Below are 57671 nucleotides of genomic sequence, written 5' to 3'. Positions count from 1 at the left end.
GGGCGCACTCTTTGTCGCGAATATGCACCGACCAGACGTTCGGCACGGGGTTGAGCCAGGAGGCCTCTTCAATATCAAAGCCCAAGGCTTGCAGCTTGGTCTGGAAGCGTTCGATGGAGTCTTCCAGCGCCGCGTCCTTGCCGGGAATAAAAGTGTGGTCAGTCATCACGATATCCTGATTTTTATTGGCTCATGTTCGGCCGCAGATAATAGCAGGGGTCGGCGGCTTTGGCAGGACAAAAATCAGCAAACAGGGATGAGTCGCACGGTGAGAAACCGGCTTGCCCCCTCTCCCCCGCCACAAACAGCGCGGGCCCGGGGATTGCCCGGGCCCGCTGGTTACGCGACGCGATACATCGTCAGAGCTGCTTGCCCTGGCTCGCAATCACCTGGCTGTACCAGTGGAAGCTCGCCTTCTTGATCCGGCGAAGGGAGCCCCCCTGCTCGTCACGCTCCACATAGACGAAGCCGTAACGCTTCTGGTAGCCATTGAGCCAGCTCAGGATGTCGGTGAACGACCAGGCGCAGTAGCCGAGCAATTCCACCCCATCCTGCATCGCCTCCTGGCACGCCTTGACATGGCTGCGCAGGTAATCGATGCGGTACACATCGTTCACCTTGTCGCCCGCCTCCAGCTTGTCGAACTCGCCAAGGCCGTTCTCGGTGATCATCAGCGGCAGGCCATAGCGGGAAGAGAGGCGACGCAGCGCGATGCGCATCCCGGTCGGGTCGATGGCCCAGTCCCAGTTGCTGGTCTCAAGGTGCGGATTGGGCGCCGTCTTGTAGAGGCCGGGGATGCCGCTGGACGGCGTAGTGCCCTTCTTGCCGGTGGTGTTGATCCGCTGCAGGGTCTGACCGCCCAAGGGGTTATCAGTGTAGGTCAGGGTGTAGTAGTAGTTGACGCCGATGTAGTCGGGCGTCCCCTCGCGCAGCAACTCCATATCGCCCGGCAGGATCTCCGGCGCCTCGCCGTTTTCCCGCAAGTAAGCGAGCGCCGCCTGGGGATAGCGGCCAAAGCAGTAGGCATCCAGCCACCAGAAGTTGTTGAACTCCTCGGCGTTCTCATAGGCCAGCATATCTTTCGGGTCGCACGACGCAGGATAGGCAGGGGAGTAGGCAAAGCTCGGGCCGATGAGGCCATTTGGCACATGCTGGCGAAAGGCCTTGATCACCCGGGCGTTGGCCAGAAACGCGATGTGGTTGGCGGCAAAGAAGCGCTTGCGATCCTGCACCGCGGGCGGATGGGTGCCGAGCTGATAGGCGTTAGTCAGGTTGTAGTTCTGCTCGTTGAGAGAGACCCAGTACTTCACCTTGCCGGCAAAGCGCTGATAGAGGGTCACGCAGTAGCGCTCGAAATCCTCGATAATGCGTCGGTCTTCCCAACCGCCGTACTCATCCTGCAGCGCCTGTGGCAGATCCCAGTGATAAAGGGTCAGTACCGGTTCGATCTTGTGTGCCAAGAGGGTGTCGATCAGCTTCTCGTAGAAGGCCAGACCCGCCTCGTTCACCTCCCCCCGACCGGTGGGGTAGATGCGTGGCCAGCTCACCGAGAAGCGGTAAGCCTTGAGCCCCATCTCAGCCATCAGCGCCACGTCCTCTTCCATGCGGTGGTAGTGATCCACCGCCACATCGCCGTTGCTCCCCTCAAAGGTCTTGCCCGGCAGCTTGGTGAAGAGATCCCACACCGAGGGCCCCTTGCCATCGGCATTCCAGCCTCCCTCCACCTGATAGGCGGCGGAGGCGGCGCCCCACAGAAAATCGCTCGGGAAGTCGTTGAACTTGTGGTGATGCATCTGGTGTTGCTCCTGCTGCGCTGATGGTGTCAGCCATCTCTGATAACTTGGCGCCCCCGTGCCGGGGTACCCGAAATGAATTGGCATAAGCATCCATCACTTCTAAAATTCCGTCCAATGACAAATTTGACCACTCAACATTCCCAACGGGAATGAAAGGAGCCCTGATGGAGCTACGGGATCTGAAAGCCTTCGTCACTCTGGGGGAGGTACTGCACTTCGGCCAGGCGGCGGTACGCCAGCACGTTACCCAGTCGGCCCTGAGCAAACAGATAAGGCGGCTGGAGGAGGAGCTGGGCGGCGAGCTGTTCGAGCGCAACGCCAGTACCACTCGCCTCACCGGACTGGGCAGGGCGCTGTATGAGGATGCCCGCGCTGTGGTCATCCAGAGCGAGCAGCTCTCGCGCACCGCCCGCGACGTGCTGGCGGGCAATGTCGGCACCCTGCGTATCGGCTTTGGCGTGGCCACCAAAATCCTGGTGCCCGCGGCCATTGCCCGTTTTCGCGCCGAGCGGCCGCAGGTGACCATCGAGCTCAACGATCTCTCTACCCACCACCAGCTGCTGGCCCTCAGTGAAGGCAAGCTGGATCTCGGTTTTTGCCGCCTGCCCGCCCCCAAGGGGTGGTACGCCCTGCCAGTGGTCGAAGCCCACTTTGTCGCCGTGCTGCCCGCCAGCTACCGCGATGTGAGGGAGTTGGCGGATCTGGTGGACAAGCCGCTGGCGATCCTGCGTCGTGACAAGGCCCCATCCTTTTACGATCACCTGATGAACTATCTGGCCCAGAGCGGGCTGCGTTTTCGCGATATCCAGTACGTCAACGACTTCGCCGCTGGCGTCGCCACCGCGGCAGCCGAGATCGCCTGGACCCTGGTCCCCTCCTCCACCACCATAGAGCACCCGGATGTGCTCACCCTGCCCCTTAGAGATGGGGAAGCCTGCTGGACCATTGGCCTTATCCGTCCGCCCCACAGCAAGGGGCCCTTGAGCGACGCCTTCTGGGCAACCATCGCCGATATGGCGCCAAGATAGACACGCCGTTGGCAAACAGCAGATGGCGGCCGCGCATCAACGATAGCGTTCGACGATACGCGCCAACTCGCCGCTTTGTCGCAGCTGTTGCAGGGCACGGTTGAACTCGGTTATCCGGGTATTGAAGCGGGAGTGCTTGCCGATGCAGAGATTGAACGGGGTAGAGTCAAGCTGCAGCGGCACCTCGACCACCTGCCCGGACAATCCCAGCTGGTTGAGTTTGAAACGTGCCACCAGTGGGTCGGTCACCATCAGGTCCCCCCGACCCGCCGCCAGCATTTTGAAGACGTTATCGACATTGATGGTGTGATGAACAGTGAAGCCCGCCAGGTTCTCCTTGCCCCAGCCGTTACCGAAATAGTCGAGAAAGGTAAGCGATTTGAAGTCGCTCAAGCGGCTGGCACGCTGAAATTCCGCCATTCGGGGATGGGCACGCTGGGTAAAAATGGTTAGCACAGTGGTAGTGACCGGCTCTTCCACAATCAGGGTATAGCTGCGCCGCTCCCGAGTTGCGATGGTTACAAAACCATCGGCCTGCGCCATCCGCACCAGTTTTTGCGCCCGTTGCCACGGATATGGGGCAAAGTCGTCAAAGTAGACCAGCTTCAACTCGGCCGCTGGCGCCGCCCAGACACTCTGCCACATCAGCAATCCCCAAAGGATTGCGATCCTAATACCAACACCCATGGCCGCGACTCCATCCACTTCTGCCACCTCTGAGCCTAGTGCAAAGCGGGCTGCGGCAAGGTTCAGGATCCAGTGGAAAAAGTGGCCAACGAAAAAAGAGAGAGGAAGCAGTGGCTTCCCCTCTCTCATTCGTTTTTCAGCACACCACCTTACCGATGGCGGTCACGGCTTGCCGGTTACGCCAGCTCGGCCCGCAGCGCCCTGGTGGCATCGACCATCACCTTGAGGGCGGCTTCTGTCTCTTCCCAGCCGCGGGTCTTGAGGCCGCAATCCGGGTTGACCCAGAGCCGCTCGGCCGGGATCTGTTTGGCGGCTTTGCGCAGCAACCCCTCAATCCAGCTCTGGCTCGGCACGTTCGGCGAGTGGATGTCGTAGACGCCCGGGCCAATCTCGTTGGGGTAGTTGAAGCGCTCGAACGCTTCGAGCAGCTGCATCTGGCTGCGGCTGGTCTCGATGGTGATCACGTCCGCATCCAGCGCTGCCACCGCCTCGATGATGAGGTTGAAGTCGCTGTAACACATGTGGGTGTGGATCTGGGTGCTGTCCGCCACCGGGCTTGCGCTCAGACGGAAGGCCCGCACCGCCCAGTCGAGATAAGCCTGATGATCCTGCTTGCGCAGGGGCAAGCCTTCGCGGATCGCCGGTTCGTCGATCTGGATGATCTTGATGCCAGCGGCTTCCAGATCTGCCACCTCGTCGCGAATGGCAAGGCCGATTTGCAGGGCGGATTGCTCGCGGCTCACATCTTCCCGCGGGAAGGACCAGCAGAGGATGGTCACAGGACCGGTCAGCATGCCCTTCACCGGCTTGTCGGTCAGGCTCTGGGCAAACTTTGTCCACGCTAGGGTCATGGGAGTCGGGCGGTCAATATCGCGGGTGATCACCGGCGGCTTGACGCAGCGGGAGCCATAGCTCTGTACCCAGCCGAAACGGGTGATGGCAAAGCCATCCAGCAGCTCACCGAAATACTCCACCATGTCATTGCGCTCGGCCTCGCCATGTACCAGCACGTCCAGCCCGATGGCCTCCTGACGCGCGATGGCATCGCGTATCTCGGCCTGAATGCCCGCCTCGTAGGCGCTGTCGTCGATGCGACCGGCGCGCCAATCCTGCCGCAACACCCGGATCTGCGAGGTCTGCGGGAAAGAGCCGATGGTTGTAGTGGGCAGCAGCGGCAGCTTGAGATCCGAGCGCTGCAGCTCGGCCCTGACCGGATAGGGGCTGTGGCGATCAAAATCGCTGTTGGTGAGGCTGGCGAGCCGTGACTGCACCGCCTTCTTGTGCACCCGGCTGTCAGACTCCCGATCGACGATGGGCTGGCTGTAGGCGGTGATTTTGTCGAGCTCGCCCCCATCCAGATACTCTCTGAGCAGTCCCAGCTCGAAACATTTTTGCAGGGCGAAGGCGAACCAACTGCGGGTCTGGGGATCCAGCTCCTGCTCCAGGGTCAAATCCACCGGGCTGTGCAGCAATGAGCAGGATGAGGCCACCCAGAGCCGCTCGCCGAGTTTGGCTTTCAGTGCCTTCAGAGTCGGCGCCAGCTTGGCCAGATTGGCACGCCAGACGTTGCGGCCGTTGATCACCCCGGCGGAGATAACCCACTGGGCGGGCAGATGCGGCACCAGGGTCTCCAGCTGTTCGGGGGCGGCCACCAGATCCAGATGCAGGCCATCTACCTTGAGGCTGGTGATGATGTCGCGCTGATGAGCCACCGAACCGAAATAGGTGGTGAGCAGCAGCTTGCAGGGGCCCGCGAGGCGCTCGTAGGCGTTGAGATAGGCCAGCCGCCACTCGTCCGGCAAGTCCAGCGTCAGCGCAGGTTCGTCGATCTGTACCCACTCCACCCCTTGGGCGGCCAACTTGGCCAGGATCTCCTGATAGACAATCAGCAGGCGATCGAGCAGTTCAAGGCGGGAGAAGCCGCTCTCTTTCTCCTTGCCGAGCCACAGATAAGAGACCGGTCCCAGAAGCACCGCCTTGACCGGCAGCCCCAGCGCTTTGGCCTCTTCCACCTCGTCAAACAGCTGGCTCCAGCCCAGCTTGAAGCGCTGATCACAGCTGAACTCCGGCACCAGATAGTGATAGTTGGTGTTGAACCATTTGGTCATCTCGGCGGCGGCCGCCGCCGGGCCGGTCGGCGCACGGCCACGGGCCACCCGGAACAGGGTGTCGAGATCGGTCTCGCCATGGCGGTGACGGGCAGGCACCGCATCCACCAGCAGGCTGGTACCGAGCACCTGATCGTACCAGGCGAAGTCGCCCACCGGCAGCAGATTGACCCCGGCGCCGTGCTGGGCCTGCCAGTGGCGCTCACGCAGCGTTTTGCCCACGGCAACGAGTTCGGCCTGAGTGGTCTCGCCACGCCAGTAGGATTCGAGGGCAAATTTCAGCTCGCGCTTGGCGCCGATACGGGGGAAGCCCAGGGTGTGTGCTCGTGTCATAGGTTCATTTCCTTATGCTCATTCATCTGATGGGAAACTGGATGATTTAGCCATCCAGATGTTTACACATCCAAAATGACAAGATAAGGTGACGCTGGCTATTGAATCCTCTTCAAGTGGCTCTCAAATAATCCTCAACTGACCGCAGGTAAGGTTCACCGCGAGGATACATAGGCCGATTTTTACAGGTGCAAGAGGTGCCGGAGTCAAGAAGCGCAGCAGGGTAACCGCCGGCCGCAACCTCAGCACCATACGCAATCTCACAAGGAGCCATCTTATGGCAGTGCCAAGCAATGCAGGGATAGAGATCAAACACTTGAAAACATTGACCGCGCTGGCCGAGCAGGGCTCGCTGGCCGGTGCGGCGCTGACCCTCAACCTCACCCAGTCCGCCCTCTCCCACCAGCTCAAAGAGCTGGAGACCCGCCTCAATCTGGAGCTCTACCTGCGCAAAAGCCGTCCGCTGGTGCTGACCGCGGCAGGCAGCCAGCTGCTCGTCCTCGCCCGTCAGGTACTGCCCGCCCTGGCCCAGACCGAGAAGCAGTTGCAGGCCCTGCAGAGCGGCGATGCGGGCAGGCTGCATCTGGCGCTCGATTGCCACAGCTGCATCCAGTGGCTGCTGCCGCTGTTGCCCGATTTTCGCCGCCAGTGGCCTGGGGTGGACCTGGAGGTGGAGTCAGTGCCGGGCTTTGATACCATCAATGCCCTGCTAGGCGGCCAGCTCGATCTGCTGCTCACCTCGGACGTGCAGGCCCGCGGCGATCTCCACTTCGAGCCACTGTTTGCCTTCGATCTGACTCTGGTGATGGCGCCGGATCATCCCCTCTGCCACCAGAGCCACATCGAGCCGGATGATCTGGGGCCGGAGGTGCTGCTGGTCTACCCGGTGGAGCGCAGCCGCATGGATATCTTCAGCCGCTTTTTGCAACCCGCCGGGGTGGAGCCCGCCCGCTGCAAGCCGGTGGACAACACCTCGGTGATGCTGCAGATGGCCGCCGCCGGGCTCGGGGTTGCCGCCCTGCCGCGCTGGGCCAGCGAGGAGTTTGTCAGACAGGGGATGCTCTGCGCCCGCCCCCTCGGCAGCGGTATTCGCCGCCATATGTACGGCGCGGTACGGGCCGCCGATCGGGATCAAGCCTGCCTGCAGAGCCTGTTCGAGCGCATTCGCCGCAAGATGGAGGGATAGCCCTCCTCAGCGTGGCTGACCGACCTCTGCCAGCAGTGCAGGCAACTTCGCCTTGATAAAGTCGATGAGGGCCCTGACCGCCGGTGACAGACCGCGCCGCGCGGGATAGAGCATCACCAGCTTGCCATCTTTGGGACGCCACTCGGGCAGCAGTTGTTGCAGCCGCCCATCCGCCAGCTCATTGACGCAGGCGTAAAGTGGCAAGCCCACCATTCCTAGCCCCGCCAGCGCCGCCTGTTTGAGGGTTTGCACATTGTCGCTGCGCAGCAGCACATTGACCGCCACCTCCTCACTCTCCCCACAGTTGTGCCGCAGCCGCAGCAGATCAGCCTGACGCTCCAGCGAGCTGAAGAGCAGGGCATCCTCTCCCTCCAGCTGGCGCGGATGCATCAATGCACCGTGGCGAGAGAGCCACGTTGGGGCAGCCAGCACGCCCCACTGCACCGTACAGAGCGGCACCTGCACCAGACTGGAGGGGGGCTGCTCGAAGGCCACCCCGCGGATCACCACATCCAGCCCCTCCTCCAACAGATCCACCTGCCGATTGTTGGCTTGCACGGCGAGTCTCACCTTGGGGTATTGCGCCATAAACACGGGCAGCAAGCGGGCGAGCAGCGCATCGGCAATGGTAATGGGCACGCTGATCCGCACCAGACCGCTCGGCTCCTGCTGCCGTTGCCGCACAGCCGCCTCTCCCGCCTGAGCCTCGGCCAGCATCGCCTGACAGTGGCGATAGAGCACCTCACCGGCATCGGTCAGGCTGAGTTGGCGCGAGGTACGTTGCAGCAGCCGGGTATCCAGCCGCTCCTCCAGCAGCCGGATCCGGCGCGAGATCCGCGACTTGGGCACGCCAAGCGCCCGCGCGGCGGCAGTGAATCCCTGCCGCTGCACCACATGGGTGAAGAGATAGAGATCATTCAAATCAAGTTCCAGTGGTGTCATCGGGCAGCCTTGGTCAGGGTGAGGTGCATTCACATCGTTCCACCAATAGAACGATAAGAACCTATTTCACCAGATTGTCGCCATTTTTGCAGCCATCATAATGGCCCTGTCCCCATCAGACGGTTGCTGCGCGGGCAATCCGCCCCACCAGCAAGGGCCGTTTGACTGTTCCGATATCACAAGGAGTTCACCATGAAACTGCGACAAATCTGCTCTGCCACCCTGCTCGGTCTGGCGACCCTGACCGCCACGCTGGCCACCACAGCGACACCGGCCATGGCCGCCGAGGCTGCCAGCCATCCGACCGTATCACCCAACCGCTATCTGGAGATGCTCTCCCGAGACAATGCGGTACTGCTGCTGGTCGACCATCAGGTCGGCTTGCTGAGCGGTGTGCGCGACATCACGGTGGGCGAGCTCAAGCACAACGTGGTAGCGCTGGCCAACGCCGCCCGCGCCCTCGGCGTGCCGGTGATCGTGACCGCGACCATGCCCGATGGCATGTGGGGCCCTACCATGCCTGAACTGACCAGTGCCCTGCCGGATGTGAAGGTGATCAACCGCACCGTCATCAACGCCTGGGACGATCCTGCCGTGCGCGCCGCCATTGAGAAGACCGGCCGCAAACAGCTGATCATCGCCGGTGTATCCCTCGAGATCTGCGCCAGCTTCCCGGCCCTCTCTGCCAAGGCTGCCGGCTATGATGCCCGGGTGGTGCTCGATGCCTCCGGCACCTTCAACGAAGCCAAGCGCACCACTGGGCTGCAACGCTTGCTGGGTGCCGGTATCCCGGTCACCGACTACGCCTCTGCCGCAGTCGAGATGCTGCGCAGCAACGTCGACCCCAAGGCGCACGATGTCTACAGCGCCCTCGACATGCCTTTCGCCACCCTGGTGTGGCAGATGCAAGAGGGTGCCAAGAAGTCGTAACTCGCCTCGCCTTCGGTCAGATGACCGAAGGCTTCTTTTGTCTTCAAGAGGTTATATCGATGACCAGACGCCTGACTCTCTCCGCCCCCGTCAAGGGCCAACCGCTGCGCATTGGCAGCGGCTTTACAGCCAGCCATTTTGGCGAACACTTTTTCAACGGTCTGATAGACCCCGTGGTAATGGTGGATCACTTCCAGATGACCGCCCCCACCTTCGAGCCCCATCCCCACGCCGGGATCTCTGCCGTCACCTATCTGTTCGAGGATTCGACGAGCCCCCACGTCAACTACGACTCCCTCGGCAATCAGGGCCCCATCGAACCGGGAACGATCCACTGGCTGGCGGCCGGGCGCGGGGCCGTGCATACCGAGCAGCCGGAGGGGGCATCGCCCTATGTCCACGCCCTGCAGATCTTCGTCAACCTGCCTGCCCGTCAAAAGATGATGTCGCCTTTTGCCGTCCACGCAGCCGCTGCCACCATCCCCGAGTTTCATGGCGAAGGGGCGCGAGTACGGGTGGTCGCAGGCCACAGCAACGGGATAACGGCGCCACACTCGGCAGAGCTGCCCCAACCCTTTACCCTGCTCGATGGCCATTGCGCGCCCGGCAGCCGCTTCACCCATCTGCTGGCGGCAGGCTGGAATGCCATGATATATCCCCTGACCGGATCGCTGACCCTGCAGGCGGAGGGAGAGCGGCACCTCATCCCGGCAGGTCACGGGATGGGTGTCAGCCTCTCTGCCGAGGGCGGCGAGGCGGTGGCTCTGCAGCTTGAGGCCACCGAGCCCTGCCACTTCGTGCTGCTCTCAGGCCAGGCGCTCAATGAACCCCTGGTCAAACATGGCCCCTTCGTCATGAACAGCCACGATGCCATTGCAGATCGGCTGCATGCCTATCAGCGCGGCGAATTTGGTCAGCTCAACGATGAGTGGCTGCACAACGGCCAATATCGGCCATGAGCACGCTCGCTGGCCACCAGCCACAAAGCACGCGCTGGCCTCTGGTCTTCCTCGCCATTTTTGCCGGTGCCAGCGGCGCTCTCTGCCTTGGCAAAGTGCCCGCCGTGCTCGGCATACTGCGCAGCGAACTGGGGTTGACACTGGTCGAAGCCAGCTATCTCGCCTCAGCTTTCAATACGCTGGCGATCCTCTGCAGCCTCTTTCTCGGCCTGCTGCTGACCCGCTGGAGTGGGCGGCAAACCGGGGTTGTCGGGCTTTTGGTTATCGTCACAGGCGGAGCGTTGGCGCTGCCCGCCAACGGGCTGGCCATGATGCTGCTGTCGCGCATTGTCGAGGGGATTGGCTTTTTGCTGCTCTCGGTGGCCATGCCCGCCTTTATCGTGGCGGTGACCCGGGAGGAGGATAAGCGACTGGCCTTGAGCCTGTGGGCGGTCAACCTGCCTCTCGGGGCGGCGGCGGGTATGCTGCTCACCCCCTGGCTCACGGCGCAAGGTGGCTGGCGACTGGCCTGGCTGATCCTGATGTTCCCGCAACTCTCTGCCCTGCTGCTTCTGCTCGCCAGTCGCTCGGCAGATAAACTGCGGGTCTGGGCACCCCAAAACTCGATCAACTCGGGCCACCCGCTGCGCCAACTCACGGTGCTCCGGCAGAAGGCACTCTGGCGCTACGGGTTGGCGTTCACGCTCTACAGCCTGATGCTCTGGGCGCTCTTTGTCTGGCTGCCAACCATGTTGCAAGGCAGCCCCGGGATTGGCCAAAGCCAGATCGCCCTGCTCTCGGCGCTGGCGGTGGTCGCCAATATTCCCGGCAACCTGATGGGGGCATGGCTGCTGCGCCGGGGTGTGGCACGAGATCGGCTCATCAGCTGGGCACTGGGCCTGATGGCGCTGTGCGGCATGCTCGCCTTCTGGCCCGGCCTGTCGCCGTGGTGGGCCTATGGATTGTGCCTCGTCCTCTCCCTTTCGGGTGGCATGGCGCCACCGGCGATCCTCTCGTCCGCGCAGGGAGTGAGTCAGGGGCCGGTGCAACTAGCCATCGTGCAGGGCTTTTTTGTCCAGCTCGCCAACCTCGGTCAGCTGCTGGGGCCCTTGCTGCTGGCGGCCCTGATGACGGACAGCGGCCATTGGGGGAGCGCTCGCTGGCTCTTTCTGGGCGGCTTGCTGCTGGTCGCGCTACTCTATGCCGCGGGCCACCTGCCGGGCTCAAGCATGGCTGCAAAACAGGCTCGATCGCATTCGCGGCAAGATGGAAGATGACGAATAGAGAGGGAAACATCACAGTTATCGCAGGGAATGCTGGCCAGACAAGAGGCTGTTCAGTATGTTAACTGTTTAATCATGCTTAACGGTAGCCACCATGTCTCAAGTCGATCTCAATCTCTTTCGCGTCCTCGATGCGGTGATCCGCTATGGTGGTGTCACCACGGCCGCCGAGATGATGGAGATGACCCCCTCGGCCATCAGCCAGGCCATCAGCCGCCTGACCACCCTGGTGGGCGAGCCGCTGTTTGTCCGCCAGGGACGCGGCATCACCCCCACGGCGCGAGCGCTCAGTCTGCACCACGAGATCATGGTGCCGCTGCACGACATGGAGCGCAGCCTGCAGCGCACCGATCTCTTTGATCCCCAGACCAGTCGGCGCACCTTTCGCATCGCGGGGGTGCCCGATATCGATATCTTCTTCCTGCCGGAGCTCAACAACCTGCTGCAGACCCAAGCCCCCAACTGTCAGCTGGAGTGGAACACCCAGGTGCAGGACGAAGCCCTGCGCCAGAACAGCCTCTATCTGCACAGCGTGGATCTGGTGCTGGCCACCAAGCCGATGGCGGAGCAGGGGATCGAAAACGAGCAGATCATGTCCCAGGCCCTGCGCATCGCCTGCCGCAAGGATCACCCCAGGATCCGCCAGGCCCCCGACATGGCCACCTTCTTCAACGAAAAGCACGTGGTATTGCAAACCAGGCGGCTCGACAGCTTGCTGCTCAACACCCTGACCAAGGCGCCGCTGCCGCCGCGCCAGATTGCCTACGAGAGCGACTCCCTGCTCACCGCTCTTCATCTGGTGAGTCGTACCGACTGGCTCTGCGTCGCCAGCCAGTGGCACATGGAGAAGCTGGGGCAAGCGCTGGATCTGGCCAGCTATCCCCTCCCCTGGCTCTCGGAGGATTGCCCCGTCTACATGAGTTGGCACAAGAGCTCCGGTCAGGATACCGGGCTTAATTGGCTCAAAGATCAGGTGCGGGCCGTCAGTTCGTTTTAAGTATGCTTAACAGTCAAGCATGCCCATCTTCTCATCCGGGCTATCGCTCTTCTCGACAAACCGCCTTATGGATAATCCCCCTTCAGGATAATCGGGGGCCTTTTCTCAACCATTAAGGCGCAGCTCATGACGACATCGTCGTGCCGAAATAGCTGCGCAGCGCCTCCACCACCCGCCGCACCTTCTCCGGGATCTCCCGCTGCGGCGTGATGGCGTGGATCTCCATCGGTGCCACCCGAAAACCGGGCAGCAGTTCGAGCAGCCGCCCCTGCGCCAGATCCTCGCCAATCTCCCCCTCCGGTTGCAGCGAGATCCCCTGCCCCGCCAGCGCAAACTGGCGCAAGGGCAACACGTTATTGCAGAGCACCTTGGCCTTGAACCTCACCCTGTGTTCGCCACCCTTTTCATCCTGCAGCAGCAAACCGTTGCCCAGCATGTCGCCGCAAAGCCAGTCGTGGGTGGCCAGATCGGCGGGCGTGCGCGGCGCTCCCTTGCGCGCCAGATAGGCGGGGGCGGCGCAGAGCAGCATCCGGGTCTGCCCCAGTTTGCGGGCCACCAGGGTCGAGTCGGGCAAGGTGCCGACCCGCAATGCCACGTCGATCCGCTCGGCAATCAAATCCCGCTTCTCGTCGTCGGCGATGATCTGGATAGTGAGGCCGGGGTGGGCCTGCAGCAGCGGTGAGAGGGCCAGCGCCAGCGGCTGGCCCGCCATCCCCACCGGGGCGGTGATCCGCACTTCCCCGAGCAGGGCGTCGCGCACCTCCGAGAGGCGCAGCTCGGTCTCGCTCAGAGTCTGCTGCAACGCCCGGCACCCTTGCCACACCACCTCTCCCGCCTCGGTCAGACTGAGACGACGGGTGGAGCGATGGAGTAGGGGCAGTCCGAGCAGGCTCTCCAGCTGACTGATATGCTGACTGACGGCGGAGGGGGTCATGCCAAGGGATTTGGCCGCCCCTGTCATGCTGCCCGCTTCCACCACGGCGGCGAAGATGGCGTAACGTCTGAGCTGTTCCATTGTTAAATCCAGCTTATAAGTGAATGCATTTTTGAGGTGATTATTAAATCATAAATGGCGGCGTAGGATAGCCCCATTCCAACAGTGAAGGAGAGTTCCCCATGAAGATTGCCCTGATCGGTGCCAGTGGTTTTGTCGGTTCAGCCATCCTGAACGAGGCCATCAGCCGCGGCCATCACGTCACCGCCATCGTCCGCGATGTAAGCAAGGTGGCCGCCCATCCGCAGGTCACCGCCGTGGCGGTAGATGCCCAAAACCCGCAGGCATTGGCCGAGGTGCTCAAGGGGCACGATCGGTTGATCAGCGCCTACAACCCGGGCTGGGCCACACCGGATATCTACGACCAGTACCTCAAGGGCGCCAACGCGATCGTCGCAGCAGCCAAAGCGGCCAACAGCTGGCTGCTGGTAGTAGGTGGCGCCGGCAGTCTGGAGGTTGCCCCCGGCGTGCAACTGGTGGATACCCCTGAGTTTCCGGCCGAGTGGAAACAGGGGGCGCTGGCGGCCCGCGACGGTCTCACCGCCCTGCGTCATGAAACCACCCTCGACTGGCGCTTTGTCTCTCCCCCGGTGTTCCTCGAACCGGGCGAGAAGCGCGGCGGCTATCGGATTGGTGGCGATCAGGTGCTGTTCAGCGGCGAACAGCCTGCCGGGATCACCGCCGGTGATCTGGCTGACGGTGTGCTGAACGAGGTGGAAAAACCGGCTCACCAGCGCCAGCGCTTTACCCTGGGTTACTGAGAGCCAGCAATCGGTTAAGGCCAGAATGCACGGTCACTCACCTACGCACCCGGTCAGGTGAACACCCGCTCAACCAGAAGGGAGGCATCCGCCTCCCTTCTGTTTTGGCCATTTTATGTTTTGGTCATTTTTGCCACTGGCAGCTTGCCTCTGGTTATCACTCTCCCCCTCATCATTGCCCCTTTACCCCACAATGGCTGCGCAAAAAACCTTCAGCCCATCAGTTGCCGAATTCCATTTCGAATTTTGTGTATAACTAAGAATAATTTGTTGTTTCCGTCTTATAACACCGAACAGTAGCATCCCCTTTATCCCAGATGGCGCCAGAGATAACGAAAGAGTGAGGAGGTGCACATGGAACATTCACCACTGCCGATCATCAATCTGGCTGCCCTCAACGGGGCGCCCGAGGTGCGTCGCCCTATGCTGGCCAGGCTGGCCGCGACCGCCCGCGATGTGGGCTTTTTCTATCTGGTCGGCCACGGCTTGAGCAAGGTTGAGATGCTAGAGACCCTGGCGCTGGCAGAGCGATTCTTTGCTCTGCCGGAGCAGGAGAAGTTGGCAGTGCAGATGGTCAACAGCCCCCACTTTCGCGGCTACAACCGGGTCGGTGCCGAGCTGACCCGCCAGCGGCCGGATCTGCGAGAGCAGTTCGATATCATGAATGAGGCGCAAGCCCTGCCTGCGGTCTTGATCCGTGAACCCTGGCAGCGGCTGATCGGCCCCAACCAGTGGCCGACCGCCCTGCCCGAGATGAAAGGCCATCTGCTGGCATGGCAGGAGCGGCTGAGCGATATCACCCTCACCCTGCTCGCGGCCTTCGCCGAGGTGCTGGAGCAACCGGCCAACGTGTTTGACGACAGTATTCGCGGCGCCCCCTACCAGCACATGAAGCTGATTCACTACCCGGGGCAAGAGGCGGGTGGCAGCAGTCAGGGGGTCGGCGCCCACAAGGATCCCGGCTACCTGACGCTGGTGATGCAGGACAATCACTCTGGGCTTGAGGTCGAGACGGCCGACGGCTGGATCTCCGCGCCACCCCTGCCGGGAGCGCTGGTGGTCAATATCGGCGAGCTGCTGGAGCTGGCCTCCAACGGCTATCTCAAGGCGACCCTGCATCGGGTGGTGAGCCCGCCGCCCGGCGTCTCGCGCCTCTCCTGCGCCTTCTTTATGGCGGCGCGGCTCGATGCCACCGTGCCACTGCTCAGCCTCTCCCCCAAGCTGGCAGCGCAGGCGCAAGGGCCGGAGAGTGACCCGACCAACCCGCTCTTTAATCAGGTGGGGGAGAACGTGCTGAAAGGGCGGCTGCGCTCCCACCCGGATGTGGCGGCCCGTCACTATGGGCCGTTGGAGCCCGCTCGCCTCCCGCGCACTGAAAGCGAAGCGATACCGGCCTGAGCAGCGCAGAGATCCGCCAGCGGGTATATGCATAAGCCACAAGCAGCATGGATATACCCGCCCTGACAACGAACAACAAGCAACAAGCAACAAGCAACAAGCAACAAGCAACAAAACAAGTCATGGCCAGAGCCTGGCCATCACGGAGCAACACGATGAAATTCAAGACCATGAGCGTACACAGCGGCCAGCGGATCGACCCCCAGACCGGTGCCCTCACCACCCCGCTCTACCAGAGCAGCACCTTCAGCTACTTCAACGCTCAAGCGGGCAAAGAGCGCTTTGCAGGTCAGACCCCCGGCTTTATCTACAGCCGCTTTGGCAACCCCACCACCGCCGAGCTGGAGCAGAAACTGGCGGCGCTTGAAGGTGCCGATGAAGCGCTGGTGGTGGCGAGCGGCATGGCGGCGGTGAGCGCCATCATGTATGCCCTGGCCGACAGCGGCGATGAGGTGGCCTATATCGGCCCGCTCTACGGCGGCACCGATGCCTTCCTCAAGCAGACTTTCAGCCGTGCCGGCATCAAGGTCACCGCCTACGAGAGCGATCGGGATCTGCTGGCCAACATCCGCCCTGCTACCAAGGTGGTACTGTTCGAAACCCTGACCAACCCCACCCTCAAGGTGGTGGATCCGCGGCTGGTGGTGGAAGCGGCCCGCAAGGTGGGCGCCATTACGGTATGTGACAACACCTTCCTCACCCCCTACCTGCTGCGTCCGCTGGAACTCGGGGTCGATGTAGTGATGCACAGCGGCACCAAATATCTGGGCGGCCACGGCGACATCATCGCCGGGGTGGTGGCGGGCTCTCACGCCCTGATGAAGTCGATCCGCACCGTGGCCCTCAAGCATATCGGCTCCCCCATCGGCCCGCAGGAGGCCTACCTGCTGCAGCGCGGGGTCAAGACCCTGCCGTTGCGGATGGATGCCCACCTGCACAATGCCCAGAAAGTGGCCGAGTTTCTGGCGGCACATCCGGCGGTGAAGAAGGTGATCTACCCGGGGCTTGCCAACCATCCGGGCCACGATGCTCTCAGCGCCTTCGCAAGCGGCTTTGGCGGCATGGTGAGTATTGAACTTGAAGGCGGGTTTGAGCGCTGCGCTACCCTGCTCGATAACCTGCAACTGTTCGTGCAGGCGGTGAGTCTGGGGGATCTCGAGAGTCTCGCTTGCCATCCGGCCAGTACCACCCACGCCGCCATGGACGAGGCGAGCCGCCTCGCGGCCGGGGTCAACGACGACCTCATCCGCTTCAGCATCGGGGTGGAAGATGCGGACGACCTGATCGCCGATCTGGCCGCCGCGCTGGCGCAGATCTAACCGGGCGCGCTTTTTACTCGCCGACAAAACAGCGGCGAGTGAAATGCCCCAAAAACAACAACGGCCCATCAAGGGCCGTTGTTGTTTGGTGCGCTATGGAAAGACGGGATTTACTCCTCCCACACCACCACCTGGGATGAGGGCCAGCGATCCCCGACCTGAGCATATTTTTGCTCCAGCAGGTGACGCTTGATCTTCATGGTGGGGGTCAGCACGCCGTTCTCGATATTCCAGGGGGTTTTCACTACCAGAATACCGCGGATCTTGGCGTGGGATTCCAGCTGATCGTTGACCCGAACCCGCGCAGCTTCCAGTCTGGCGTTGACCTCCTCCCGATTGCCCTTCATGGCGCTCTCGGCCAGTTGCACCAGCGCAATGGGCTGGGGCATGCCGTAACCAATCACGCAGAGCTGTTCGATAATGGGCTCCTGCCCCAGCAGCCCCTCGATGGGCACCGGCGCCACATACTTGCCCTTGGCGGTCTTGAACACATCCTTCATCCGGCCGGTGATGGTGAGATAACCCTCCTTGTCCAGCTTGCCCATGTCGCCGGTGTGGAGCCACCCCTCGGCATCGATGGCCTCGGCGCTGTGCTCGGGATCCTTGTAGTAACCCAGCATCATCCCTTCGCAGCGGCAGAGGATCTCCCCCTCCTCGGAGATCTTGATGGTCACCCCGATCCCCGCCTTGCCGACGGTGCCGATCTTGTTGGCGCGGAACGGGTAGTTGATGGTTGAGTAGGCGTGGTTCTCGGTCATGCCCCAGGCTTCAGTCACCTTGAGGCCGATGCTCAGATACCACTCAAGCAGCGCAGGGGAGACAGGCGCAGAGCCGCAGCCGAGTACCCGTGCCTGATCCAGCCCCAGCCCCTTTTGCAGCTTGCGTTTGATAAGGCCGGAGATAAGCGGGATCTTGAGCAGCAACGCCAGTTTGTTCTGGGGCAGCTTCTCGTGGATCTTGATGCGGAACATGGCCCACAGCCGTGGCACCGAGATAAAGACGGTGGGACGGCAGCGTTTGACATCTTCGATAAAGGTGTCGAGAGATTCAGGGAATGCGATGGTAGCTCCGCCATAGAGACTGCCGCCGTAGATGTAGACCCGCTCGGTAATGTGGGCCAGCGGCAGGTAGGAGAAGCCCCGATCGGCCTGGCTCAGGCTCACCGTCTCCACCAGCTTCTCGCACGACCAGGCGTAACGCTCGACGCTCAGCATGGCCCCTTTCGGCTTGCCGGTACTGCCGGAGGTGTAGACCAGACTCAGAAGGGAGTCAGGGGCCTGCACCGGGCTGTCAGGGATCGGCTCGTGCGCCTCCAGCAGGTCATCCCACTGGTGGCTGGCCGGCATGGTGTCATAGGGGAAGGCGATGCGCAGCAGATCGGCGGGTACGCCAGCCTCCTGACTCTTCCAGTCATCCAGCTTGCCGACGAAGATCGCCTTGGCCTCGCTGTGGCGCAGCACATATTCGATGGTGTCGACGTTGGCAGTCGGGTAGATGGGCACGCTCACATACTGCCCCATCTGCATCGCCAGATCGGCGATAAACCACTGGGCGCAGTTCTTGGAGAGCAGCGCCACCTTGTCACCGGCCACCAGACCGAGGTGACGCAAGGCCGTCACCATCCGCCGCGCTTCATCGGCCACTTCACCCCAGGTGAAATCGACATATTCGCGATTGATGGTTTGACGCAGGTAGGTTCGATCAGGACACTGCCGCTCCCAGTGATAGAGCATCTCGAGCGGCAGTTTATTGGCAATGCGTGAGGAGGAGGCCATAGTTTAATCCCTGAAACAAAAGGCGAAACTTATTATTAACCTTTCACTAACTTCAGGGGAAGAATAAACTCAAACTTCAGTTTGAATTGTGTATCCGATCAAGCTTCTGCGTCTTGTTGCAAACGACTCCACATCGCCTGCACCAGTTTTTCATCCTCTTCAGAAAGCTCACCTTGCAAGATCGCCTCGTTGAGGCTGCGCAGCACATAGCTCTTGACGTCCCGCACCAGGGTCTTGCCTTCCAGCTCGGCCCGGGCAACGGCCAATGAGATATGACCTCGCAGGTAACCCCCCGCAAACAGCTCATCGTCGGTCGCGGTGGCAACCATGCTGTCGATCAGTCCCAACAACTTGTGCTCAAAATCGTGAATCGTCATGTAACGCAGCCTCATTTGCGGCAAAAAATTCGGGGGTATGGAACCGCAATCCGGTTGATTGCAGCTCTCTGGCGCCAGGCCAGCAGCGTCCTTGGCGTCCTATTCCGGGTTGGCCACCGGGTAGATGACCTGATCCTTGTATCCTGTGGTTATTCGCAGATAACCACGCAACGCCCGGTTTAATTCGGGATCATCGGTGTCCACCAGCAGCGGCCTGCCCGCAAGGGCGGCAAGCTTGGCTTTGGTTGCCAGCACCTGGATATTGTCCAGCCCGACACACCGAATCACCTCAGGACTCAATTGCTGATTTCCGCGCCCGAACAGATGTCCCTGTCCGCCTATCAGGGTAATGATCAGTCGGCAGCGACGACCGCGGATCCGGGTCAGGATCTCGGCGGCGCTGAGATCCTGCCCGATAAGTCGGCCATTTTCCACCAGATCCACACCGAGCAAAGTATTTTCCAGACCGAGCTCTGCCATACAGGCTGCCACCGTGCTGCCGGAGCCCATCAGATAGAGGGTATCGGGCTCCATCTGCTCCACCACACCGGCGGCGAGATCCGCCAGCACCAGCTCTTCGGACTCCTTGCCCCCCTGCTTGACCGCCTGCACATAACGCAGATCACCGGGCACCTTCAGCTGGCCGTAGTGGCGGGCCCGCACCTTGCCCGCGCGAAACGCCTCCTCGTCGATGTCGCGCACCTCGGCATCGATCAGGCTGAGCAGTTCCCCTGCAATCATCCGCGCCACCACCCGCCCGCTGGCGGCAGGCGTCACCCCGTAGACGCCGGAGTGGATCTTGCACCCCGCCGGAATGCCAAGCACATGGCAGGACTCCCCCACCGCGGCGCAGATATCCCGCGCCGTGCCATCGCCACCGGCAAACAGCAGCAGATCGACCCCGGCTTCGCACATCAGCTCTGCAGCGTGGCGGGTATCGTCAGCCGAGGTGCTCTCCCCGACCGGTTGATAGATGACCCGACAGGGTAGTCCCAGAGATCGGGCTACCGTCTCCCCCATCTCTCCCGCCACCGTCAGCAGTTCGAACGGGACATTCAGCTCGCACAGTGGCAACAGAGCTTGCCGCGCCCGCTCCTGCGCTTTGGGCACAGCGCCACGGGCCAGCGCCTCGGCAACCACACCGTCACTGCCCTTGAGCCCCACTGCGCCGCCAATCCCGGCGACCGGATTAATGATGAACCCTAATCGAAACATGCCTGCCTCCCTTGCGATGGCCACCATTTTTATCTTTTCCCCCCTCTGGGACAAGCAGTGGCGCCCCTGCTAGAATGCGCTGCTTCAATTTTCCAACCAATTTTCAACCAAGGTTCAATCATGCTGGAATGGGTTCTTGATCCCTCTGCCTGGGTCGCACTCGCCACCCTTACCCTGCTCGAGATCGTGCTGGGCATCGACAACATCATCTTTATCTCCATCCTGGTAGGTCGCCTGCCGGAGGCGCAGCGTCAAAAAGCGCGTATTCTGGGTCTGGGGCTCGCCATGGGTACCCGGATCCTGCTGCTGCTCTCGCTGGCCTGGGTGATGCGCCTCACCGATCCGCTCTTCACCGTGCTGGGTGAAGCCATCTCCGGCCGTGATCTGATCCTGCTGCTGGGGGGCCTGTTCCTCATCGGCAAGAGTGCCCACGAGATCCACGTCACCCTGGAAGGGGCGGCCGAGCCGGAGAGCGTCAGCAAAGCGGCCTCGGGCTTTATCAGCACCCTGATCCAGATCGCCATCCTCGATATCGTGTTCAGCCTCGACTCGGTGATCACCGCGGTCGGCATGGCCGATCACGTGCCGGTGATGGTGCTGGCCATCATGATCGCCGTCTTCATCATGATGTTTGCCGCCAAATCCATCGGTGATTTCGTCGATAACCACCCCACCATCAAGATGCTGGCCCTCTCCTTCCTCACCCTGGTGGGCTTCGCCCTGATGGCCGAGGGGATGGACCTGCATATTCCGAAGGGCTACATCTACTTCGCCATGGCCTTCTCGCTGGTGGTGGAGATGATCAACATCCGCCTGCGCAGTCATCACGACAATAACGGGCAAAATAGCGCGCAGTAACCCTGCCCCCACATGCCCTCGCGACCCCAGCTGTCGCGATCAAAAAGAGCGCCGATCGGGCGCTCTTTTTTATGGGTAATGAAATGATGAGAAGGGTTATTGATCGCTGATGACGATGGCAACCCGGCGGTTGGCGGCCCGGCCCTCTCTGGTCTTGTTATCCGCCAGCGGCATGGTCTCGCCACGGCCATGGATCTCCAGATTGGCTGGCTTCATGCCGACCGAGACCAGCACATCGGCTACCGACTGGGCCCGCTTCAGGGAGAGCTGCTGGTTGTAGCTGCTCTCGCCGGTATTATCGGTGTGGCCATCCACCCGCGCCTTGTCCAACCCTACGCCAAGCAGTGTTTTACCCAGTTTTTCAACGGATTGGCGAGTCTGGGGATTGAGCGCCCCCACGTTGTTGGCAAACAGCACCCGGTTGGCCAGATCCAGCGTCCACCCCTCATCGGTCAGATAAAAGCCCTGCTCCTTGAGCACGGCGATCTGCTCCGAGGTCAACCCTTTGGGCGCGCTCTGGCAACCGGCCAGCAGCGACAACATCAACCCCAGCAGGGTCACTTTCAACAGGTGGGTGATCTTCATGGTTTGCTCCTTGTTTATGTTGTTATTCTTGCCAGTCAGGCGATGGTTTGCTGTTCGCTGCGGCGCGCCCGTTTCGCCAGATACATGGCTGCATCGGCCTGATCACACAGCACGCTGGCGCTCATGCCCGCCTGATAGACGGCGAAGCCGACACTCACCTCGGCCACCAGCTGACGACCGTCACGCAGCGCCACCGGTTCACTCATCGCCTGCTGGATGCGGCCAATCACCTCTTCCACCTCATGCTGTCGCTGGAGTGGGCCAACCAGCACCGCAAACTCGTCACCACCGAGGCGAAAAACCAGATCATCCGGACGCAGCTGATGTTGTACCCGTCTTGAGAGCGCGATCAGCACATCGTCACCGGCGTTGTGCCCCAGCGTGTCATTAATTTGCTTGAAACGATCACAGTCGAGATAGAGCAGCGCAAATCCCTCTTGCTCGCCGAGGGAGATGGCCTGCGCGAGCCGCGCTTCAAACAGGGCGCGATTGGGCAGTCCGGTGAGGGCATCGTGGGTCGCCTGATGGAGCAGGCTGGCATTTTCGCGGGCCTGCTGGGCCTGCCAGGCTTGCAGCTCGTCCAGCAGGGAGTTGAAGTCATCCCCCAGCTCGTTAATCTCAACGATATCGGCCGGTGGCGCCCGCATCCCCAGGGTGCGCTGTCGGCGTACCGAGTGGGCGACAAGTGCCAGTTTGCGCAGCGGCGCGGTGATGAAGACCTGCATCCGGTCAGCCACATAGAGAGCCACCATGGCGCTCAGCATCAGGCAAACCACCATCGCCAGCAGCGCCGAGAGCAAAAACAGCAGCAGGTATTCACCGTGGCCACGCAGCTCGATGGTGGCGATCTGCTCACCCCCCCGCAGCATGGGGAGCTTGACAGGCCCCGGCATCAGCAGTTGGGCCAGATAGTCTTCGAGCGTCACCAGCGGGTTGCTTCTGGGGCGCTCCCAACTGGCAAGCAGCTGACCATTGGTCAGCACGATAGTGGCTTCGGCCACCTCTTCCTTGGCAACGATGCCGCTAAGCGCCTCGCTCGCCGCCTCCTCATCGTGGAACACCACCGCCGCCTCGGCGCTGTAGCTGATAGCGCGGGCTACCAGCTCCAGATTGTGGTCGGCGTAAAAACGCACTACCAGCAGGGCCACCAGTGTAAAAAAGAGTCCCGCCACGCTGACGGCTGTGATGGCGGCCACCAGATGGGTTCGCCCCAGGCTCTGACGCAGGGTCAGACGGCGGGGAGCCGCGCTCACCTGTCGTCTCATGGAACCCCCTTGTCGGCATGGGCCAGCTTGAGCACGGCGGGATGCACCCGCACGCCGCTCAGGGCCAGAGCATCGAGGTTCACTTTAAACCGCACCCGCACGCTGTCCGGCGAGGTCTGCAGGCAGAACACCGAGCTGGTGGAGCAGTCGTGGTTGTATTCGCTGATGCTGAGCACTGGGTGTCCCTGCAGGCGGGCAAACAGCGCAATTCGGGTCGGCTCGTCGAGCACTCCCAGATAGAGCACATCGCAGTGATCGCTGATGGCAGGATCGCTCGCCTCGTAACGATGGACCTGCACGGTACGCCCATTGGCCTGACGATCGATGGTAAAGAGAGCGCCGGCATATTCGGTCGGCGCCGCCACACACATGCGCAGCACCGCAGGCTCGGTGGGCCAGCGGGTATAACTCATGATATCGAGCACCAGCTCCCTGACCGCCGTCGCCCGGCTCTCTGCGGCCGTTTCCGCCAGCGCGCGGGGCAACAGCAGGCTAAACGCAACCAACAGGAGCGCCAGACGGGCAGTTAAACGAGGGGAAAAGAGTAACAGCATGATCGGGAGGTAGTCGCCTTGACAATACCGCTGCTATGGCATTGCGGTTCGGATACATGAACCCAGATAGTAAGTTGGCTGACACTGGCCTGACAAGTCTCACCCCGCCATCAACTACAGAGTTCGTGTAAAGAAAACGGAGAGCCCGTCTGGTAACGGGCTCTCTGGTGGCAGGCAACAAGACGGAAATCACTTCTTGCTGATGCCGTATTCTCGCAGCTTGTTGGCGATGGCGGTATGCGACACGCCCAGGCGTTTGGCAAGCTGGCGCGTTGACGGGAAGGCGGGATAGAGCCGAGCCAGCAGCTGGCTCTCGAAGCGCTTCACCGCATCGTCGAGATTCCCCTCAAACCACTCGTCGATCAGCGGCATGGTATCGGCCGCCACCGGCAGGTCGATCTGCTCGGGCCCCAGTTCATCCCCTTCCAGCAGGGTCATGGCACGGTAGAGACAGTTGCGCAGCTGACGCACGTTGCCCGGCCAGCGGTAGGCGGTCAGGTAGTCGGCCATGTTGCGGGTAAAGCGCGGACGGGGTCGCTGCAACTCGCTGGCAAAGCGGGAGACAAACTGCTGGGCCAGCACCATGATGTCCGCCTTGCGCTCGCGCAGGGGGGGCAGCGCCAGACTGAGCACGTTGAGGCGATAGTAGAGATCCTCGCGGAAGGTTCCTTCGTGCACCAGATCCAGCAACTGCTTCTGGGTGGTGCAGATAAAGCGCACGTTGACCTTCACCTCCTGCTCGTCACCGACCCGGCGGAATACCCCATCCTGCAACACCCGCAAAAACTTGGTCTGCAGATGGGGAGACATGTCGCCGATCTCGTCCAGCATCAGGGTGCCGCCGCTCGCCAGCTCCAGCACGCCGCGCTTACCCTCGGTGTTGTTGCCAAAGGCACCGGGGGCATAACCAAACAGCTCGCTCTCGGCCACGTTATCGGGCATGGCGGCGCAGTTGAGGGCCATAAAGGGGTGGCTGGAGCGCAGGCTGGCCCCGTGACAGGCACGGGCCAGCAGCTCCTTGCCGGTACCGGTCTCGCCGACAATCAGCAGCGGCGCATCCTGCATCGCCAGTTTGCGCGCTTGCGACAGCACCTCTTTCATCTTGGGGCTCTCGGCCTGCAGATGCTCGAAGCCCCCCACTTCCACCGCATGAAGCGCGCTGAAGTGCAGGCCGACCCGACGGGCAGATTTGAGCACCACCACGGCCCCGGCCAGCGCCTGCTTGCCGCGGGCTTCTGCCACGAACAGCGGCATCAGATCTGCCAGATACTCTTCGCCATTGAAACTGAGCTTGCAGGTCTGCGGCTTGATCTCGCTCGCCTCCAGCCAGCGGGTGAAGGAGAAACCCTTGACCAGCGAACCGAGCGCCACGCCGCGTACCTCCTCCACCGGCAAGCCGAGGGTGGTGAGGGCAGACTGGTTGGCCTGGGTCACCTTGCCCTTGCTGTCGAGGGAGAAGACCAGATCCGGCAGCGCCTTGAGCAACGCCTCGATCTCGTGATGCTCTCGCTCGGAAGGCATGTAGGGGATGGTCTTGACGTCGTAGACGCCGGGAATGCGGCGGATCTCCGGCATCAGGTGCTGAAAATCACTGAACTCCAGCTCGGGAAAGTTGAGATAGATGATGCCTGAGGTATCGATTTCGATGCCGCGCAGATCGATATTGTGCTCCACCAGGCGGTCGAGCAGTTCCCGGGTCAGGCCCAGGCGGTCTTCACAGCTGACTTCAAGACGCATTCGGGACACACTTCCTAGCTAACTCTATGAATGAGCGGATAATACAGTCTCGATCCCCCCAGTGCGAGCGCCAGCCCATAAAAATGCGGGCCTGCCCCGCTTTCGCAGGCAGGCCCGGGTCAACCGATGACGCTGGTGTGGGGTGCGATTACCGGAGCAACTGATCGGTGCGCGCCGCCATGATGAAGTCGTTGCGGTGTAATCCGCCGATCTTGTGCGTCCACCAGCTGACGGTCACCTTGCCCCACTCGGTCAGGATGGCCGGATGATGGAACTCCGCTTCTGCCAGCTCGCCCAGGCGGTTGGTAAAGGCCAGCGCCTCCTTGAAGTTGCGAAACCTAAATTCCCGCCGCAGTTGCAGCGCCCCCTCCTCCACCAGCGGCTGCCAGTCGGGAATAAGCTGCATCAGCTCGCGCAGCTCCTCATCGCTCACCTTGGGGGCATCGGCGCGACACGCTTCACACTGCTGGCTGGCCAGTTCGGACATGGGTTACTCCTGCTTGAATTAATGAAAATGAAATAGGGTTGTTTGCTTTTGGTCAGCTCGCCTGTTTGCCAGCGGGAACCTCAAAGCGCGGCGGATAGAGGCCAAGCCGACTGGCCTCGGCCAGAGCAGCCATGATCTCATCCCCGGTCAGCTGGTAGAGATGATCGAGACTCGGCAGCACAAAATAGGTGGGCTGCATGATGTCGATGCGATACGGGGTGCGCAGCACAGTCAGTAGATCGAAGGGTTGCAGCAGCGGCTGGCCGGAGAGGGCATAGGCGGTCTCGCCGATGGAGGAGAGAATGCCGCCGCCGTAGATACGCAGCCCGTCAGGCGTTGCCAAGAGGCCAAACTCCACGGTGAACCAGTAGAGCCGCGCCAGAAAAACTCGCTGCTCCTTGCTCGCCTGCTGCCCCAACTGACCGTAGAGGTGGGTGAAGTGGGCAAAGGCCGGATTAGTCAACATGGCGCAGTGGCCGAAGATCTCGTGAAAGATATCCGGCTCTTGCAGGTAGTCGAGCTCGTCCCGGCGCCGGATAAAGGTGGCCACCGGAAACTGGCGATTGGCCAGCAGGGCGAAGAAGCGATCGAACGAGATAAGCGCAGGCACCACCGCCACCGACCAGCCGGTCGCAGGCTGCAAGACGGAGTTGATCTCGGCCAGCTGGGGGATGCGATCACGGGGCAGCCCCAGTCTGTCGAGACCGGCCAGATACTCGTCACACCCCTTGCCATCGAGAGCGGCGAACTGACGTTCGATCAGGATCTTCCAGGTGCCGTGCTCTTCGTTGCTGTAGTGGATCACCCCGTCAGCATCCGGCTGGTGGGCGGTGTAAAAGGTTGCCATAGCGGTTCCATCCTCTGGCGCCACATCAAGGCGCCTTGCCGTTTCATCACGATTTCACTGTAACGAAATGGCAACAAAAAAAGCAGCTGACCCATGAGTCGGCTGCCTGAAACAGTTGTAAATAAATTGTGACAACCCGCTAACCAATCCCCACTACAGCTTGACCATGATATGGCGCGGCACCGTGTAATCCTCCAGCGCATAGAGGGAGAGATCCTTGCCGTAGCCCGACATCTTCATGCCGCCGTGGGGCATCTCGGAGGTGAGCATGAAGTGGGTGTTGATCCAGGTGCAGCCATATTGCAGGTGGCTGGCCACCTTGCTGGCGAGGCTCAGATCCTTGGTCCAGACCGACGAGGCGAGGCCATAGTCCGAGTCGTTGGCCCACTGCACCACCTGCTCGGCATCGTTGAAACGGGTCACCGACACCACGGGGCCAAATACCTCGCGCCGCACGATCTCATCCTCCTGCCGAGCCCCGACAATCAGGGTCGGCTCGAAGAAGAAGCCGTTGCCGGGACGGATCTTGCCCCCCGCCGTCACCTCCACATGACCGCTGCTCTGGGCGCGCTCGACAAAGCTGGCGACCCGGTTGCGCTGTCTGTCCGAAATAAGCGGCCCCATCTCGACCCCCTCCTCGTACTGGCTGCCCACCTTGATGGAGGCCACCGCATCGGTCATGGCGGCAACGAACTTGTCGTAGATCTTGCCCTGGGCATAGATACGGCAGGCGGCGGTGCAATCTTGCCCTGCATTGTAGAAACCGAAAGTACGAATACCCGCCACTACGGCCTCCAGATCCGCATCGTCGAAGATGATCACCGGCGCCTTGCCCCCCAGCTCAAGGTGGGTGCGCTTCATGGTGCGGGCGGCACTCTGCAGGATCTTCTGGCCGGTGGCGATATCGCCGGTGAGCGATACCATCCGCACCAGCGGGTGCTCCACCAGCGGCGCCCCCACACTCTCGCCCCGCCCGCAGATGACGTTGATAACGCCGCGGGGAAAGATCTCGCTGGCCAGCTCCGCCAAACGCAGCGCGGTGAGCGGGGTCTGTTCGGAGGGTTTGAGCACCACCGTATTGCCCGCCGCCAGCACCGGCGCCATCTTCCAGGCCGCCATCATCAGCGGGTAGTTCCAGGGGGCGATACTGCCCACAACACCTATGGGGTCGCGGCGGATCATGCTGGTGTGCCCCTCGAGATACTCCCCCGCCAGCGGCCCTTGCAGGCAGCGGGCCGCCCCGGCAAAGAAGCGGAAGCAGTCCACCACCGCGGGCAGCTCGTCGTTGAGCACTGCCAGATAGGGTTTGCCGCAGTTGAGGGATTCCAGCGCCGCAAACTCCTCGGCGTGGCGCTCGACGAGATCCGCCAGACGCAGCAGCATGTTGCTGCGCTGGGCCGGGGTGGTGCGGCTCCACTGGGCGAAGGCGCGCTGGGCACCGTTCACCGCCCGGTTCACCTGTTCGAACGAGGCTTCGGGCACGGCGGCGATCTGCTCGCCGTTGGCCGGGTTGAGAATGGGTTCGGCCTGCCCATCGCCGGTCACAAACTGGCCATCAATCAAGAGTTGGGTAGAGAGTTTCATGGTTGCATCCTTGCGCACGCGTTGAGTCATCATTTGCCACTGCCAGCGACATCATGGGTGTCGCGAGTGAGGTAGTAGGCAAGCAAAATAGGGATAGTGGTGAAGGCCACTATGATGAGGGCCACCACGTTGGTGACCGGCCTGTCTCGGGGACGGATCAGCTCCTGATACATCCAGATGGGCAGCGTGGTCTGCTGGCCCGCCGTGAAGGTAGTGACAATCACTTCGTCAAAGCTCAGGGCAAAGGCCAGCATGCCCCCCGCCAGCAGCGCCGTGGCCAGATTGGGCAGGATCACGTAGCGCAGGGTCTGGAAGCCGTCGGCCCCGAGATCCATCGACGCCTCGATGAGGCTCTGGTTGGTGCGGCGAAAACGGGCCAGCGCATTGTTGTAGACCACCACCACACAGAAGGTTGCGTGGCCGATAACGATGGTCCAGAAGCTGAACGGGATCTCCATCAGGCCGTAGGCCGAGCGCAGCGCGATACCGGTGACGATACCGGGCAGCGCGATGGGCAGCACCAGCAAGAGCGACACCACCTCCTGACCGAAGAAGCGGCTGCGGGCAATGGCCCCTGCTGCCAAGGTGCCGAGGATCATGGCCGCCAGTGTCGCCAGCCCTGCGACCTCCAGTGACAGCTGGATGGCACGCCACACATCGGGGCGATTGAGGGTTACCTCGAACCATTTGAGAGTGAGTCCGGGGGGCGGAAACTGGTAACTCTTGCTCTCGCTGGTGAAGGCGTAGAGGAAGATAAACAGAATGGGAAAGTGCAGGAACAAGAGCCCGCCGATGGCGGCGTACTTGAGCAGGCCCGAAGGGCGCTCTCCCTGACGGCTCATTGAGCTAGCTGACATGACGGCCTCCTTGCTGCCGGTTCAGAGCGAGATGGTCAAAGCGCATCAAAAGCCCCCAGTCGTTTCGCAATCGCCAGATAGATGGCGATGATAAGGATCGGCACCAGCGAGAAGGCGGCGGCAAAGGGCAAGTTGCCCGCCGTCCCCTGCTGCATGTAGACCACCTGACCGATATACATGGTCGAGTTGCCAATGATGCCGGGGATGATGTAATCACCGAGGGTCAGCGAGAAGGTGAAGATGGAGCCCGCCACCACACCGGGCAACGCCAGCGGCAGGATCAGGTTGCGAAAGGTCTGGGCGGGTGTCGCCCCCAGATCGCTGCTCGCCTCCAAGAGGGATCGCGGTATACGCTCCACCGCCGCCTGAATGGGCAGGATCATGAAGGGCAGCCAGACATAGACGAACACGATAAAGGTGCCGAGCCGCGAGAAGGAGAGCGACGGGCCACCTATCACCGGCAAGGAGAGGATGGCATCGAGCAGCCACTCCAACCCCATGCTGTCCGCCAGCCAGCTCACTACCCCCTCCTTGGCCAAGATCAGCTTCCAGGCGTAGACCCGCACCAGATAGCTGGACCAGAGCGGCAGCATGATCCCCACATAGAACAGCGCCCGGGTCTTGCCACTGGTGTAGCGTGCCATGTAGTAGGCAACCGGAAAACCGAGCAGGGCGCAGGCCAGGGTCACCAGCAGCGACATGCCGACGGTGCGGCCGATCACATCCAGATTCTCCGGTCGCAGCAGGGCGACGAAGTTTTGCAGCCCCAGCTCGTGGCGCACCTGACCGCTGAACTCGTCCAGCCCGAACAGGGAGTTGGAGAGCAACATCAGCAAGGAGCCGACATAGATGATGCCGAGCCACAGCAGCGGCGGCCCCAGCAGGATCGCCAGCAGCAGGCCGGGCCGACCATAGAGCAGGGTCGAGAGGCGCCGCAGCGGCCTGAAACGGGCAGGTTCGGGCTGATGGTTCATGGCAAGACTCGCACTGTGAGGGGCACTCATGGCTGCGCCCCCTGATGGGCGCCGCTCAGGCGATGGATGGCCTGCTCCGGCCAGCTGAGGCTGACCCTGCTGCCACGGGCCAGACGGGCCTGCCCCTCATTGGGGTGGTTGACGATGATCTCGAGCTGCTCCCCGAGATCAACCCGATAACGGACGAAGGGACCCAGATACTCCACCTCGCGGATCTCTCCCGACCAGCCCGGCGCACCCGCCTCAGCGAGCCGGATCCGCTCCGGGCGCACCATCATCTGGCTGCCGTCGCCGCACAGCCGTCTGGCCTGCTCCCCTTCGAACAGATTGACGGTGCCAACGAAGCGGGCCACAAACGGCGTCGCCGGAGCGTCGTAGATGGTATCGGGGGCGGCAATCTGCTCGATCTTGCCCTGACTGAAGATGCAGATCCGGTCGCTCATTGAGAGCGCCTCCTGCTGATCGTGGGTGACGAAGATAAAGGTGATGCCCAACTGGCGTTGCAACGCCTTGAGCTCAAGCTGCATCTGCTCGCGCAACTTGAGATCGAGGGCCCCCAGCGGCTCGTCCAGCAGCAGGATGCGTGGCTGGTTGATAAGCGCCCGGGCGATGGCGATGCGCTGGCGCTGGCCGCCGGAGAGCTGGCTTGGGCGGCGCTTGCCGACCCCAGGCAGTCGCACCAGCTCCAGCATCTCGTCCACCTTGCGGTAACGCTGTGCCTTGGCGACCCCCTTGAGCATCAGGCCATAGCCGATGTTGTCGCGCACATCCATGTTGGGAAACAGGGCGTAGTCCTGAAACACGGTATTGAGGTTGCGATCGTAGGGGGGCACGGTGGAGCAGGGTTCGCCAAACAGGCGGATCTCCCCGTCGCTCGGGTACTCAAAGCCCGCGATCATCCGCAGGCAGGTGGTCTTGCCGGAACCGCTCGGCCCCAGCAGGGTAAAGAATTCCCCGGAGGGGATCTGGAAAGAGATGTCGTCGACCGCCTTCACCTCGCCATAGTGGCGACTGACCCGGTCAAATTGTACGGCGTTCATGGGGCGTCCTTGTCTGTACTGGGATTGGCCGGACTCCTGTCTGGCCCGCTTGATTATCCGCTCTCGGCAGTCGTGCAGAGGAGGCGCAGCTCCCCTGCCGTTGGCAAGGTGGCAGCGGTTCCGACCACCTTGCTCACCCCACCTTAGCGGCCGCCCAGAATGGCGATATAGTCGGAAACCCAGCGGTAATAGGGCACGCAAGTTCCCTGGCTCTTGCACTGGGAGACCGGAGTGCGCCAGAAGCGAACCCGATCGAAGTTGTCGAGACCGTTGGTTTTGCACCCGGTCGGGCCCAGCAGGGCATTGCCCTCACAGGCGGCAGGCACCACAGGCACCGAGCCAAACCAGGCGGCGAGATCCCCCTGCAGCTTGTTGCTCAGGGAGTGTTCCAGCCACTTGTAAGCGCAGGTGAGGTTCTTGGCATCGCTGTGCACCATGCTGGTATCGGCCCAACCGGTCACTCCCTCTTTCGGCACAGTGGTGGCGATGGGCTGCTTGTCGGCGATCAGGGCATTGGCCTGGAACGGCCAGGAGCCTGACGCAACCACCCCTTCGTTCTTGAAGTCATCGATCTGGACGAAGGCATCATGCCAGTAGCGTCCCACCAGCTGGCGCTGCTTGCGCAGCAGATCGAGGGAGGCCTTGTACTGATCCTCGTTCAGCTCGTAAGGATCCTTGATGCCCAGGGCGGGCTGATGGGTCATCAGATAGAGGGCGGCATCGGCGATGTGGATCGGGCCGTCAAAGGCCTGCACCCGCCCCTTGTTGGACTTGCCATCCGCCAGGGTCTGCTCCTCGAACACCACGTTCCAGGAGTCCGGTGCCTTGGGGAACACCTTGGTGTTGTACATCAGGATATTGCCGCCCCACTGGTAGGGCACGCCGTAGTGCTTGCCATCCACAGTGTGCCAGGGGGCATTTTGCAGCCGGGGATCAATCTTGCTGTAGCTCGGGATGAGTGCCAGATTGAGCGCCTGCACCTTGCCACCGGCAATCAGACGCAGACTGGCATCGCCGGAGGCGGTCACCAGATCGAAGCCCCCCTCGTTCATCAACGCCACCATCTCGTCCGAGGTGGCCGCCGTCTTGACGCTCACCTTGCAGCCGGTCTCTTTCTCGAATCCGGTCACCCAGTCGTAGTTCTTGTCGGTCTCGCCACGCTCAACGTAGCCAGCCCAGGCCACGATATTGAGCTGGCCTTCACCCTTGCCGAGCTCGGTCGGGGCAGCCTGGGTCTGGCCTGCCAGCAGCGCCGGCACAAGAGCCAGCATCAGAGGGGTCAATTTCATCATGCACTCCTTGCATTGTGTTGACTTGCATCAGGTGAAGGAACGCCACCATGGGCGTTAACATCCTGTTAACCAGCAATGAGCTTAGGGGAGTGGCAATACGATGAATATTTCAATTTTTGGTGGCTCAGGTATCAGCTAAATCGATATCGAGTGCAGATGAATCTGATTTTGGGTGGCTACCCCGCAAGAGATGGCTAGCGAGGGAGCGCCTGACGAGCTCTCAATCGGCTCTGATCCCGTGCGATATCGATAAATTCCCGCGCCGTCCAATCCAGCCGAGAACCACGGCGCCACACCAGACCGATATCGATGGCGGGAATGGGCTCCTTGATGGGGCGCGCCTCGACCCGCTCCTGCTCCAGCGACCAGGGGCGATAGGCAAAATCGGGCAACAGGGCGACCCCGAGCTGGCTCGCCACCAGACTGCGCACCGCCTCCACCGATGCGGTGCGCAGTACGATACGGGGGGAGATGCCGTAGCGGCGCAGGCCGCCACCGATGATCTGATCGAGCTGATCGGCGGTCAGCGAGATCATCGACTCCTCCCCCAGCGCGGTGAGCGAGAGGGTCGACTCGGCACAGAACGGGTGGTTGGCGGCCAGCCAGAGCCGCAGCGGCGAACGGGTCAGCAATTCGGTATCAAACGCCTCTTGCCGGATGGTGCGGTTGGTCATCAGGATCCCCACATCCACCTCGCCGTTGACGATCTGGTGCTCAAGGAAGGGCTGTTCATCCTCCTTCACCTCGATCTGTACCGCCGGAAAGGCGCGGCGAAAACGGCCGAGCGCCTCTGAAAGGTAGTAACCCGCCACCAAGGTGGTCACGCCGATGGTGAGTCGCCCCTGATCCTGCTGGGCTACTGCTTTGAGGGAGTGGCTCGCCTCGGTCATGGCGCCGAGAATACGGCGGGCGTGGAGCAAAAACTGGTGGCCCTGAGTGGTGAGGGTGACGCCGCGCGGATTGCGCTCGAATAGCGGGGCGCCCAGCTCGGTCTCCAGCTCGCGAATGGCGCTGGTGACCGCCGACTGGGAGATATGAAGCTCGGCGGCGGCGCGACTCACTGAAAAGCTGTCGGCCACGGCCACAAAATAACGGATCTGGCGAAAGGTAAAGTTCATCGGGCATCCTTGCCGATTGGTACTATTGGTGTGATTGGTAAGATTGGCTGCCAGCTTAACCGTAAACGGGCTCCTCGCCAAAACCGGACACTGCTGCCAACTCAATGATCTGCCGATTAAAACCATACCCCTGTGGCTTGGCGAGCACGACAGGGGCATGGATCATCGCAGCAAGGTGCAGACAGGGCTATCAGGATTTGTTGAGGTACCCCGCCAGCTGGCCGATCAGCCGCTTGCGCAGCTCGCCGAGTTTGGGTTTCTCGTCCGCACACCAGGGCAGCGGGCGGCACGCCTCTATAGTACGCAGGCCAAGGCGAGCGGTGAGCAGCCCGGCCCCCACCCCTTGCGCCGCGCGGGCAGAGAGCTTGGCGGCAAACTCGGCGCCCAGCAAGTCCATCCCCACCTCGGTCACCAGCTCGGTGGCACCGGCGTAGAGCATGTTGCGAAACACCTGACGGATGAGGCGTATGCGGCTCCAGTAGCCAAGTTCGATGGCGTAGACATCGGCGATATCTTCGATCATCCGCAGGTTGCGCCACAACATCAGCATCATGTCGACGGTGGCGAGCGGGCTCAGGGCCACCAGCACCGCGGCCTCCCCCGACCATTTGGCCACCCGCGCCTGCGCCAGTTTGTCGCGCTCGCCGAGCACCAGCTGGCTATAGAGGGTCAGCACCTCCCGATCGCTGTGGCTCTCGTCGAGCTGGGCCAGCCAGGTTTGATACCCCTCGCGCCCCTTGTCGCCACTTTTGACCGCCAACCCTTCGCAAAAGGCCTGCCCCTGCCCGACTCCCTGATGAGCAAGCAGATCTTCTGCTCGCGAGCGCACATCCTGACGCCGCTTGAGGGTGCGCAGCCGCAGCCACTCGCGTCCCACCACGCTGGCGGTCCCCGCCGCCACCAGCGCCGAGGCCGCCAGCCAGGCGCTGCCCCAGAGCGGGGTGGTGAGGAATTGATCGTAAAGGAAGGCGCCATATTGGCCCAACGAGAGCAGACCGACCGCCCCCAGCCCCCAGGCCAAGAGCCGATGACGGCGGCGCGGCTTGATGACGAGGGCGCTCTCCACCTCGGTGAACTCGTCCAGCTCGTCGAGGCGCTCGAAACTCGCCTCCTCCAGCCGCTGGGCCGGTGCGGGCGGTCGCTCGTCACTGGCCACCGTCAAGGCTGGCTCAAGGATCACCTTGCCCTGCAGCGGTGGCCGCTCTTTTATCTGATCGTTCATCGCATTGTTCTCCTGTGCGCAGCCTTCGGCTCAGGTGCCAAGACCGCACACCGTTATTCGAGGTGATCCCCGAGCAGAAACTCCAGCGCCGCATCGAGCCGGATATGGGGCAGCGCCTGATGGGGGCTCATGGGCATGGGGCGAAACGCCTGAAAATCAAAGCCTTGACTGTTCCACCACTGCGCAGGCGGAATATGGGGCGGCACCTCCCCGGGGAACAGCAGCAGCGGCTCACCGCTCAGGCTGGTGCCACGGATGGCGGGGAACTCGCGGCCATTGGCCACCCCCTTGCCAACTTCCGTCGCCTTGATGGCGGCGAGCGCCAGACACTCGGTGGTGATCCCCTCAAAACGGGCCTGACCGCGACCGCTGCGTACCAGATGCTGCAGCAGTGAGACCATGGGCGCATGTTGTTCAGGGGTGACGTGATCGGCCTTGCTCGCCACAAACAGCAGCTTGTCGATACGGGGCGAGAAGAGTCGCCGCCACCAGTTGCTCTTGCCGTAGGCAAAGCTCTCCATGATGCGGGCGATGGCCTGCTGCATGTCGCCAAAGCTGGCCGCCCCGGCGTTGAGGGGCTGCAGGCAATCCACCAGCACGATCTGGCGATCAAAACCGGCAAAGTGCTGCTCATAAAAACCCTGCACCAGATGCTGTTTGTACTGCTCGAAGCGCTGCTTGAAAGTGGCGTAAAGAGTGCCATCGGCGGGCTCGCCGACAGGCATCTCCCACACCCAGGGGACAAATTGCAGCATGGGGGCACCGGCATACTCCCCCGGCAACACGAAACGGCCGGGTTGAATGAGGTGCAATCCCAGCTCCTGTTTGCAGGCATGCAGATAGGCGGTGTAGCGCTCGGCCAGCTCAGCCACCGGCCGCTCTTCGAAGCGCTGATCGACCTGCCACCCGGGTGTCAGCCAGCTGGCGGCAAGTGCCTGCAGCTCTGGGCGACGAAGCTGCTCGCGCACCTGTTCGCTCCACTGCTCGTAGCTCATCTCAAGGAGCGGCAAGTCGAGCAGCCACTCCCCGGGGTAGTCCACCAGATCCACGTAGAGGGTGGAGACCTCCCCCAGATGCTTGCGCAGGGGGTGACGGGTGCGATAGCGGATTTCGAGACGCACCTCGGCCACGCCCCGGGTGGGCTCGGGCCAGGCAGGTGGATCGCCAAACAGGGAGTCGAGGCCACGCTCGTAGGCAAAGGTGGGGATGTGGGCATTGAGCTGCGGCACCCGGCGGGCACCGAGGATGCGCCCCTGACGCAGGGCATCCCACAACGGCAAACGGCCGTCGATGGCCGCGTGTTCCAGCTGGTTGACCAGCGCCGTGATAAAGGCGGTTTTACCGCTGCGAGAGAGGCCGGTCACCGCCAGCCGAATATGGCGATCCCGCACCCGGTTCACCACGTCGTTCGCCTTGTGTTGCAGGCGAGTCAACTTCTGTTCCAGTTTATTGAGTATCAAGGCTTGACCCGTTCTCCCTTGGTGGTTGCATCTGGATAGCTGGTGTCGATGGTGGCGCATCACGGGAGGCGCCGCCATCGACATGGGGGCTTCAGCAAGAACTACAGCTTGCGAAACTCCCGCTGCAGGGTGAACTCCCTGGAGGTCACCAGCTTCTCGATCCGCTGAACTCTGGGCTCCAGCGCGTCAAGTTCCTGCGCGATGCGGCCCAGCGCCTGATGAGGGGTGATCCCCGCCTGCCAGCTGCGCGCTTTCATCCGCACCTCGGCAAAGTCGGCATCCTCTTGCGAATAGAGGGTGACGGGCTTTTTGTCGAGCAAGAACCAGGCGGCGATATAGGCGGTGAAGGTAATGAAACCGGCGAAGATAAGGCCACTGATGGCGAGCAGCCGCACGATCCAGGTCTCCACCCCGAAATACTCAGCCAAACCGGCACAGATCCCGGCTATCTTGCCACGCTGGGGATCGCGATAGAGGTTACGCCCTTCACGACTGACACTGCTCATACCTTGTTCCTCCAACCGGGTACTTCCGCATCCAGAATTGACTCAAATACGATGCCGACCCGCTCCGACTTTCCGCCACGACGATGATATGCCATGTTGCAAATCCTCATACCTTGTTCCTCCAACCGGGTACTTCCGCATCCAGAATCGATTCCAGCGCGCCCACTCGCTCCTGCATCTTCTCGGTGCGAGCCAGCAGCCCTTGCAGCTGTTCCCGCTCGCTATCAGCAAGACCGGCGCCAATCCGCCCCTTGGCACGATAGTGCAGCACCAGCCAGATGGGGGCTACCACCACCATGAAGACCACCATGGGAACCATCAATACGCCCAGCAGATCTTCCATCTGTTACTCCCCCTGTTTGCCTTCGCTTTTGCTGTCGCCCTGGCCCAGCTTCTGGCGCATGGCTTCCAGCTCACGACTTATCTGATCGTCCACTTCCAGCTCGGCAAACTGTTGCGCCAGCGCCTTGTCGGACTGACCCAGATCGGCGCGCGCTTCCATTTCGTCGATGCGACGCTCCATCCGCTCAAACTTGCTCACCACCGCCTGGCTCTCGCCACGGGCTACCTGGCTCTGCACATTGAGACGGCTGCTGGCCGCTTCGGTGCGAATGGCCATCGCCTTTTGACGGGCGCGGGCATCTTCCAGCTTGGCTTCGAGCTGACGGATCTCTTCACCCAGCTTCTCGATGCCGCTATCGACCGCCTGCTGCTCGCGGTAGAGGGTCTCTGACAACTCGGTCTGTTTCTTCTTCTCGATAAGGGCGGCGCGGGCCAGATCTTCACGCCCCTTGGTCAGGGCCAGCTCGGCCTTGGCTTGCCACTCGTCGACCCGCTCCTGATGACGGGCGACCTGACGACCAATCTCTTTCTGGCTGGCGAGGAAGCGAGCCAGATTGGAACGCTCCTTGACCAGCTCGTCCTCCATCTCCTGGATGATCAGGCGCACCATCTTCTGGGGATCTTCTGCCTTGTCGAGCAGGGCCGTCAGGTTGGAATTGATGATGTCGGCCAGACGGGAAAAAATACTCATGATTGCACTCCTGTTATTGGCATGGCGTTGTTTCTCCATTGACAATGGCAACTTGTGTGCCAATCTGGAACAAAATTTAACTTGTTGATTTATATGGGGCAGAATAGCCGGATTGCAAGATGCCTCGCGCAAGAGATGATTAAAATCACCAACTTTTGGTAAGATTGACCAGCTTTTACAACTGACAGGGATCACTATGACCACGGCCACGGAAAGCCTGCTGGGGGAATCCAACGCATTTCTCGAGATCATTGAGCAGGCCTCACGGCTCGCCCCGCTGCGCAAACCCGTGCTGATCATCGGTGAGCGGGGGACGGGCAAGGAGCTGATCGCCCACCGCCTACATTATCTCTCGGCGCGCTGGGATCAAAGCTTTGTCACCATCAACTGCGCCACCCTGAGCGAGAGCCTGCTGGAGACCGAGCTGTTCGGTCACGAAGCGGGGTCGTTTACTGGCGCGGCCAAACGCCATCAGGGCCGCTTCGAGCGGGCCGATGGCGGCACCCTCTTCCTCGACGAGCTGGCCACCACCAGCGCCCGGGTGCAGGAGAAGTTGCTGCGGGTCATCGAGTATGGCGAGTTCGAGCGGGTGGGTGGGGCCAAGCCCCTTAAGGTGGATGTGCGGCTGGTCTGCGCCACCAACGAGGATCTCCCTGCGCTGGCCGACAAGGGGCAGTTTCGCCACGATCTGCTCGATCGGCTCGCGTTTGATGTGATCACCCTACCCCCCTTGCGGGAGCGGCGGGAAGATATCCTGATGCTGGCGGAGCACTTCGCCCACAGCATGACCCGGGAGCTGGGCTATCCGCTGTTTGCCGGTTTCTCGCGCAAGGCAACCCAGCTGCTGCTGGATTACCACTGGCCGGGCAACGTACGGGAGCTGAAGAACGTGGTGGAGCGCAGTATCTATCGTCAGGGCAATCCCCAGTTGCCGCTCTCGACCCTGGTGCTCAACCCGTTTGATTCCCCCTGGCGACCACAGGTCACGCAACCTGCGCAAGAGGACCGAAGCGAGGTACAATCTGCATCCCCCCTCGCCTTGCCGCTCGATCTCAAGCTGGCGGTGGCGGAGTACGAGATTAATTTACTCAAGCAAGCGATGCAGCAATCCCAGTATAATCAGCGCAAAGCCGCTCAACTGCTGGCCTTAAGCTATCACCAGTTCCGTGGCATGCTACGCAAATATCAGCTGCTGGATGGCGATAACGATGCAGAACAAGAGTGAAGGAGCGCGGTTGATGCCGACTCCAGCAACACGCCAGCCTTCGCGCTGGCACATTTGTATCAAAACGTGCGTACAAAACCCCTATAAGAACATGGTTCAACAATGAGAATGCTCACACCCTTGCTGCTGGGTCTGCTGGTGCTGGTCACCGGCTGCCAGAAGCAACCCGAGGCCTCCAAAACCGGACTCATCTATTGTGCTGAGGGGTCCCCCCTCTCCTTCAATCCCCATGTTTCCAACTCCGGGGTGACACTGGATGCCAGTGCCCGTCCGCTCTACGACCGCCTGCTGGAGGTGAACCCCAACACCCTGGCGCTGGAGCCGGCGCTCGCCACCAACTGGCATGTCAGCGAGGATGGCCTCACCTATACCCTGACCCTGCGCAAGGGGGTGACGTTTCACCATACCCCCTGGTTCAAGCCCACCCGCACTTTCAATGCCGATGACGTGGTCTTCACCTATGCCCGCCAGCTTGACGAGCAGCACCCCTACCACAATGTCTCCGGCGGCGATTACCCCTACTTCTACAGCCTGGGGCAAGATCTGCTGATCAAGCGGGTGAGCAAGAAGGGGCCGCAGACGGTAGTGTTCGAACTGAACCAGCCGAACGCCTCCTTCCTCGCCACTCTGGCCAGCGACTATGCGGTGATCCTCTCCGCCGAATACGCCGAGCAGATGTTGCAGGCGGGCACCCCAGCCCTGCTCGATAGCCGCCCTATCGGAACCGGACCGTTCAGCTTCAAGGAGTATCGCCACAACGAGTTCATTCGCTATCTGCGCCATCCCGGCTACTGGGGCGGTGATGCCAAGATTGAACAGCTGGTCTACGACATTACCCCCAAATCCGCCAAACGGCTGGCCAAGCTGCTGACCGGCGAGTGCGACGTTATGAGCACCCCTTCCGCCAGTCAGCTCTCGGTGATCAAGCAAAATCCGGCGCTCAGTCTCTCGGTCCAGTCGGGGATGAACGTCGCCTTTTTGGCCCTCAATACCCGCAAGCCGCCGTTCAACAACGTCAAGGTGCGTCAGGCCATTGCCAGCGCCATCAATATCGACAACCTGTTGCAGGCGGTCTATTTCGATACCGGCCTGCCCGCCAACAGCCTGTTGCCGACCCTCTCATGGGGTTACAACCCCAGCCTGCCCGAGCGCAAACCCGACCTGAAACGGGCGCGCCAGCTGCTCAAGGAGGCGGGACTGGAGAAAGGGTTCGAGATGCAGGTGCTGGTGCAACCGGACGCCCGCCCCTACAACCCGGATGCGGTCAAGACCGCCCAGCTGATCCGCAGCGATCTGGCCAAGGTCGGGATCAAGCTCAAGATCGTGCAACGGGAGTGGCCGGTGATCGAAGGGCGCCTCACCAAGGGGCAGTACGACAGCTTGCTCTCCGGCTGGATTGCCGACAACGCCGACCCGGACAACTTCTTCCGCCAGCTGCTGAGCTGCTCGGCAGTGGAGCGCGGCAACAACTACAGCCGCTGGTGCAGCCCGGCCTTCGACCAGCTGCTGGATGATGCGGTCACCACGCCCCAGCTCTCGTTCCGGCTGCGCAACTACTACTATGCCCAGACCCTGCTCAACGAACAGCTGCCGCTGATCCCGCTGGCGCACGCCTTGCGTACCCAGGTCAGCCGCAGCAACATCGAAGGGCTGACGCTGATGCCCTTTGGCGGCACCTCCTTCAACCAGGCTCACAGGGAGTAAGCATGCTTCTATACACCTTGCGCCGCATCAACCTGCTGCTTATCACTCTACTGGCGCTGACCTTTGTCGCCTACCTGCTGGACTATCGGCTGATCGGCAATCAGCTCAGCTTCTGGAGCGGCTATCCCGACTTCCTGCGCCGCATTTTCGCAGGCGACCTGGGGCTCTCCAGCGTCTCCGGGCTGCCGGTGCTGGACGAGATCCGCCACTACTTCCCGGCGACCCTGATCCTCTGTCTGGCGGCGTTCGCCATCTCGCTGCTGGTGGGCATTCCTCTCGGCACCCTGGCGGCCCTGTCACAGGGCAAGACGCTGGATCTCTCCATTATGACTGCCGGTCTTATCGGCTATGCGGTGCCGGTGTTCTGGCTGGCGCTGCTTGTGGTAATGCTCTTTTCGCTGGATCTCGGCTGGTTGCCAGCCTCCGGGCAGATCAGCCTGCTCTACGACGTGCCCCCCATCACGGGCATCGCGGTGATCGATGTGCTGCTCAGCAACGAGCCCTGGCGGCAAGCGGCGCTGCACGATGCCCTGCGCCACCTCATTCTCCCGTCACTGGTACTGGCGGTGGTGCCCACTACCGAGGTGATCCGCCATGTGCGCAGTTCCCTCATCGACGTGATGAAGCAGAACTACATCAAGGCGGCGGCGAGCCGGGGCCTTTCCAAGGCGCAGATCGTCTGGCGCCATGGCCTGAAGAACGCCCTGCCGCCGGTACTGCCGCTGCTGGGTCTGCAACTGGGTAGCGTGCTCACCTCCGCCATGATCACCGAGGTGGTGTTCGAGTGGCACGGGATCGGCCGCTGGCTCATCAGCAGTATCGCCCTGCAGGATTACGCCGCCATTCGCGGCGCGACCCTGGTGGTCGCCAGTTTCGTGATCCTGACCAGCGTCAGCACCGAGTTGCTGACCACCCTTATCTATCCGGCACGGCGCAAAGAGTTGTATGCCAAACAAGATTGAACGCGCTCATGGCGTGACCAGGAGCCAGGTATCCTATGCAAGATAAATCGAACATCTATCCCGAGCTCAAGATCCTCTCGCCCCTTGAGCAGACGTGGGCCTCCTACAGCCGCAATCCTCTGGCGATGGCAGGGCTCTGGTGCTTTTTGCTGTTGCTGCTCATCACGCTGGTGGGGCCGCTGGTCGTCCCCTACGGCATCGATGAACAGCACACCGACAAGCTGCTGCTGGCCCCCTCGTGGGCGGCGACCGGCAACATCGACTACTTCCTCGGCACCGACGATCTGGGGCGCGACATGCTCTCCCGGCTGGTGGTAGGGGCGCGTCTCACCTTCGGCTATGCGCTGGTCGTGGTGGTGATCGCCATGGTGGTGGGCTCCGCCATCGGTATCCTCGGCGGCATGAGCAAGGGGCTTAAATCGAGCGTGCTGCACCACCTGCTCGATACCCTGCTCTCCATCCCCTCCCTGCTGATGGCCATCATCATGGTCGCCATCATGGGGCCGGGTTTTGGCAATACCCTGATCGCCATTACCCTGGCATTGATCCCGCCCTTTATACGGGCCACTTACAACGCGGTGCATGCCGAGATGCAGAAGGAGTACATCATTGCCAGTCGGCTCGATGGCTCGCCTCCCTTCCGGATCATGCGGCTGGCTATTTTGCCCAACATTGTCGAGACCCTGGTGGCCCAGACCACCCGCACCTTGTCGGCGGCCATTCTCGATATCTCGGCGGTCGGTTTTCTTGGCCTCGGCGCCCAATCTCCCCAACCTGAGTGGGGCACCATGCTGGCCGATTCGAGCGACCTCATCTATCTCGCCCCCTGGACCGTCACCCTGCCCGGCATCGCCATCCTGTTCAGCGTGCTGGTGACCAATTTAGTTGGTGAAGGCATTCGTGAAGCACTCAAAGAGGGGAATGACTGATGCCGCTGCTCGACATTCGCAATCTCACCATCGAGATCGACACCCCGCAAGGCAAGGTCAAGGCGGTGGACAAGGTGAGCCTGACCCTGACCGAGGGGGAGATCCGCGGTCTGGTGGGTGAATCCGGCTCCGGCAAGAGTCTGATCGCCAAGGTGATCGTCGGCATCGAGAAGGACAACTGGACGGTACGTGCCGACCGGATGCGCTTCAACGACATGGATCTGCTGACCATGGCCCCCAAGGAGCGCCGTCGCATCATGGGCCGCGAGATCGCCATGATCTTCCAGGACCCCATCAGCTGTCTCGACCCCTCCGAGGAGATCGGCACCCAGCTGGAAGAGGCGATCCCGACCGATTCGTTCGAGGGACAATTCTGGCAGCGCTTCCAGTGGCGCAAGAAAAAGGCCATCGCTCTGCTGCACCGGGTCGGCGTCAAGGATCACCGCAAGGTGATGCGCGCCTATCCCCACGAGCTGTCGGATGGCATGTGCCAGAAGGTGATGATCGCCATGGCCATTGCCAACCAGCCGCGTCTGCTGGTAGCCGACGAGCCCACCAGCGCCATGGAGTCCACCACCCACTCCCAGATCCTGCGACTGCTGGACAAGATGAACAAGCTGGGCAATACCACCATCCTGATCATCAGTAACGATATCGCCGCCATCGCCAATCTGACCGACACCCTCAACGTGATGTATTGCGGCCAGATGGTGGAAGTGGGCACCCGGGAGCAGATCCTCGAGACCCCGCACCACCCCTATACCGATGCCCTGCTCAAATCGATCCCCGACTTTGACAAGCTGGTGCGCCACAAGTCGCGCCTCGAAACCCTGCCCGGCGTCATCCCGCCGCTGCAACACCTGCCCATCGGCTGCCGTCTGGGGCCGCGCTGCCCCTACGCCCAGAAGCAGTGCGTGCAGACTCCGTTGATGAACAAGATCAAGGGCCATCAGTTCAGCTGCCACTTCCCGCTGAACATGGAGGAGCCAAAAAAATGATGACCGTTAATGCCCCCATGAAGGAGCCCCGCTTGTGATCGAGCCATCCCTGTTGCAGGTCAGAGGCCTTAGCAAAACCTACCAGAACCGCACCGGTCTGTTCCGTCGTCAGGCGGTAGAAGCAATCAAGCCCCTCTCGTTCGATCTCGAAGTGGGCCAGACCCTCGCCATCGTCGGCGAGGCAGGCTCCGGCAAGAGTACCCTCGCCCGCATTCTGGCTGGCATGATCGAACCCACCAGCGGCGACATCGCCATCGACGGCCAGCTGATGGTGCACGGCGATTACCAGACCCGCTGCAAACTGCTGCGGATGATTTTTCAGGATCCCAACACCTCGCTGAACCGCAAGATCCGGGTCGGCCAGATCCTGGAAACCCCGCTGCGTCTCAACACCGAGATGACCGAAGAGGAGCGCCGCGAGAAGGTGGTACAGACCCTGCGTATGGTGGGGATGCTGCCGGATCACGCCCTGTTCTATCCGCAGATGCTCTCCTCCGGTCAGCAGCAGCGGGTGGCACTGGCGCGCGCGCTGATCCTCAACCCCAAGATAGTGGTGGCCGATGAGGCGCTCTCCACGCTGGATATCTCGGTACGCTCCCAGATCATCAACCTGTTGCTGGAGATGCAGGAGACCATGGGGCTGAGCTATGTGCTGGTAGCCAACGATTTGGGTATCGTCAGCCATATCAGCGACGAGGTGCTGGTGATGCACGAAGGTCGGGTGGTGGAGCGCGGCAAAACCCTCAAGGTATTTGCCGATCCCCAGCATGAGGTTACCCGGCGTCTCATCCAGAACTACAACAACGAATACCGCAAATAGAGAGGCGCTGGCCACCTCCCTCACCGCTGTGTTTCGCCGAGCTCACACGGCGGGATCAAAAAAGCCCACTGCATGCAGTGGGCTTTCTGTTACCGGCGTTGCTGCTTAGGCTTGCAGCAGTAGACGGTTGATGCGGGAGACGAAGCTCGCCGGATCGTTCAGCCCGCCCTGCTCGGCCAGCTGGGCCTGTTCGTGCAGCAGGGTGACCCACTCACCGAACAGTGCCTCGTCTTCAATGGTGTCGAGTTTCTTCACCAGCGCATGGTCAGGGTTGAGCTCCAGAATGTACTTCTGCTCCGGTACCGGCTGGCCGGCCGCACGCATCAGCTTGATCATCTGGGTGCTCATACCGTAAGCATCGGTGACGATGCAGGAGGGGGAGTCGGTCAGACGGTGAGTGACACGCACCTCTTTCACCGCATCGCCCAGGCTCTTCTTGACCCGCTCCACCAGACCGGCGTTGGCCTTCTCGGCATCGATCTGCGCCTGCTTGGAGGCTTCATCTTCCAGATCGCCGAGATCCAGTTCGCCACGGGTGACGGAAATAAGCTGCTTGCCGTCGAACTCGGTCAGGTGGCTCATCAGCCACTCGTCCACGCGCTCCCACATCAGCAGCACTTCGACACCCTTCTTGCGGAAGATCTCAAGGTGCGGGCTGTTTTTGGCAGCGGCATAGGAGTCAGCAGTGATGTAGTAAATCTTCTGCTGACCTTCCTTCATGCGGCCAACGTAATCCTCAAGAGAGACGGTCTGGGCTTCGCCCTCGCCCGCGGTGCTGGCAAAGCGCAGGAGCTTGGCGATCTCTTCGCGGTTGGCGTAATCCTCGGCCGGACCCTCTTTGAGCACGTTACCGAACTCTTTCCAGAATTTGGCGTACTTCTCGGCATCGTCTTTCGCCAGCTTGGAGAGCATGGTCAGCACGCGCTTGGAGCAAGCCTTGCGCAGGGAGGCGGTCACCTTGTTGTCCTGCAGGATTTCACGGCTGACGTTGAGCGGCAGATCGTTGGAGTCCAGCACCCCTTTGACGAAGCGCAGGTAGGTCGGCATAAACTGCTCGGCGTCATCCATGATGAAGACGCGCTGTACGTAGAGCTTCAGACCGTGCTTCTGCTCGCGGTTGTAGAGGTCGAACGGTGCGCGGGCCGGTACGTAGAGCAGGCTGGTGTACTCCTGCGCCCCTTCCACCCGGTTGTGGCCCCACAGCAGCGGAGCTTCAAAGTCGTGGGCGACGTGCTTGTAGAACTCCTGATACTCCTCGTCCTTGATATCTTTCGGGTTGCGGGTCCACAGTGCCGTGGCGCGGTTGACCTGTTCCCACTCGCCCGGGGTGCCGACGATGGTTTCGCCATCCTCTTCCCGGTCCGGGGTTCCCTCTTTGAACATTTCGACCGGCACACTGATGTGATCGGAATATTTGCCCACCACGGAGCGCAGACGCCAGTCGTCGAGGAACTCATCCTCTTCGGCACGCAGGTGCAGGATGACGTCGGTACCGCGACCCTCTTTGGTTACGTCAGCGACGGTGAAGGAGCCTTCCCCTTCAGATTCCCACTGTACGCCCTGCTCCGGAGCAGTACCGGCGGCGCGGGAGACCACGGTCACCTTGTCGGCCACGATAAAGGCAGAGTAGAAGCCGACCCCGAACTGACCGATCAGTTGGGAATCCTTCCCCTGATCGCCGGAGAGGTTTTTGAAGAATTCGGCGGTGCCGGACTTGGCGATGGTACCCAGGTGCTCAATCACCTGATCACGGGTCATACCGATCCCGTTATCGGAGATGGTCAGGGTACGCTTCTCTTTGTCCACCACCAGACGCACACGCAACTGGCCGTCGTTTTCGAACAAAGAGGCATCGGAAAGCGCCTTGAAGCGCAGCTTGTCCGCCGCATCGGAGGCGTTGGAGATCAGCTCGCGCAGGAATACTTCTTTGTTGGAGTAGAGGCTGTGAGCCATCAGGCTCAGCAGTTGTTTGACTTCAGTCTGAAAGCCGTGGGTTTCGGCATGAACACTTTGGGTCATGGACCAATCCTCAGAAACATCGGGTTGAACATATGCCCAACCTAGATGGGGACAGCGATCCAAATATCAAGGGGGCGAATGTGCAATCCTGCTCATTCGCCCCCTGTTGGCGTGTAACCGCCGATTTTATGTTCAGTTTTTCGCGACTTGCCTGCCGCCACCCGCCCCTTACTTGAGGCGCTGGCGCCCCATCAGGGAGTGGGAGAGCGTGGTGCCATCCACTAGCTCCAACTCGCCCCCCACCGGCACGCCGTGGGCGATGCGGCTCACCTCTACCCCGGCAGCACGGGCCATGTCGGCGATATACCAGGCGGTGGCATCCCCCTCGATGGTGGGATTGGTAGCGAGGATCAGCTCACTGATGTGCTCTTCCTTTAGACGGCGCTCGAGAATATCGAGCCCCAGCTCCTCCGGGCCGATGCCGTCCAGCGGCGACAGATGGCCCATCAGCACAAAGTAACGACCGGAAAACTGACCGGTCTGCTCGATGGCCGCCACGTCCGCCGGGCTCTCCACCACGCAGAGCAGGCCATTCTCTTCCCGCTTGGGATTGGCGCAGATATCGCAGCGGTCGTTCTCGGTAAAGGTGCGGCAGTGGCTGCAGTGGCCAATCTCGGTCAGGGCGCGAGAGAGCAGCTGGGCCAACCGCAAGCCGCCGCTGCGCTCACGCTCAAGCAGCGTAAAGGCCATCCGCTGGGCAGACTTGGGCCCCACCCCCGGCAATACCTGCAGGGCTTTCATCATCTCATCGAGCAGGGGACTGAACTTCATAACACTCCTTACACAGGCCTGCCCCTCGCCACCACCAAGGCCACGACGGGTCAGCAAAACAGGATAACGCAATTGGCGCAGGACTATACCCGAGCCCGCCGCCCATCGCCATCGGCTTGCCCACAGTGCTCGCAAAAACGCGGATAGCAAAAAGCCCTGATGGAAACATCAGGGCTTTTCAATCTGGCAGTGCATGTGGTGTGAGCGTTAAATTCGCAGCAGCAAATCACCGACTATTCTGCATTGCCATTTTTTAAGACGAGCCGCGACACAGGACAAACCAAGCGGGGCTTTTCGCTCCGCACTGCTGGCACCTACATCAGGATGGCGCTTAAAAACAAAAAACCGACCATCAGGTCGGTTTTTGCAATTTGGCGGTGAGGGAGGGATTCGAACCCTCGATACGTTGCCGTATACACACTTTCCAGGCGTGCTCCTTCAGCCACTCGGACACCTCACCAAATTTTTGCTCACTGCTTTATGTGCTTGAGCTGCACATTCGCTGGCGGATCATGCCGCGGCGACGGGGCGTAATGTAAGGGATACGATGGCTTTTGGTCAATGCAATTTTTTACTTTTTGCGTTCGTTTGCTCAATATCCGAACCAAGTGACCAAAAATATGCCGTTTCGTATCCCTTTCAATCAATTTACTGCCGCTTCGTGCAAATGTTCACCTTTGAGCGCCTCTTCCAGCGAGCCGTAAAATTCCAGCTTGCCGGGCTGAGGTCGCACCTTGGCACGGGCCAGGGTCTTGAGCGGTTGAAACTGCAACTCGGCCACCCGTAACTCGACACCGGCTTTAGCCATCTGCTTGCCAAAGTGGAGGAAGGCAGACAGGCCGCCCGCATCGAGGATGGAAACCGCCTCCATCTGCAACACCAGCACCTGGTGCCCTTTCACTTGCGCTTCCAGCTCGGCAAAGACCCGTTCGGCCGCTGCGAAGAAGAGCGGGCCGTTGATCTTGTAGAGCAGGCCGTTGTCCGGCACCTCATGGGCATAGCGCTTGTGCTCGGCCAAATCGTGAAGTTTGGTCATCTTGGCGATTTCGCGCATAAAGAGCAGGGATGCCAGGATCACCCCGAAAGTGATGGCGATGACCATGTCGAAAATGACGGTGAGCGACAGGCAGACCAGCAGCACCAGCACATCGGATTTGGGGGCGCGACGGATCAGCTCCACCACCTTGTGCGCTTCACTCATGTTCCAGGCCACGATGAGCAGCAAGGCAGCCATGGCCGAGAGCGGCAACCAGGAGAGCCAGGGGGCCAGCACCAGAATGGCGGCCAGCACCACCAGCGCATGGACGATCCCCGAGATGGGGGACGTAGCGCCGGCACGCACGTTAGCGGCAGAGCGGGCGATGGCAGCGGTAGCGGTAATGCCGCCAAAGAAGGGGGCGAAGATGTTGCCAAGCCCCTGCCCCACCAGCTCGGCGTTGGAGCTGTGTTTGCGACCGGTCATGCCATCGAGCACCACGGCGCAGAGCAGCGACTCGATCGCCCCCAGCATCGCCATGGAGAAGGCGGCAGGCAGCAGCCGCTCAACAGCCGCCAGGTTCCATTCAACTGGCAAGCCATCCGGTCCGGGCAAGGCCCAGGGCATCACCAGGGTCGGCGCGATGGGCGGGATCCCCATCCCCTGGGTGCCATCGGCCAGGGTATAGCTGAACTTACTGCCGATGGTGGCCACGTCCACCCCAAAGTAATGGAGGCCAAAACCCAGACCCACCCCGACCAGCACCGCGGGCAAGTGGCCGGGCACCGGCAGACGCAGGCGCGGCCAGAGCAGCAGCACGGCCAGCGTTGCGACCCCCACCAGGGTATCGCCCCACTGCCAGCTTGGCAGGGCGGCGGCCAGCGCCTCGACCTTGCCCAGATAGGTTTCCGGCATCTCGGGCACGCTCAGGCCAAAGAAGTCCTTGATCTGCAAGGTGGCGATCACGATGGCGATACCACCGGTAAAGCCCAGCGTCACTGACGGGGGAATGTACTCGATAAGGCGGCCAAGACGGGCCATCCCCATCGCCACCAGAAAGAGGCCGGAGATGAGCGTCGCCATCAACAGACCGCCAACCCCGAACTGCTGGGCGACCGGGTAGAGGATCACTACAAAGGCAGCGGTCGGGCCGGAGATGGAGTAACGGGAGCCACCGGTCACGGCGATCACGATACCGGCGATGATGGCGGTATAGAGACCGTGTTGCGGCGGCACGCCGCTGGCGATGGCCAGTGCCATGGCGAGCGGGATGGCGATGATGCCCACCGTCACACCGGCGATAAGATCACGGCCGAAGCGGGCCATGCTGTAGGGTTCATCAATACAGGACTGGCGTAAGGCTATGGCGAGCTTCACGCTATTTAAAGAGGCTTGCTTGTGCATGTATATCGTAATACCAGAAGAGGGAGATAAAGGCCGGAGAGATCCGGCGCCCGATCATCATCAAGGGCCGGCAGGGCTGTCGACGCGGCGATGGTATCCTGCGTAACCTTACTCCAGACGGGCCATTTTTTCGATGGGCAGGATCAATGAAACGCGCGCTCACCCATTATTTGGCCTATTTGCCGCCAAATCGCCGATCTTGGCTCCTGCTCTCCCCCTTTTTGCCACAAAGATTACCATTTGAGCCTCACTTAGTTGCCAGCACGTTCGCGACATAATGCTGGCATCATCAGGTTGATGCGAACCGAGCCAATAACCCCTGCGCCGGTTGGGGGCTTCGATGGCAAGGGACTGATTGTGCTGAAAATAAACCGCAAAGCGCAACTTTTGGGCAAAAAGTCCGAAAATCCGGTTTTCGGGAAATTCGCGGGTTGACACCCGCCGCCCTGGTCATTAATATTCGCCCCGTCTTAACGAGACAGGCAATTCCTCCTTAGTTCAGTCGGTAGAACGGCGGACTGTTAATCCGTATGTCACTGGTTCAAGTCCAGTAGGAGGAGCCACTTTTCCCTCGTAGTTCAGTCGGTAGAACGGCGGACTGTTAATCCGTATGTCACAGGTTCAAGTCCTGTCGAGGGAGCCACATTTGAAGCCCAGTTTTCGAACTGGGCTTTTTCATATCCATCTCTCCATTGTTTCAAGCCGAGCTAGCTATCCCCCACCTCTTGCTCTCGCACACTCCTCCGCTCTAAACCACCCACTCTCCCTGTTTTCTCTCAACTTAAAGTTAACTAACGATGACTCCGGTTCCTATCCGGTCAGCTCAGCTGGCGAATGGGTCAGGATCTAGCCAAAACCAGACGTCATCCCCTCCCCTTACGTAAATACTCCCAGAAACCCCCTCCGGTCACAGCTTCCGGTCTTTCTGCTGAGAGACCATGGGGATGGTCAGACCGGAGCAGGCGACTCTGGCGTACAGATAACGCGGATTGAAAGATGGAGACGCTCAGGAGGGACAAGGGAAGAGGAATGGTTAGCGGTAAGGCCGGAGCAGCCTCTGGGGCATATCCGGTCGCTTGGGCTGTAGCTGAGTTTGCCAGGAGTTGTGCAAAGTCGCGTCGATGCCGACGAGGTGACGGGTCGTCACGTCGACGCGACCGTCGGCAACTTTCACGGAAAATTTTTCAGTAACCCCATTTGGGTTCACTGAAAAAAACTCAACCCTTAGGGTTGCATGATCAATCTCAATACGGTAACTTCCCCCCTAAGGGTTGCAACAGGAGATCGAAAATGCAATTAAACGAAGATCAATTAAGAGAATTGGCAGAGAACTTTATGCCAAGAATTAAGGCAGAATCTATCAATGCTATGGTCGATGCATTATGCCACAACCTATCAGTTTTAGCCGCAGCTCAAAAGAATGGGGTTTCACATCAAAGTTTGGCAAAAAACCTTGCAAAATTACAAACCTTAGAAAATAAAGTTGACTTAAACAGAAAAGAGTTAATGGATATGATTTGGCGATCGCCATCTATAAGGAAAATCTACATAAAAGCTCTCAACCAAGGCTTTTGGGAAGACTTTCCAGATGAAGGATTGGACAAGCTTATTAAGTTCTCTCAGCACATTGGTATCATGAGAATCGCGGACCTAAAATCTATTATAGAGCAGATGGAACCTGAAATAGATGATTTTTTTAAAGACTTATACGATCAGCATAAACAGGCGGTAGGACGAGATTGGAGAATTAGTTTTTGTTTTGTGGTTCAATTGCTGTTGATCCTAAAGTATTCAGACAAAGTTGATGTGGAATGTTTAGTGGAAAGTGGGTGGGATGACTCGATCGCCAAAGTAGTAATAGACGTCGCCAATGTCACCATTAATAGAAAAAATAAAAACCCTAAGAGAGATTCACACGTGTAGAGTTGTTGTGATGTATTTCATCTGGATCGTAACATTTGCGTCCGAGATACGTAAACTTAACGGGGAGTTAGATATGGAGGGAATACAGTGAAAGCAAGAGAGTGGTTAGAACGAGGTTTGAATCATGATGACCCAATAGATTGTTTATATAACTGCTGGATGGGTTTTAATAATTTATATGGTGCTTACCATACAGGTTCAGAACGTAATGCGATTAAAGCATTAATTGATGCTAAAGTTGAGGCTGCATTTGCGCAAGCATTACTTGATAATCACAAGCCGGAAATAGACTATTTCATGTCCCGTCCCGTTATTGATATGCGGGGTAATAGAAGAAGCTCTCAAAGAGACATAAATAATTATAACACCTCAAATTGTCCCTTATCAAAGCTGAAATCTATTCTAATGGTGATTTATCAAGTTCGGTGCAATTTAGTGCATGGAGAAAAGTCACCGTCCAGAGTCCGTGATGTTGAACTATGCAAAAATTCTTGGCCTTTTGTGGCGGAGTTGGTCGATAAATATGCCGAGCAAACAACAACATAGTTGTACAGATCAAGTTATCATCTGACAAAAAACGTTTACTGCACAAAAAATCGCGTCGATGCCGACGAGACGTCGGACGGTCACGCCGACGCGACCGTCGGCAAATTTCACGCAAGATCTCCAGTAATCCCCCCTCCCCCAGCTCCCCCTGCCATCTCTGTCAGAAATGTCTCCTTTGGGTATCCCATGTTTTGAATGAAACCCAAAGTATGGCAGACTGCCTGCTCACAAAAACCTTTGCGTTTAAAAGGAGTTGTTTGCATGGCAACCAAGAGTATTGGCGAGCTAACCCAGGATGAGTTCTTGAGAATACTAGGCCCAGACCAAGGCAGTTCTAGGGATGGTAGCCGTGTAGCTGTGAGCCGATCAACCAGAGATAGCTGCGTAAACGTGGTCGATGGGAAGTTACAGGTAAATGGAAGTGACGAGTTCCGTCGCACAGTTGAGGCAGCCTATGAAGCTAAGAAGACTCCCTCAAGTGGCTTTGGTTCTGCACCTTACCGCCCGGAACCGATACCAGAACCCGAGCCGACTCTCAGTAAGTTGATGCCAAAGACTCAAGAACCAGTCATTGAAGAGTTTGACGTTGGCTACTACTGGAATGAACACCACCAGAGCAAAGACGCTATCTACAAAAAGCTGTACGGGCCGGAAGCCAACTTCCAGCAACAATCTATGTTTGAGCGCAACAACGAACATCTTCAGGATATGGTTTTGCCTGGCGAGCTTGTTATTTTAGCTAATGAGCCAAAGACCTTGGCGGAGAAGGATCGGTTGATCCTGCTCAAAACTCAGGCCAAGGAGGCCAGTGCAGGGATTCAGAAACTAACACCTGCAGAAGCGGAAATATTAAAAGCGCATATTGATTTATTTGATTATCTCGCAGCACAAGATCTGTCGACACCATCAGCTGCATTTGGTGGGATAAGTACCGCTATAAGTCAGCGACTAACAGATCTACACAACACACTTAATCAGATTAATCTACTATATGTAACTCATGCTGAAGCCTCCAAGGGAAGTCGACTTGCTCCTGAGTTTTATTCCCAGCGACAAGCATTATTCAATAAACTGGATAACATTTTAGAAAAAATGACAATGTCCAGTGTCAAAATCCCCCAGTATGACAAACTAAAGCACAGGCTAGGTCTATCGACGAAGTCGGTTACTCATAACTGGCGAACAGTATCTCGTTACGGGGAGGTCCCTGCATTAGGATACAGACTAAAAAGCATTTCAACTTATGTAAAAGGTGTAAATAAATTAGGTTGGGTTAGTGTGGGGCTGGATTCATTTAGTGCTTTGAATACCGCATCTAAGGCATGTACCGATGGCATAGGGCAGCAATGTCTTTCAATCTCCGCCAGAGAAGCAGGACGTGTATATGGTAGCTTTATCGGAGGCTCATGGGGGGCATCTACTGGAGCAAGTCTTGCCGTCACTGGCGCAACCACGATTGCAATAGTGGTTGGTGGAACTCTATCTGCCCCCGTTGTTGCTGTAGTTGCTGTTTCTGGAGCAGTAGTTGGCGGATACTACGGTGGTGATCTCGTTGGTAATGCTGCCGGGAAAATTGCTGAAGCTACAACCAATGGTATATACGAGGTTATCAGAATGGTTGGTGAAAAATAATGACTCAAGCCGACGTAATTGCACTTACATTTGTTTCATGGCTAGTCATCTTAATTATAAACTCTTTATTTATTATGAATTTCACGCGTAAGATTGACAAATATTGGTCTATAAAACCGGAGCATGAAAGTGAATTTTTATATCTTCAATATTCTAGATTTCATCGATATGGATATTACTTAATTTTCAAAAAGTGGTCTCTAAAAACCGTACCATATAAAGTCAAAGTATGGGTTGGCGTTTCATTCATAGCTAACGTTATAACTGTATTTTCTTTTGTCATTCTCTGGATTGTATTAAAATTAAATGGGCGGTTATGATTGTGTGGTTTGACGTCGAAAAAATATTAGTAAAGCGTGTCGATGATGACAGTTCGTAACACCGACACTATAGTGGTAGTGATTTTTATAAGAGACTACTTGAGCCAAGATATATCATGTGGTTTTCCCCCTCTTTTCTCACTACGATTATAGTTGCATTCAAACATTGTGAAGTAGCTATCAATAAAGGCGTCGTCTCTTATATAAAAAATGACCGATGATTCTGAGTCCAGCGTAGGATAGTGCCATTTAAAAACGTCACTACTCATTAACATGTAACCAAGACTCTCGATACAAAAGAAGTATTGCATATCTCCATTCGAAGATAGCCACCCAAAGGGAAATGACACTGAGTAATTTTCTCTATATATGGGGATAACAATTATTTTATAGGCTCGTGGCAGTGTCAGTTCCAGAAGAAAAGACCTCATTTCTTCAGTTATATTTTCAGGTACTGTTATAGGTTTATATTTAGGCCAAGAAAATGTCCCCCTCCAAAAGATACTAGACACGAAATATTCTAGTTTTCTTTCAGACTCAGTGCTTAATAAGCCACTTTTTATCACATCTTGTTTTTGTAGGTCTTTAACAATACTTTCAAGAATCCTTGGTGGCTGACCATCTGACCAGTATCCATTTTTTGAATAAAAATCTTCACCATTCTCCCGCAAAAGCTGTTCACAGTCATTACATAATAACCTCTGTGTTATTTGATTAGATGTAGAGTTATTTCCCTCACCATCTATTAGCATGACCGCATGTCCAGGCTTAACCCTATCACGCATTTTCCTATATGTATGCTTTGGTATGAAATGACTATTGACTAGCTCTTTTTGTGTGTTGCATAACGCACACTGTCCTATATTTATTAACTTGCTCACATCATCCTCTAATCTGTCACATTGAACACATAAAACCTAATGAATTTTATATACTTACTTCATGCTTTTCTTATCACCATTTGCTACAAGCTTTAATGTATAAAACTCCTCAGGAATCTCAACCAGTTGAACCATATTATCCCTGTCAATTACTCGGAATATTGAGACCCGGCCAACCCCTCGCACCAATATATCAACGCCATCATATTTTTTTATGCCACCTGGCAATAGCTCACCTAACACCCCTAACTCGGAAAGCACTTCGCCATAGGGTTCTTTAATGTAAACTGTTGCCGATTTAATCTTCACCCCAGCAAGCTCAAAGGAGCGTTCTAAAATGGGTTTAGATACACCAGAAAGAAACAAGAACGCAAATGCAGTTAGAAAAGAAAGAACCATTACTCCATCCTTCATATTTTTGAGTCCTTTCATATCATAAGCCTTTTTATTCAATGAAAAAGACTCCCGCCCCCTTTCTGTCTCTGCTAGCTGCTCCTTATAATATAGTATTCCTGATACACTTAAATAAATAATGATAGGCATGAGAGGTAACGTCCAAACAACTTCATGATTTAGTGTGTAAAACTTGTATATAAATATCACACCCAAGAGTGCCGGCAATATATGCCATGGGCTAAACGGAACCAATTTAAAGCGTACAGTCTCTACTTTATTGAATTTCCTAGCTAATGATAGACACACAGAAATAACTGGTGACACTATAACGCCTATAGAAAAAAGAAGTGCCCCAATAACTAACATTAGCAATGAAAAATAAAAAACAACAATAACCAAAGGTATGGCATCATTAATTGTCATTCCTCTCGGGGTTACCCCAACATCCCCAGAGTGAATTATTAAAAATACAAAGCCTACCACAAACACTACTTTACTAAGATAGGTTCCAAAAACAAAGGCATCGGTTACTTTTGAAAATATCATTGAATTAGCCATTTTTGTCCTTTTAAAATGAACATTCATCAACTTTTCTACACATAATTATTCACACAGTGAACAACGAATCAATCAATTATTTTATCCATACACTCCTGATTCATATAGCAAGAGTTTTTAAGAGTGTTAAACGATATATTTTCAGGCTGGGTTATGGTTACTGGTCCATTCGTTGTCATAATCCCTAATAGTTTTTCCTTTTTAAACAACAACCGTCCATACACCACAGTATTGCTTTCTTTATCATCTACAGAAACACATTGGCTCCAATAATCATTTTTAGACACACATAAATGACGTTCAAAATATTTTTCTCGCTGCTCTGCAACTCGTTCACCATGTAAAGAACCAAAATATGGAAAATAGACCCACACTATGACAAACAAAACTAGCAAACACATAAAAAATATAAAGAAGTACGATGCAAAAAAGGCAAATAAAGCACTTTCTTTAATTGCAATTAATTGGATAATACTAAATGCACGAGGCCATCTATTCCTTATCCTAGCAAGCCACCTCTTCACTTCATATTTATCAACCTGTTTTTTATTTTTCTCCAAAGGAGATAATGCGATCCACACTCTAATTATAATATAGGAGAGCACACCCCCAATTAAATATATTTTAACACCAAATAAATTGAGGAGGTTAATAGACTCAAGGCCAACATCTTGACTCGCTTTATATGTCCAAAGAATAGCATCACTCCACTCTATAGAAAATAAGGTGTAGTCAAAACCAAGCCTCGATATATATCCTTGATAAAAACCGATACCATATATATATAAAGCGTTCGTGATTAAACCTGATGTGACAACTAGAATCATCCCTCTTTTTATAGCTATCAAAATTGCATTGCCAATATTGTCTCCAGATAATATTGCACTCATACAACATCCTCTGTTTTATTAAGTCACAGCAGAAACACTAACATTTTCAAACACATATTAAAACCATGTTCATCCAGAACATCAGGCCCAGAACTAACCACTCAGGGCCTTTTTCATATCCACGATCCAAAGGACAGAACATGTTTATCCACCAGATTTTGCGCAAACAAGTAGCCGCGATCAGCATCAAACCCATGAGAGACGGCAGTATCGATTTCACGGTAAAGGGCAGCACCAAGGGAGCAATCAAAGGCGCTATCACCGGAGCTGGCGTCGGGGCCAAAGGCGGTATCCCTGGAGCTGTTGCAGGCACCATCATCGGCGGCACTATCGGCTATATCACTGGGCCAGCAGACTGAGGGAGCTTAGCCATGGATGAGTTCATTCAAGAAGGGAAATACGCCTCCCACGAGACGCTCAAGGGATATGCCTACAGCTGGCAAACGCTGAGCTTGCTGATGCAGGAGGTCATTACAAACGGTATGTATGTTCCTGAGTTCCTGCCAGATGAAAATCAGCCTGTGCTGCTGGTCGTGATCAAAGAGGCGACCGTGCTCAAGGCCAAGTCCCTGCACAGCGAAGCGCCTGAAGTATTGATCTCGATAGCTTCCCACACAGGCGAGTCAGTCCGGGATGACGACAACGGTTACTACGCCGACTACTGGCGGTTAGCTGCAGGAACTATCAAGCTGATCGACTGTGCCGAAGATGCCGTCTTCTGGCTACCCCTCCCTGCTGCCGAAACATGGGAGCCATATCGCTTCTCTGGCTATGGCTCACCGTTTGATGCCTTGTCTGCCCCACTTCCTGTATTCCAGCATCTGGCCTTTGCTCTCAAGCCAGATCAAACCTCGCCTGATTTGGGCACCACTATCTACCTGAAATCCACTATCTGACTATCTCGAAGGACGCTAAGCATGAACACCAAAACCGATAAGCAAGCAGCCAAACAGCAAGTAAATACGACAGCCACAGCCAAGTTTGATGGCATACAAGCATCACCAGCCAAAGTGGTCTTAGTCAGTGGCGTAGCCACCCTGCTCTCGCCTGGCTCTACAACTACCGTGGGCTATGAGATTGGCCATGAACCCGAACAGGCTGAACTATTGATCCGTCTCACTGGTAGTAGCGGCGGGGGCCTCTGTTCCAAGGAGTGGTTCGGTCTGGCGCAAGTAGTGGATCTGCTAAACGAGCAACAGCCGGATAAGGCATTTACCTCTGGCCTGTTCAA

53 protein-coding genes, 3 tRNA genes and 1 pseudogene (1 of these 57 running past the window's edge) are annotated in these 57671 nt (G+C 58.9%); 24 read left to right on the top strand and 33 right to left on the bottom strand.

The window, feature by feature from the left end; all coding sequences use genetic code 11:
• Window positions 1–166 carry the 5' portion of a 30S ribosomal protein S12 methylthiotransferase accessory factor YcaO gene (ycaO, locus tag AACT07_RS14020; protein WP_069528386.1) on the bottom strand. 1595 nt of this gene lie to the left of the window's left edge, so the window shows 166 of its 1761 coding nt (coding positions 1–166); the start codon lies at window positions 164–166; its stop codon lies beyond the left edge, outside the window.
• Window positions 167–359: 193 nt separating this feature from the next.
• Window positions 360–1793 (bottom strand): glycoside hydrolase family 1 protein, encoded by a 1434-nt coding sequence (locus AACT07_RS14015; RefSeq protein WP_069528384.1) that lies wholly within the window; start codon window positions 1791–1793, stop codon window positions 360–362.
• Between the two features lie 167 nt (window positions 1794–1960).
• On the opposite strand from AACT07_RS14015, the gene AACT07_RS14010 reads away from it, so the two are divergent.
• Window positions 1961–2824: a LysR family transcriptional regulator gene (locus AACT07_RS14010; RefSeq protein WP_069528383.1), complete on the top strand. Its 864-nt coding sequence runs from the start codon at window positions 1961–1963 to the stop codon at window positions 2822–2824.
• Between the two features lie 36 nt (window positions 2825–2860).
• On the opposite strand, the gene AACT07_RS14005 is transcribed toward AACT07_RS14010, so the two are convergent.
• Window positions 2861–3469 (bottom strand): substrate-binding periplasmic protein, encoded by a 609-nt coding sequence (locus AACT07_RS14005; RefSeq protein ID WP_445206774.1) that lies wholly within the window; start codon window positions 3467–3469, stop codon window positions 2861–2863.
• Window positions 3470–3687: 218 nt separating this feature from the next.
• Window positions 3688–5952: a 5-methyltetrahydropteroyltriglutamate--homocysteine S-methyltransferase gene (gene metE, locus AACT07_RS14000; protein WP_069528381.1), complete on the bottom strand. Its 2265-nt coding sequence runs from the start codon at window positions 5950–5952 to the stop codon at window positions 3688–3690.
• Window positions 5953–6229: 277 nt separating this feature from the next.
• Here metE and AACT07_RS13995 point away from each other — a divergent pair, with 277 nt between their 5' ends.
• On the top strand, window positions 6230–7138 hold the full coding sequence (locus AACT07_RS13995; protein ID WP_069528380.1) for a LysR substrate-binding domain-containing protein: 909 nt from the start codon (window positions 6230–6232) through the stop codon (window positions 7136–7138).
• Between the two features lie 6 nt (window positions 7139–7144).
• Here AACT07_RS13995 and AACT07_RS13990 read toward each other — a convergent pair whose 3' ends face one another.
• Window positions 7145–8080: a LysR substrate-binding domain-containing protein gene (locus AACT07_RS13990; protein WP_069528378.1), complete on the bottom strand. Its 936-nt coding sequence runs from the start codon at window positions 8078–8080 to the stop codon at window positions 7145–7147.
• Window positions 8081–8272: 192 nt separating this feature from the next.
• On the opposite strand from AACT07_RS13990, the gene AACT07_RS13985 reads away from it, so the two are divergent.
• From AACT07_RS13985 to AACT07_RS13970, 4 genes are all read left to right on the top strand, one after another.
• On the top strand, window positions 8273–9010 hold the full coding sequence (locus tag AACT07_RS13985; protein WP_069528376.1) for an isochorismatase family protein: 738 nt from the start codon (window positions 8273–8275) through the stop codon (window positions 9008–9010).
• Window positions 9011–9069: 59 nt separating this feature from the next.
• Window positions 9070–9969 (top strand): pirin family protein, encoded by a 900-nt coding sequence (locus AACT07_RS13980; RefSeq protein WP_069528374.1) that lies wholly within the window; start codon window positions 9070–9072, stop codon window positions 9967–9969.
• Window positions 9966–11225: an MFS transporter gene (locus AACT07_RS13975; protein ID WP_069528373.1), complete on the top strand. Its 1260-nt coding sequence runs from the start codon at window positions 9966–9968 to the stop codon at window positions 11223–11225. The genes AACT07_RS13980 and AACT07_RS13975 overlap by 4 nt, the downstream gene beginning before the upstream one ends.
• A 100-nt stretch (window positions 11226–11325) precedes the next feature.
• Window positions 11326–12228 (top strand): LysR family transcriptional regulator, encoded by a 903-nt coding sequence (locus AACT07_RS13970; RefSeq protein ID WP_005352600.1) that lies wholly within the window; start codon window positions 11326–11328, stop codon window positions 12226–12228.
• 124 nt (window positions 12229–12352) lie between these two features.
• Here the strand turns inward: AACT07_RS13970 and AACT07_RS13965 are convergent, their stop codons facing one another.
• Entirely contained in the window at window positions 12353–13243 is an 891-nt protein-coding gene (locus AACT07_RS13965) for a LysR family transcriptional regulator (RefSeq protein WP_069528372.1), read from the bottom strand.
• Window positions 13244–13344: 101 nt separating this feature from the next.
• Between AACT07_RS13965 and AACT07_RS13960 the strand changes: the two genes are divergently transcribed.
• From AACT07_RS13960 to AACT07_RS13950, 3 genes are all read left to right on the top strand, one after another.
• Complete coding sequence (locus AACT07_RS13960) at window positions 13345–13983, top strand: NAD(P)-dependent oxidoreductase (RefSeq protein WP_069528371.1); 639 nt, start codon at window positions 13345–13347, stop codon at window positions 13981–13983.
• A 354-nt stretch (window positions 13984–14337) separates the two neighbouring features.
• A complete protein-coding gene (locus AACT07_RS13955; RefSeq protein ID WP_069528370.1) occupies window positions 14338–15381 on the top strand; it encodes an isopenicillin N synthase family dioxygenase in 1044 nt (347 codons plus the stop codon).
• A gap of 155 nt (window positions 15382–15536) precedes the next feature.
• Window positions 15537–16700 (top strand): trans-sulfuration enzyme family protein, encoded by a 1164-nt coding sequence (locus AACT07_RS13950; protein WP_069528368.1) that lies wholly within the window; start codon window positions 15537–15539, stop codon window positions 16698–16700.
• A gap of 110 nt (window positions 16701–16810) precedes the next feature.
• Here AACT07_RS13950 and AACT07_RS13945 read toward each other — a convergent pair whose 3' ends face one another.
• The 3 genes from AACT07_RS13945 to AACT07_RS13935 form a co-directional block, all read right to left on the bottom strand.
• A complete protein-coding gene (locus tag AACT07_RS13945; RefSeq protein WP_069528367.1) occupies window positions 16811–18475 on the bottom strand; it encodes an AMP-binding protein in 1665 nt (554 codons plus the stop codon).
• 98 nt (window positions 18476–18573) lie between these two features.
• A complete protein-coding gene (locus AACT07_RS13940; RefSeq protein WP_005333639.1) occupies window positions 18574–18852 on the bottom strand; it encodes a YfcL family protein in 279 nt (92 codons plus the stop codon).
• Between the two features lie 99 nt (window positions 18853–18951).
• The gene (locus AACT07_RS13935; RefSeq protein ID WP_069528366.1) at window positions 18952–20067 is read right to left on the bottom strand and encodes an ATP-NAD kinase family protein; all 1116 of its coding nucleotides are present in this window, start codon (window positions 20065–20067) and stop codon (window positions 18952–18954) included.
• 120 nt (window positions 20068–20187) lie between these two features.
• Here AACT07_RS13935 and AACT07_RS13930 point away from each other — a divergent pair, with 120 nt between their 5' ends.
• Window positions 20188–20925 carry a TerC family protein gene (locus tag AACT07_RS13930; protein WP_042083356.1) on the top strand — a complete coding sequence of 246 codons (738 nt, stop codon included), beginning with the start codon at window positions 20188–20190 and terminating at the stop codon, window positions 20923–20925.
• A gap of 96 nt (window positions 20926–21021) precedes the next feature.
• On the opposite strand, the gene AACT07_RS13925 is transcribed toward AACT07_RS13930, so the two are convergent.
• The 17 genes from AACT07_RS13925 to pspA form a co-directional block, all read right to left on the bottom strand.
• A complete protein-coding gene (locus AACT07_RS13925) occupies window positions 21022–21510 on the bottom strand; it encodes an OmpA family protein (protein WP_069528364.1) in 489 nt (162 codons plus the stop codon).
• A gap of 35 nt (window positions 21511–21545) precedes the next feature.
• Window positions 21546–22775 carry a diguanylate cyclase domain-containing protein gene (locus AACT07_RS13920; RefSeq protein ID WP_069528363.1) on the bottom strand — a complete coding sequence of 410 codons (1230 nt, stop codon included), beginning with the start codon at window positions 22773–22775 and terminating at the stop codon, window positions 21546–21548.
• Window positions 22772–23329, bottom strand: coding sequence for a YfiR family protein (locus tag AACT07_RS13915; RefSeq protein ID WP_069528362.1), 558 nt, complete (start codon window positions 23327–23329; stop codon window positions 22772–22774). The genes AACT07_RS13920 and AACT07_RS13915 overlap by 4 nt, the downstream gene beginning before the upstream one ends.
• Before the next feature lie 189 nt (window positions 23330–23518).
• Window positions 23519–25066: a transcriptional regulator TyrR gene (gene tyrR, locus AACT07_RS13910; protein WP_005333656.1), complete on the bottom strand. Its 1548-nt coding sequence runs from the start codon at window positions 25064–25066 to the stop codon at window positions 23519–23521.
• Between the two features lie 148 nt (window positions 25067–25214).
• Window positions 25215–25553: a 4a-hydroxytetrahydrobiopterin dehydratase gene (locus tag AACT07_RS13905; protein WP_042083349.1), complete on the bottom strand. Its 339-nt coding sequence runs from the start codon at window positions 25551–25553 to the stop codon at window positions 25215–25217.
• 52 nt (window positions 25554–25605) lie between these two features.
• Window positions 25606–26400, bottom strand: a complete 795-nt coding sequence (phhA, locus tag AACT07_RS13900; RefSeq protein WP_069528360.1) for a phenylalanine 4-monooxygenase — start codon at window positions 26398–26400, stop codon at window positions 25606–25608.
• A gap of 153 nt (window positions 26401–26553) precedes the next feature.
• Window positions 26554–27984 (bottom strand): gamma-aminobutyraldehyde dehydrogenase, encoded by a 1431-nt coding sequence (locus AACT07_RS13895; RefSeq protein ID WP_069528359.1) that lies wholly within the window; start codon window positions 27982–27984, stop codon window positions 26554–26556.
• Between the two features lie 29 nt (window positions 27985–28013).
• Window positions 28014–28841, bottom strand: a complete 828-nt coding sequence (locus AACT07_RS13890; protein WP_019444920.1) for an ABC transporter permease — start codon at window positions 28839–28841, stop codon at window positions 28014–28016.
• Between the two features lie 35 nt (window positions 28842–28876).
• Window positions 28877–29845 carry an ABC transporter permease gene (locus AACT07_RS13885; protein ID WP_005346227.1) on the bottom strand — a complete coding sequence of 323 codons (969 nt, stop codon included), beginning with the start codon at window positions 29843–29845 and terminating at the stop codon, window positions 28877–28879.
• A complete protein-coding gene (locus AACT07_RS13880) occupies window positions 29842–30855 on the bottom strand; it encodes an ABC transporter ATP-binding protein (RefSeq protein ID WP_019444921.1) in 1014 nt (337 codons plus the stop codon). Before AACT07_RS13880 ends, AACT07_RS13885 begins: the two co-directional genes overlap by 4 nt.
• Before the next feature lie 143 nt (window positions 30856–30998).
• Complete coding sequence (locus AACT07_RS13875; RefSeq protein WP_069528358.1) at window positions 30999–32144, bottom strand: ABC transporter substrate-binding protein; 1146 nt, start codon at window positions 32142–32144, stop codon at window positions 30999–31001.
• Window positions 32145–32341: 197 nt separating this feature from the next.
• Window positions 32342–33265 (bottom strand): LysR family transcriptional regulator, encoded by a 924-nt coding sequence (locus AACT07_RS13870; RefSeq protein ID WP_069528357.1) that lies wholly within the window; start codon window positions 33263–33265, stop codon window positions 32342–32344.
• Window positions 33266–33455: 190 nt separating this feature from the next.
• Entirely contained in the window at window positions 33456–34487 is a 1032-nt protein-coding gene (locus AACT07_RS13865; RefSeq protein WP_043824835.1) for a YcjF family protein, read from the bottom strand.
• A 53-nt stretch (window positions 34488–34540) separates the two neighbouring features.
• Complete coding sequence (locus AACT07_RS13860) at window positions 34541–35947, bottom strand: YcjX family protein (protein ID WP_069528356.1); 1407 nt, start codon at window positions 35945–35947, stop codon at window positions 34541–34543.
• 101 nt (window positions 35948–36048) lie between these two features.
• The gene (pspC, locus tag AACT07_RS13855; RefSeq protein WP_005333670.1) at window positions 36049–36453 is read right to left on the bottom strand and encodes an envelope stress response membrane protein PspC; all 405 of its coding nucleotides are present in this window, start codon (window positions 36451–36453) and stop codon (window positions 36049–36051) included.
• 106 nt (window positions 36454–36559) lie between these two features.
• Entirely contained in the window at window positions 36560–36796 is a 237-nt protein-coding gene (pspB, locus tag AACT07_RS13850) for an envelope stress response membrane protein PspB (RefSeq protein ID WP_005333672.1), read from the bottom strand.
• A gap of 3 nt (window positions 36797–36799) precedes the next feature.
• Entirely contained in the window at window positions 36800–37486 is a 687-nt protein-coding gene (gene pspA, locus AACT07_RS13845; protein ID WP_005361184.1) for a phage shock protein PspA, read from the bottom strand.
• 196 nt (window positions 37487–37682) lie between these two features.
• On the opposite strand from pspA, the gene pspF reads away from it, so the two are divergent.
• The 6 genes from pspF (at window position 37683) to AACT07_RS13815 (ending at window position 44124) form a co-directional block, all read left to right on the top strand.
• On the top strand, window positions 37683–38711 hold the full coding sequence (gene pspF / locus AACT07_RS13840; protein ID WP_069528354.1) for a phage shock protein operon transcriptional activator: 1029 nt from the start codon (window positions 37683–37685) through the stop codon (window positions 38709–38711).
• Between the two features lie 108 nt (window positions 38712–38819).
• Window positions 38820–40415, top strand: a complete 1596-nt coding sequence (gene sapA / locus AACT07_RS13835) for an ABC transporter substrate-binding protein SapA (protein WP_069528353.1) — start codon at window positions 38820–38822, stop codon at window positions 40413–40415.
• Between the two features lie 2 nt (window positions 40416–40417).
• Window positions 40418–41377 carry an ABC transporter permease gene (locus tag AACT07_RS13830; RefSeq protein WP_021231386.1) on the top strand — a complete coding sequence of 320 codons (960 nt, stop codon included), beginning with the start codon at window positions 40418–40420 and terminating at the stop codon, window positions 41375–41377.
• A 35-nt stretch (window positions 41378–41412) separates the two neighbouring features.
• A complete protein-coding gene (locus AACT07_RS13825; RefSeq protein WP_069528352.1) occupies window positions 41413–42306 on the top strand; it encodes an ABC transporter permease subunit in 894 nt (297 codons plus the stop codon).
• Window positions 42306–43304, top strand: a complete 999-nt coding sequence (locus tag AACT07_RS13820) for a peptide ABC transporter ATP-binding protein (RefSeq protein WP_069528351.1) — start codon at window positions 42306–42308, stop codon at window positions 43302–43304. The genes AACT07_RS13825 and AACT07_RS13820 overlap by 1 nt, the downstream gene beginning before the upstream one ends.
• Before the next feature lie 34 nt (window positions 43305–43338).
• Window positions 43339–44124, top strand: a complete 786-nt coding sequence (locus AACT07_RS13815; RefSeq protein WP_005333681.1) for a peptide ABC transporter ATP-binding protein — start codon at window positions 43339–43341, stop codon at window positions 44122–44124.
• Window positions 44125–44229: 105 nt separating this feature from the next.
• On the opposite strand, the gene htpG is transcribed toward AACT07_RS13815, so the two are convergent.
• From htpG to dauA, 4 genes are all read right to left on the bottom strand, one after another.
• A complete protein-coding gene (gene htpG, locus AACT07_RS13810) occupies window positions 44230–46143 on the bottom strand; it encodes a molecular chaperone HtpG (protein WP_069528349.1) in 1914 nt (637 codons plus the stop codon).
• Window positions 46144–46311: 168 nt separating this feature from the next.
• Window positions 46312–46914 (bottom strand): recombination mediator RecR, encoded by a 603-nt coding sequence (gene recR, locus AACT07_RS13805; protein ID WP_019444931.1) that lies wholly within the window; start codon window positions 46912–46914, stop codon window positions 46312–46314.
• Between the two features lie 372 nt (window positions 46915–47286).
• A tRNA-Ser gene (locus tag AACT07_RS13800) sits at window positions 47287–47374 on the bottom strand.
• A 183-nt stretch (window positions 47375–47557) separates the two neighbouring features.
• Entirely contained in the window at window positions 47558–49294 is a 1737-nt protein-coding gene (dauA, locus tag AACT07_RS13795; RefSeq protein ID WP_069528347.1) for a C4-dicarboxylic acid transporter DauA, read from the bottom strand.
• Window positions 49295–49781: 487 nt separating this feature from the next.
• Between dauA and AACT07_RS13790 the strand changes: the two genes are divergently transcribed.
• The 5 genes from AACT07_RS13790 to AACT07_RS13770 all read left to right on the top strand — a co-directional run bounded on the left by AACT07_RS13790 (window position 49782) and on the right by AACT07_RS13770 (window position 53395).
• A tRNA-Asn gene (locus AACT07_RS13790) sits at window positions 49782–49857 on the top strand.
• Window positions 49858–49861: 4 nt separating this feature from the next.
• Window positions 49862–49937: transfer RNA gene (locus AACT07_RS13785), tRNA-Asn, on the top strand.
• Window positions 49938–50584: 647 nt separating this feature from the next.
• Window positions 50585–51217, top strand: coding sequence for a hypothetical protein (locus AACT07_RS13780; RefSeq protein ID WP_069528345.1), 633 nt, complete (start codon window positions 50585–50587; stop codon window positions 51215–51217).
• Between the two features lie 87 nt (window positions 51218–51304).
• Window positions 51305–51763 (top strand): HEPN domain-containing protein, encoded by a 459-nt coding sequence (locus AACT07_RS13775; RefSeq protein WP_139123838.1) that lies wholly within the window; start codon window positions 51305–51307, stop codon window positions 51761–51763.
• A gap of 261 nt (window positions 51764–52024) precedes the next feature.
• Window positions 52025–53395 carry a hypothetical protein gene (locus tag AACT07_RS13770; RefSeq protein WP_069528343.1) on the top strand — a complete coding sequence of 457 codons (1371 nt, stop codon included), beginning with the start codon at window positions 52025–52027 and terminating at the stop codon, window positions 53393–53395.
• A 415-nt stretch (window positions 53396–53810) separates the two neighbouring features.
• Here the strand turns inward: AACT07_RS13770 and AACT07_RS13765 are convergent, their stop codons facing one another.
• From AACT07_RS13765 to AACT07_RS13755, 3 genes are all read right to left on the bottom strand, one after another.
• On the bottom strand, window positions 53811–54596 hold the full coding sequence (locus AACT07_RS13765) for a hypothetical protein (protein ID WP_139123837.1): 786 nt from the start codon (window positions 54594–54596) through the stop codon (window positions 53811–53813).
• A gap of 54 nt (window positions 54597–54650) precedes the next feature.
• On the bottom strand, window positions 54651–55550 hold the full coding sequence (locus AACT07_RS13760; protein ID WP_069528341.1) for a hypothetical protein: 900 nt from the start codon (window positions 55548–55550) through the stop codon (window positions 54651–54653).
• Between the two features lie 68 nt (window positions 55551–55618).
• Entirely contained in the window at window positions 55619–56440 is an 822-nt protein-coding gene (locus AACT07_RS13755; RefSeq protein WP_069528339.1) for a hypothetical protein, read from the bottom strand.
• A 140-nt stretch (window positions 56441–56580) separates the two neighbouring features.
• On the opposite strand from AACT07_RS13755, the gene AACT07_RS13750 reads away from it, so the two are divergent.
• From AACT07_RS13750 to AACT07_RS13740, 3 genes and pseudogenes are all read left to right on the top strand, one after another.
• On the top strand, window positions 56581–56799 hold the full coding sequence (locus AACT07_RS13750) for a hypothetical protein (RefSeq protein ID WP_069528337.1): 219 nt from the start codon (window positions 56581–56583) through the stop codon (window positions 56797–56799).
• Between the two features lie 12 nt (window positions 56800–56811).
• Window positions 56812–57336 (top strand): hypothetical protein, encoded by a 525-nt coding sequence (locus AACT07_RS13745; protein ID WP_069528335.1) that lies wholly within the window; start codon window positions 56812–56814, stop codon window positions 57334–57336.
• A gap of 21 nt (window positions 57337–57357) precedes the next feature.
• Window positions 57358–57671, top strand: a pseudogene (locus AACT07_RS13740) (hypothetical protein); the annotation flags it as partial.

The sequence above is a fragment of the Aeromonas sp. ANP5 genome (assembly GCF_963870295.1).
Classification (GTDB): Bacteria; Pseudomonadota; Gammaproteobacteria; order Enterobacterales; family Aeromonadaceae; genus Aeromonas; species Aeromonas veronii.
The sequence above is the reverse complement of the archived record's forward strand: the minus strand, read 5'-3'. Positions and strand labels throughout refer to the sequence as shown.

Coding starts and splice junctions, on each gene's coding strand:
- AACT07_RS14015 (WP_069528384.1), bottom strand. CDS start 1,793: ATGCATCACCACAAGTTCAACGACTTCCCGAGCGATTTTCTGTGGGGC.
- AACT07_RS14010 (WP_069528383.1), top strand. CDS start 1,961: ATGGAGCTACGGGATCTGAAAGCCTTCGTCACTCTGGGGGAGGTACTG.
- AACT07_RS14005 (WP_445206774.1), bottom strand. CDS start 3,469: ATGTGGCAGAGTGTCTGGGCGGCGCCAGCGGCCGAGTTGAAGCTGGTC.
- metE (WP_069528381.1), bottom strand. CDS start 5,952: ATGACACGAGCACACACCCTGGGCTTCCCCCGTATCGGCGCCAAGCGC.
- AACT07_RS13995 (WP_069528380.1), top strand. CDS start 6,230: ATGGCAGTGCCAAGCAATGCAGGGATAGAGATCAAACACTTGAAAACA.
- AACT07_RS13990 (WP_069528378.1), bottom strand. CDS start 8,080: ATGACACCACTGGAACTTGATTTGAATGATCTCTATCTCTTCACCCAT.
- AACT07_RS13985 (WP_069528376.1), top strand. CDS start 8,273: ATGAAACTGCGACAAATCTGCTCTGCCACCCTGCTCGGTCTGGCGACC.
- AACT07_RS13980 (WP_069528374.1), top strand. CDS start 9,070: ATGACCAGACGCCTGACTCTCTCCGCCCCCGTCAAGGGCCAACCGCTG.
- AACT07_RS13975 (WP_069528373.1), top strand. CDS start 9,966: ATGAGCACGCTCGCTGGCCACCAGCCACAAAGCACGCGCTGGCCTCTG.
- AACT07_RS13970 (WP_005352600.1), top strand. CDS start 11,326: ATGTCTCAAGTCGATCTCAATCTCTTTCGCGTCCTCGATGCGGTGATC.
- AACT07_RS13965 (WP_069528372.1), bottom strand. CDS start 13,243: ATGGAACAGCTCAGACGTTACGCCATCTTCGCCGCCGTGGTGGAAGCG.
- AACT07_RS13960 (WP_069528371.1), top strand. CDS start 13,345: ATGAAGATTGCCCTGATCGGTGCCAGTGGTTTTGTCGGTTCAGCCATC.
- AACT07_RS13955 (WP_069528370.1), top strand. CDS start 14,338: ATGGAACATTCACCACTGCCGATCATCAATCTGGCTGCCCTCAACGGG.
- AACT07_RS13950 (WP_069528368.1), top strand. CDS start 15,537: ATGAAATTCAAGACCATGAGCGTACACAGCGGCCAGCGGATCGACCCC.
- AACT07_RS13945 (WP_069528367.1), bottom strand. CDS start 18,475: ATGGCCTCCTCCTCACGCATTGCCAATAAACTGCCGCTCGAGATGCTC.
- AACT07_RS13940 (WP_005333639.1), bottom strand. CDS start 18,852: ATGACGATTCACGATTTTGAGCACAAGTTGTTGGGACTGATCGACAGC.
- AACT07_RS13935 (WP_069528366.1), bottom strand. CDS start 20,067: ATGTTTCGATTAGGGTTCATCATTAATCCGGTCGCCGGGATTGGCGGC.
- AACT07_RS13930 (WP_042083356.1), top strand. CDS start 20,188: ATGCTGGAATGGGTTCTTGATCCCTCTGCCTGGGTCGCACTCGCCACC.
- AACT07_RS13925 (WP_069528364.1), bottom strand. CDS start 21,510: ATGAAGATCACCCACCTGTTGAAAGTGACCCTGCTGGGGTTGATGTTG.
- AACT07_RS13920 (WP_069528363.1), bottom strand. CDS start 22,775: ATGAGACGACAGGTGAGCGCGGCTCCCCGCCGTCTGACCCTGCGTCAG.
- AACT07_RS13915 (WP_069528362.1), bottom strand. CDS start 23,329: ATGCTGTTACTCTTTTCCCCTCGTTTAACTGCCCGTCTGGCGCTCCTG.
- tyrR (WP_005333656.1), bottom strand. CDS start 25,066: ATGCGTCTTGAAGTCAGCTGTGAAGACCGCCTGGGCCTGACCCGGGAA.
- AACT07_RS13905 (WP_042083349.1), bottom strand. CDS start 25,553: ATGTCCGAACTGGCCAGCCAGCAGTGTGAAGCGTGTCGCGCCGATGCC.
- phhA (WP_069528360.1), bottom strand. CDS start 26,400: ATGGCAACCTTTTACACCGCCCACCAGCCGGATGCTGACGGGGTGATC.
- AACT07_RS13895 (WP_069528359.1), bottom strand. CDS start 27,984: ATGAAACTCTCTACCCAACTCTTGATTGATGGCCAGTTTGTGACCGGC.
- AACT07_RS13890 (WP_019444920.1), bottom strand. CDS start 28,841: ATGTCAGCTAGCTCAATGAGCCGTCAGGGAGAGCGCCCTTCGGGCCTG.
- AACT07_RS13885 (WP_005346227.1), bottom strand. CDS start 29,845: ATGAGTGCCCCTCACAGTGCGAGTCTTGCCATGAACCATCAGCCCGAA.
- AACT07_RS13880 (WP_019444921.1), bottom strand. CDS start 30,855: ATGAACGCCGTACAATTTGACCGGGTCAGTCGCCACTATGGCGAGGTG.
- AACT07_RS13875 (WP_069528358.1), bottom strand. CDS start 32,144: ATGAAATTGACCCCTCTGATGCTGGCTCTTGTGCCGGCGCTGCTGGCA.
- AACT07_RS13870 (WP_069528357.1), bottom strand. CDS start 33,265: ATGAACTTTACCTTTCGCCAGATCCGTTATTTTGTGGCCGTGGCCGAC.
- AACT07_RS13865 (WP_043824835.1), bottom strand. CDS start 34,487: ATGAACGATCAGATAAAAGAGCGGCCACCGCTGCAGGGCAAGGTGATC.
- pspC (WP_005333670.1), bottom strand. CDS start 36,453: ATGAGCAGTGTCAGTCGTGAAGGGCGTAACCTCTATCGCGATCCCCAG.
- pspB (WP_005333672.1), bottom strand. CDS start 36,796: ATGGAAGATCTGCTGGGCGTATTGATGGTTCCCATGGTGGTCTTCATG.
- pspA (WP_005361184.1), bottom strand. CDS start 37,486: ATGAGTATTTTTTCCCGTCTGGCCGACATCATCAATTCCAACCTGACG.
- pspF (WP_069528354.1), top strand. CDS start 37,683: ATGACCACGGCCACGGAAAGCCTGCTGGGGGAATCCAACGCATTTCTC.
- sapA (WP_069528353.1), top strand. CDS start 38,820: ATGCTCACACCCTTGCTGCTGGGTCTGCTGGTGCTGGTCACCGGCTGC.
- AACT07_RS13830 (WP_021231386.1), top strand. CDS start 40,418: ATGCTTCTATACACCTTGCGCCGCATCAACCTGCTGCTTATCACTCTA.
- AACT07_RS13825 (WP_069528352.1), top strand. CDS start 41,413: ATGCAAGATAAATCGAACATCTATCCCGAGCTCAAGATCCTCTCGCCC.
- AACT07_RS13820 (WP_069528351.1), top strand. CDS start 42,306: ATGCCGCTGCTCGACATTCGCAATCTCACCATCGAGATCGACACCCCG.
- htpG (WP_069528349.1), bottom strand. CDS start 46,143: ATGACCCAAAGTGTTCATGCCGAAACCCACGGCTTTCAGACTGAAGTC.
- recR (WP_019444931.1), bottom strand. CDS start 46,914: ATGAAGTTCAGTCCCCTGCTCGATGAGATGATGAAAGCCCTGCAGGTA.
- dauA (WP_069528347.1), bottom strand. CDS start 49,294: ATGCACAAGCAAGCCTCTTTAAATAGCGTGAAGCTCGCCATAGCCTTA.
- AACT07_RS13780 (WP_069528345.1), top strand. CDS start 50,585: ATGCAATTAAACGAAGATCAATTAAGAGAATTGGCAGAGAACTTTATG.
- AACT07_RS13770 (WP_069528343.1), top strand. CDS start 52,025: ATGGCAACCAAGAGTATTGGCGAGCTAACCCAGGATGAGTTCTTGAGA.
- AACT07_RS13760 (WP_069528341.1), bottom strand. CDS start 55,550: ATGGCTAATTCAATGATATTTTCAAAAGTAACCGATGCCTTTGTTTTT.
- AACT07_RS13755 (WP_069528339.1), bottom strand. CDS start 56,440: ATGAGTGCAATATTATCTGGAGACAATATTGGCAATGCAATTTTGATA.
- AACT07_RS13750 (WP_069528337.1), top strand. CDS start 56,581: ATGTTTATCCACCAGATTTTGCGCAAACAAGTAGCCGCGATCAGCATC.
- AACT07_RS13745 (WP_069528335.1), top strand. CDS start 56,812: ATGGATGAGTTCATTCAAGAAGGGAAATACGCCTCCCACGAGACGCTC.